Raw genomic sequence first — 57,671 nt, forward strand, 5'->3', positions numbered from 1 at the left:
CCGAGGCGCCTCGCGGCGACGCCATGCCGCCGCAGCGAGCGGCGCAGCCCGAGGCCGCGCCGGACCCCATCGCCCGACTGCTGAAGGCCGTCGGGCTGGAGCACGAGCAGACGCTGGCGCGCAGTCTGCTGCACAGCGACCCCGCCGCCGGCGGCCCGCGCGGCGGGGATCTCCCGCCGCTGCCCGGCGCGGCGGACCCCATGGCGGACGGCGCGCCGCGACTTGGCGCCGGCCAAAGCCAAGCGGCGGACACGCTCAAGAGCGTCCTGCTGCAGCTGGCCGACACCGACGGCTTGCCGCCCGCGCTCAAAGAGCAAGCCCAACAGGCGCTGCAGAACATCACCGGCCAGCAATTGCTGCTGACGCCGGACCGCAGCGCCGTGTTCACGCATGTGACGCTGTTCGTGCCGTTCCTGAGCGGCGACGGCCAGCAGACCGCGTCGATCCACGTGCAATCGCGCCGGGGCAAGAAGGGCGAAATCGACGCCCAAAACTGCCGCCTGCTGTTCGACCTGCGGATGAAGGCGCTCGGCGATACGCTCGTCGACGTGCAAGTATACGACCGTAAAGTGCAGCTGCAGGTGCATAACGACTATCCGTTCGTGAACGATCTGATCGAAGGGCACCGAGAGGAGATCGAGGCGGGTCTCGCGCTCGCCGGATATACGCTGGTCGCGATCCGAAGCGCGCCATTTCCGGAGCTGCAGGCGCCGAAAGCGTCCGAAGCGGCAGCAACGGGCGACGATGCCTCGACTCGCTTCATTCGGCCGGACGGCACGTCGGTCTACCATGTGAAACCGTACCGGGGAGTGGACATCCGCGTATGAGCGAACAAGAATCCGCACCGACCAAGCCCCCTACTCCCGTCAAGAAAGCCGTGGCATTGCGCTACACCCCGGATCAGGCGGCGCCGGTCGTCGTTGCAAAGGGTAAGGGTCGCATTGCCGAGGAGATCATGAATCGCGCCAAGGAGCACGGCGTCCCGCTGCAGGAGGATGCCTCGCTCGTGGAAGTGCTGTCCAAGCTGGACTTGAACCAAGAAATTCCGCCGGAGCTGTATCAGCTTGTGGCGGAGGTGCTGAGCTTCATCTATCGCTCGGATCAGCGCGCCCGGAACAGGAGGAACGACGGTTGACGAATCAGCAACACCAGCAGCCGCAACTGCAACAGCGACGGGACAATCGACGGGCCCTCGGCAATGCCGGCGAAGCGCTTGCCGCCGATTTCCTATTATCCGCCGGTTGGCGCATCATTGAGCGCAACTGGCGCTGCCGCACCGGCGAGCTTGACCTCGTGGCGGCCAGCGACGACATGCTGCTGTTCGTCGAAGTCCGTACTCGCACTCATTCCAGCAAGGGCTCCTTCGGTACAGCCCGGGAATCCGTTGACCCCCGCAAGCAGCGGCAAGTCCGACTAACCGCTCAAACCTACATGCATATGAAACGGCTCGATGACTCGCATACGATCCGTTTCGATGTCATCTGCGTCACCATACAGCCGGAGGCAGGCGGACAGGCGACCCTGGAGTATATCGAAGGGGCGTTCTGAACCGCCTTTTTCATTCGCGCTAATAATGCCGCCCTTCCATAATCTCTATAGCTTTCCACCAGAATGTAAAGCTTTACCCTCTACCGCTGCTTTCGCCGTCCTTTTATAATGAAGGGTACGAGAAGAAAGGGGCGAGGCATCGATGCACAAGCTGCTGATCGTGGACGATGAGCCTACGGTACGGATGGGATTGCGCACATATTTCGACTGGGCGGCTTACGGCATCGAAGTGTGTGAGGAAGCGGACGACGGCGATGTGGCGCTTGAAGCAGCCGAAAAAATACGGCCGGACATCGTCCTAACCGACGTGAGAATGCCGGCTATGGATGGAATCACCCTATCTAAGGAGCTTCGAAAGCGCTTTCCGGAGATCAAGATCATTTTCGTGAGCGGCCATGACGATGCCGATTATTTGAAGTCGGCGATGAAGGTCAGCGCGATCGATTATATATTCAAGCCGGTGAATTTGCAGGAGCTGAGAGCCGTCGTAGAGCGCGTAGTCGCCGTATTGGACGGAGAGCGGACGCAGCAGCGGATGATGGAGGACATGTCGGAGAAGCTGAAAGCCAGCATGCCGCTGCTTCGCGAGAAGTTTCTTATGTCGCTCGTCTCCCAGGGAGCTTCCCGAACGGAGCGAATCCCAAGCCGCTTGGAGTTCCTCGGTCTTCGGTTGCCGGAACGCGCTTCTTATTGGGTGCTCGTATTGTCGGTAGACCGTCTGGCGGATTGGCAGGAATCGCGTTCCGAGCAGGATTGGCAGCTGCTCACATATGCCGTGCAGAACGTGTGCCAGGAGCTGATCGATCAGCACTTGAACGGCTATGCGTTCGAGCTGCGGAGCGGCGAGTTCGTCGGAATTTTGTACGAGGGAGAGGCAGAGGAAGCGGAAGAACGGCTGTTTGCTTTGGCCAGCGCGATGCGGGATAATTTGCAGAAGTGGTTGAAGATGAGCGTGACGATCGGAATGGGCGAACGCGTCGCTACCCCGGAAGCGTTGACGGTTTCCTTCCAGCAAGCGAGAGAAGCAGCCGAACGCAAATGGTATATGGGGCAAAATCAAATTCTCACGATGGACAGCCTCGAGCCGGAGCGCGACAGCTTGTTCCGGTTCGACATGGCGCAGAGCGGCAAGCTCGTGTCCAGTCTGAACGCGGCGGACCCGGAGCAAGTTGCCTCCGAGCTCGAGGAGCTCTTCGAAGGGTTGGCTCACAATCGGCGGGACGGTTTCAAATATGCGCGCAACGTCTGCATGCAGCTCGTCCTGCTGGCCGGCCAGCTGATGCTGGAGCTGAACATCCTGTCCAGGGAAATGTCGGAGCAGGAAACGATGCTCCAGGAGAAGCTGTTCAGAGCCGAAACGATTGCGGATCTGAAAGCGCTTGTCACCGCTTACCTCAAGCTCGTCTGCAGCTCCATCCAGGAGAAACGCTGCGGCAAGGCGAGCAATCTTGTCGAGCGCGTCCGCGCGGTCATCGAGCGGCGGTATGCCGACAATACGCTCACCGTCGCCGAGATCGGCAAGGAAGTGTTTTTGACGGACACGTATGTCAGCCTCTTGTTCAAGCAGGAAACCGGCCGGACGGTCAACGAGTATTTGACCCATGTACGCATCGAAAAAGCGAAGGAGCTGCTGCGCAATCCGATCCACAAATTTTACGATGTTTGTTATGCGGTCGGTTACGCCGATCCGAGCTATTTCAGCAAGCTGTTCAAAAAAGTGACGGGTTCGACACCGAGCGCCTACCGCGAGACGCTGGGATAGGAGGCGATGCATCCGCAATGAAACTATTGAAGCGCAGCTATGCCTCGATTCGTCAATTCGTCCGACGCTTCGGCATGCCCAAACGCTGGCTGCTCACCTACATGCTGTTGATCGTGGTGCCGGCCGGCATTTTACTATATACGTATTATCAGCGCTCGACTTCGATCCTGGAGGAGGAAGTGACGAAGTCGATGCTTCAAGCGATCAAACAAGGCGGGGTGAACCTGTCGTCCCGATTGGAGCACATCGAAGATATTAGCGATACCGCCTTTATGTACCCCAAGCTCTATGAATACTTGCTTGAGGAAGATCAGATCGGCTCGATCGGCCGCCAGCTGGAAGTGTTCAAGGATTTGAGCGGCTTGATCAGTACGGTGCAGAACAATCGGGATGTCTACAGGCTCCGGCTGTTCGTGGACAAGTCCAAATTGTACTCGGCGGAACGAATCAACTTCTTCTCGATGGAGGAGCTGAAGGATAGGCCGCTCATGAACAAGCTGATAGAGGCGAGCGGGGCGATCGTCTGGACCGGCGTTTATAAGGAAACGTACGTCGATCGCGGGACGGAAGGCGTCTATGTGCTCTCAGGCGCCCGCATCCTGCACGATCCGAAGCAATACGGACAAATGGCCGGCGTCCTCATGGTCGACGTGGCGGAGCAGACGATTACGGATGTGTTGTCGGAGCTCGTCGTGTCGCAGTACAATGCGGTTTATTTGGCCGATTCGAACGGAATCATCGTCTCCCATCCGAACCATGAGCTGATCGGCACCGCGGTCGACCCGAAGGTGTGGAAGGCGATGGAGGGCCAAACGGAAGGAAACGGCAGAGTCGAGCTGGACGATGAGCCGGGTTATGTGGTGTTTACCTCGGTCAAACCGACAGGCTGGAAGCTGATCGCGCAGATTCCTGCGTCCGAAATCAGCGAACGGGCGAAAATCAACCAATACGCAGGGATTGCCACGCTGCTCGCCATCTTCGCCTTGTTCCTCGTCCTCGCCTTCGTGCTGGTCGCGCTCATCGTGAGGAGCATGAACCGCCGCGTGCAGCAGGTGATCAAGCTGATCCGCAAACAAGGCGTGGAGCGGTTCGACGAGCTGCAGCCGATGCCGGAGGGCGATTTCCTTATGCTCGAGCGAAGCGTGGACCATCTCATTCTGCGCTTGCAGTCGCTTATGCAACAGACGTACAAGGCGCAGGTCCAAGAGCGGGAGGCGCAGCTGCGAGCGCTGCAAGCCCAGATCAATCCGCATTTTCTGTACAATACGCTGGATACGATCAATTGGATCGCAATCGGCCGGGGCGCCACCGATATCAGTCAGATGATCGACGCGCTCGCCAAATACTTCCGACTAAGCCTGAACAAGGGCCGGGACCGAATGAGTGTGGCGGATGAGCTGAACTTGGCTCAGGTGTACCTCGAAATTCAGAAAAGCCGGTTTCTCGGGACATTCGACTATACGATTGATTGCGAGCCCGAGGCGGAGAGTCTGATCGTGCCGAAGCTGACGCTGCAGCCGATCGTCGAGAACGCGCTGCTCCACGGGATTCGCAAGACGAAGGAGAAACGCGGCCATATCCATATCAACGCTCGGCGGGAAGACGGGATGCTGGTGCTTTCCGTGACGGATGACGGCATCGGGATGGAGGCGGAGACGGCTCAGCGCCTGCTGGTCGTACCGCAGGAGGAGATCAAGACGGACGGCATCGGCAGCTCCTACGGCTTGTTCAACGTGAACGAGCGGATCAAGCTGTTCGCCGGCGCTGCCTCCGGGTTGACGATCGAATCCAGTCCCGGCGTCGGGACGACCGTCTCGGTGCGGATCGAGTGGAAGGAATACGACCGACTTAGCTCGGGCCATTAGGCTCGGGCTTTCTTTTTGACGCTCGAACTGCTACAAGCCCCCCCATAATCGCAACCGCAACACTATAGAGATAGACCAGAAATTCAAGCTTTGCCTTCTACAACCGTGAGTCCCGTCTCTCCTATAATAAAAGTACAACAACAAGACAGTAGGAGGTTGAACGATGAGCCACCCGGCACCGACTCGAACGAACCAAGTCTCGTCCACTCAACCGGATAACGTGAGACAGCATAAATGGAGGTTGTTCCGCACCAATCTCGACACATATGCGCTGCTTTTACCCGGGCTTGCCTTTTTTCTTCTGTTCAAATATACCCCCATGTACGGGATCATCATCGCGTTCCAGGATTTCAACATTTTCGACGGGATCTTGGGAAGCAAGTGGGTCGGATTCGAGCAGTTCCAGAAGCTGATGAGGTCCGAAGAGTTCAGCCAAGTGTTTCGCAACACGCTTTTGATCAGCTTTTACAAAATTGTGCTGCTGTTCCCGATTCCGATCATCTTGGCGTTGTTCCTTAACGAGGTCGCAAAAATGTGGTTCAAGCGCACCGTCCAGACGATCATCTACTTGCCGCATTTTTTGTCCTGGGTCATCATTTCGGGATTGTTCATCAACATCCTGTCTCCTTCCGGAGGGTTGGTGAACGAAGCAATCGCTTGGTTCGGCGGCGAAAAAATATCGTTTCTGATCAACAATGAGTACTTCCGCAGTGTAGTTGTCTTCACGGCAGGGTGGAAGGAGGCAGGCTGGAACGCCATCGTGTTCATCGCTGCTATCGCGGGCATCGATCAGGATCAGTATGAGGCGGCTTCCATCGACGGCGCTGGGCGGATTACGAAAATGATCCATATTACGCTCCCCGGCATCGCACCTACGATCGTGCTCATGTTCATTCTGCGGATCGGCCACCTGCTGGATGCGGGTACGGAGCAAATTTTGACGATGTACAATCCGGTCGTGTATGAGACAGGCGATGTCATAGGCACTTTTGTGTATCGGGTAGGCTTGGGCAAAATGGATTACAGCTTCAGCACCGCCGTAGGCCTGTTCAATTCCGTTGTCGGCTTCCTGTTGATCATTACCGGCAACCTCTTAAGCAGGAAGCTCGTGAAACGAAGCATCTGGTAGAGAAGGAGAATCGCTTATGCGCAAAAAAACATCCGCCGACTGGAGCCTGGATATAGTCATCTATGGGACGCTGCTGCTAATGACGCTGGTCACGCTGCTGCCGTTCGCCAATGTGCTCTCCAAATCGGTTAGTCAGGAGTGGGCGGTCGTGTCCGGCAAAGTAGGGGTATTCCCGGTCGGCTTTCAGCTCGAGACGATGAAATTCGTCGTGACCTCGTCGTCGTTCATCCGCTCGTTTATGGTATCGGTGGGGGTGACGGTCGTTGGAACCGTGCTATCGCTTTTGCTTACGGCGCTCACCGCCTACCCTTTATCGAAAAGACATCTCCCCGGAATGGGTTTCGTTATGGTATTGTTTATTTTTACGATGCTGTTCAGCGGAGGCATTATCCCGAACTATATGCTGATCCGCAACTTGGGCTTGATGAACAGCCTATGGTCGCTCGTGCTGCCGGCTCTGATCAGTGTGTTCAACCTGCTAATCGTCAAAAGCTATTTCGAAGGGCTGCCCGAAAGCTTGGAAGAATCCGCTCGCATCGACGGCGCCCGCACATATACAATTCTGTTTCGCATCATCCTGCCGCTAAGCGGCCCGGTGCTCGCGACAATCGCGCTGTTCTACGCGGTATACTTCTGGAACGACTTTTTCAATCCGATGCTTTACATCAACAGTCCGTCGCTGAAGCCGTTGCAGCTGTATTTGCGCGATATTGTGATGGATGCGAATTCCGTAACGGCCGGGATGGAGCGCAGCGCCGACGACATGATGAACATTTCCCCCGAAGGCGTCCGTTCGGCTACGGTTGTGGCATCCACCATTCCGATTTTGCTCGTCTATCCGTATTTGCAGAAATATTTCATCAAAGGGGTCCTGATCGGCTCCGTCAAAGGATAAGTTCCTCGGAGAAAGCACGTTTGGGCATTTGTGCGCATTAACTTCTCCGGGGGACGCCCCAGAGATTTAATGATAGATATACTACTATTGGGAGGGTTTCTTTTGAAAACAAGCATGAAGCAACTGATGCTCGCCGCCATGGCGGGAACGCTTGCCATCACCGCAACCGCCTGCGGCGGCTCGAACTCCGGCTCCTCGACCGGCACATCTCCCGCCGCTTCCGCCAGCGCGGGGCCCAAGCCGGCATTGAAAGCTTTGCAAATTTGGCAAACCGCCGACTACAACAACTATCCCGTAGCCAAGCTGCTGGAGGAGAAAACGGGCTACAAGGTGCAGTACGACATGCTGCCGCAGGACAAACCGGAAGACAAGCTGAACTTGCTCATTTCCTCCGCCGAGCCTTACGATTCGATCACCACGCTCGGGAACAGCGACTTCAAGGCGCTTTATTCCGACTATGCGAAGCGCGGCGCGCTTGTAGATCTCGGGCCTTTGATCGACAAATACGGTCCGAACATCAAGGCTATGATTTCGCCGGCGACGCTTGATGCGGTGAAGGTGGACGGCAAAATTTACGCCATTCCTACGAAATCGATAAGCTTCAGCGGCGTCAGCCTGATGATTCGCCAGGACTGGCTCGACAAGTTGGGGTTGAAGACGCCTACAACAACCGAAGAGCTGACCAATGTGCTGAAGCAGTTCAAGGAGAAGGATCCGGGCGGCAACGGCGACAAAAATATTCCTTTCGCGATCAACGGATCGGCCCCGATTGTGGACAATTTGATCGGCGCATTCGGCATGCCGAATTCGTGGAACGATGCAGGGGGCAAGCTGGTGCCGCGCGCGCTGGATGCCGGGTTTAAGGACTATTTGACTTACATGAACGACTTGTTCAAGCAAGGGTTGCTGGACAAAGAGTTTGCGGTCAACAAAGACGCGACGATGAAGGAGAAGTTCACGAGCGGCAAAGCCGGCGTCATCCCGCTTCACTGGGCGGATGTGCCGACGATTATGGATGCACTGGTCAAAAATGCGCCTTCGGCGAAAATCGTGTACGTCCCTACGCTTAAAGGGCCAGGCGGCAAACTGGGGTTGAGCGCAGCCGACGGTTTCGACCGACTGACATTCATTCCGAAAGCTTCCAAACATCCGGAAGAGGCGATTAAGTGGATGAATGCCAAGCTGGACAAGGATTTGTTCAAGCTGATGGCGATCGGCGAGGAGAACAAGCACTACACGTTCAAGGACGGAGCGTACACGCCGATTTTGCCGATTTTCAACGACGAGCGCAATTTCGCTAACAACTTCTTGACCGGGGTGGACGAGAAGAACTATCCGACCTACTGGCAAGCCCGCGTCCGCAAGGATATGCGTCTGTACGACGCTTGGGCGAACCTGAACGTTCAGCAGGCAGCTTCGACGCGCATCATCGATCCGCTCGGCTTGAGCCCGAACATGGCCGAATACTCCAAGAACAACGCTTCGCTCAACACACTGGTGAACGACCAGGCGGTCAAGTACATCGTAGGCGCCGATCCGATCAGCGGGTTGGAGACGTTCCAGACGAAGTACAAATCGTCCGGCGGCGACGCCAGCGTCAAGGAAGTCAACGAATGGTACACGACGAAGAAGAAGTAAAGGCTTGTGTGGCCGCCGATTCCTGCCTGTGGGGCAGGGGTCGGCTTTTTGTTTCACCCCCACTTCCGATCCAGACTGCGATACTGGATCGCTTCCGCCGTATGCTCCTCGCCGATCGCTTCCACGTCGTCCAGATCGGCCAGCGTCCTCGCCATGCGCAGAATGCGGTCGTGCGCACGCACGCTGAGACCAAGCGTGTCGATCGACTCGAGCAGCAGTTGCTCGGCTTCCGCCGGCAACCGGCAAGCTTCTCTCAGCAGACGACCCGCGAGCTCGCCGTTGAAGCGGATGGCCGTCCCCCGGTAGCGGTAAGCTTGCCGCTCGAGGGCGACCTGCATCCGCTCGCGCATGTCGGCCGACGACCAGCCGGCCATACCTTGCCCCTGGGCCAGGGCTAGTGATTTCAAGTCGGCGCGCGGCACTTCGATGTGCATGTCGATCCGGTCGAGCAGCGGTCCGGATAGACGGGAGCGGTAGCTCTGCACCTTCAGCGGCGAGCAAGTGCATGTCGAAGTGTCCGAGTCGCTGCCGAAGTAGCCGCACGGACACGGATTCATCGAGGCCGCGAGGATGAAATGCGCCGGAAACGTGAACACCGCCTTCGCGCGGCTGATTGTTACGTGGCGGTCCTCAAGCGGCTGACGCAGCGCCTCCAGCACATAACGAGGAAACTCCGGCATCTCGTCGAGGAACAGGACGCCTTTGTGCGACAGGCTGATCTCGCCCGGCTTCGGGATGGATCCGGCTCCGACCAATCCGCCGATCGAAATCGTATGATGCGGCGAGCGAAACGGTCGGGTCCGGATCAAACGGCTCCGATCCTTGTTCGCACCGGCAGCGCTGTATATTTTAGTCACCTCTAGCGCTTCCTGATCAGTCAACGCCGGCAGGATCGAAGGGAGCCGCCGAATCAGCATTGTCTTGCCGGAGCCGGGAGGCCCCACGAGCATAATGTTGTGCATGCCGCTGGCCGCCACCAAGAGCGCCCGTTTGGCGTAGTGCTGTCCCCAGACGTCGGCGAAATCTTCCGTAAACTTGGCAGCACCCGCCGCCGCGTCGAGCACATTCATGCCGCCGCCTCGTCTTGAGCCATCGCCCACCGACGTTTGGCGAATATCCGTTATGCCTTTCAACTCGTCCAGATGAGCCAGCCCGATCACCTCAATCCCCTCGATCAATCTCGCCTCCGGCGCGTTGGCGGCCGGCAGCATCACATGCGTCAAGCCGTTCGCGCGCGCGGCATCGACCATCGACAGCACGCCGGGAATCGGCCGCAGGCTGCCGTCCAGCGCCAGCTCGCCGATGACGAGGCAGCGCTCCAGCCCTTCCAGCCGGTGCTGCCCGCTGGTCACGAGGATGCCGACGGCTACGGCCAAGTCGAACGAAGCGCCTTCCTTGCGCATATCCGCCGGCGCCATATTTACCGTGATCCGCTCTAGCGGAAACCGGTAGCCGCAATTTTTCACCGCCGCCCGCACCCGTTCGCCCGCCTCGCGGATCGCCGAATCCGGGAGCCCAACGATCGCCATCATCGGCAAGCCGCTCATCAGATTGACTTCAACCTCGATCAGATACCCTTCTATTCCTTGCAAGCAAGCTCCGTTTACTTTTCCGTACAAAACCAAAAGCACCTCTCTCCATATACGGGCCGGCGGCTGCTCTCAGCAACCCCTAGTCTCCGCGACTTCGGAAAAAGGTGCTTCCTTACTTTCCTATCCCTCCCATTTCGTCATCCGCATGTGAAATTCCTGCTCCCCGCACTAAAATTTCTAGCGCACGGAAATACTGGTAGGAGCAAAAGGCCCTTGCAAAAAAATAATAAAAAAATTGAGGAAACTGTCGAAAAAAAGTGGTACAATGGGTAAGGTTTTTTGTGGAATGTCAGATTGTAACTTTCATGGACGGGTTTCCAAGCAGCAGTCCGGCTCGCCGGGGTTCTGTTTAGCAAGATTAGAGAACCAAATTCGATAGGAGGATTCGAGAATGAATATCCATGAGTATCAAGGCAAAGAAGTCCTGAAACAATATGGCGTCGCCGTTCCTCAAGGCAAAGTTGCTTTCACCGTTGAAGAAGCGGTAGAAGCGGCCAAAGAGCTGGGCACGGCCGTTGTCGTTGTGAAGGCGCAAATTCATGCGGGCGGCCGCGGCAAAGCGGGTGGCGTCAAGGTGGCTAAGAGCTTGGACGAAGTGCGCCAGTACGCCGGCCAAATTCTAGGCAAAACGCTCGTTACGCATCAAACCGGTCCGGAAGGCAAGGAAGTGAAACGTCTGCTCGTCGAGCAAGGCTGCGATATTAAGAAAGAGTATTACATCGGCATCGTCGTCGACCGGGGGACAGGCCGTGTCGTCATGATGGCATCGGAAGAAGGCGGTACGGAGATCGAGGAAGTCGCTCACCATTCTCCGGAGAAAATTTTCAAAGAAGTGATCGACCCGGCTGTCGGCCTTCAAGCGTTCCAAGCGCGCAAGCTGGCTTACGCGATCAACATCCCGAACGAGCTCGTGAACAAAGCGGTCAAATTCATGACGGCTCTTTATCGTGCATTCGTGGACAAAGATTGCTCGATCGCCGAGATCAACCCGCTCGTCGTTACCGGCGACGGCCAAGTCATGGCGCTGGACGCCAAGCTGAACTTCGACTCCAACGCGTTGTTCCGTCACAAGGACATCGTAGAGCTTCGCGACCTGGAAGAAGAAGATGCGAAGGAAATCGAAGCGTCCAAGTTCGACCTGAGCTACATCGCCCTCGACGGCAATATCGGGTGTATGGTTAATGGCGCCGGCCTCGCGATGGCGACTATGGACATCATCAAATACTATGGCGGCGAACCTGCGAACTTCCTTGACGTAGGCGGCGGCGCAACGACGGAGAAAGTAACCGAAGCGTTCAAGATTATCCTGTCCGACCCGAAGGTAAAAGGCATCTTCGTCAACATCTTCGGCGGCATCATGAAGTGCGACGTGATCGCCAACGGCGTTATTGAAGCGGCCAAGCAAGTAGGCTTGGACCGTCCGCTTGTCGTCCGACTCGAAGGCACGAACGTAGCGCTCGGCAAGAAAATCTTGAACGAATCCGGCTTGAATATCGTAGCGGCAGACTCGATGGCTGACGGCGCGCAAAAAATCGTAGCGCTCGTGAAGTAATTTTGAGAGGAGATGAACTCGAATGAGCATTTTGGTCAATAAAAATACAAAAGTCATTACGCAAGGCATTACCGGTTCCGTCGGGATGTTCCATACGAAAGGCGGACTTGACTACGGCACGCAAATGGTCGGCGGCGTTACGCCGGGCAAGGGCGGCACGAAAGTGGACATTACGCTGGAGAACGGCACGACTGTGCAACTGCCGGTCTTCAATACGGTTGCAGAAGCCAAAGCGGCTACCGGCGCTACAGCGTCCGTTATTTACGTTCCTCCTGCCTTCGCGGCGGATGCGATCATGGAAGCGGTAGATGCCGACTTGGATCTGGCGATCTGCATCACGGAAGGCATTCCGGTTCTGGATATGGTGAGCGTGAGCAAGTACATGGAAGGCAAAAGAACCCGTCTGATCGGTCCTAACTGCCCGGGCGTCATTACTCCGGATGAGTGCAAGATCGGCATCATGCCGGGCTACATTCACTTGAAGGGCCATGTAGGCGTCGTATCCCGCAGCGGTACGCTCACGTACGAGGCGGTTCATCAGTTGACTACGCGCGGCATCGGCCAATCGTCAGCAGTCGGTATCGGCGGCGACCCGGTCAAGGGCTCCGAGTTCATCGACATCCTCAAGCTGTTCAACGAAGATCCGGACACGTATGCGGTCATCATGATCGGCGAAATCGGCGGTACGGCGGAAGAAGAAGCGGCTGAATGGGTAAAGGCGAACATGACGAAGCCGGTCGTAGGCTTCATCGGCGGCCAAACGGCGCCTCCAGGGAAGCGGATGGGCCATGCAGGCGCCATTATTTCCGGCGGCAAAGGCACGGCAGCGGAGAAAGTGTCGACGATGGAGGCTTGCGGCATCAAGGTCGCTCCAACTCCTTCGGAGATGGGCTCCACGCTTGTCGGCGTGCTTGAAGAAAAAGGCTTGCTCGAGAAATGCATCGTAAAAAAATAAGCTTCATTCGTTGAAGGTAAGCAACCTTCCAATCCCTGAACCGGGGTCGGAAGGTTGCTTTTTTTCGTTAGATTTGATCCTATTTCAAGGAGGCTTTATACTATTGGATAAACGTACCGTCTTATTCGCTCTGCATGAGTTGCCCGGCATCGGCTGGCAGACCATCCTGAAGCTGATCGACGGCTTCGACGATCTGAGCGGGCTGCCGCTGCAGAGCGTGGATCGTCTGAGCCGGCTCGACATTCCCGCCAAGAAAGCGGAGCAGCTGTTAACCGCGCTTCAAGGCTCTTTCGTATCCGATCGCTTCTTGGCTTACGAGGCAAGAGGCATTCATGTCGTCACATGGTATGACGAGGCATATCCAGTCTGGCTGAGACATACTTCGCAGCCTCCATGGGTGCTGTACGCGTCCGGCGACTTGTCGCTGCTCCGACGCGTGAGCGTCGCCGTCGTGGGGACGCGGACGCCGACCGCTTACGGCAAGCGCGTCGCGCACGAGCTGTCGCGCGACCTTGCGGACGCCGGCGTGACGGTCGTCAGCGGCCTGGCGCGCGGCATCGACAGCGAGGCGCATCGCGGCGCGCTCCAGAGCGCGGGCGGCGGTTCGACGATCGGCGTGCTCGGCTGCGCGCTCGATACGGTGTATCCGCCGGAGAACCGCGAGCTGTACGCGAGAATCGGCAAAGCCGGGCTGCTGCTGTCGGAGTTCCCGCTCGGCACGCCGGTCCATCCGGGTTTGTTCCCGCTGCGCAACCGGATTATCGCGGGCCTGACTCGCGGCACGCTCGTCGTAGAAGCGGCCGAACGGAGCGGCTCGCTGATCACATCCGATTTGGCACTTGGCGAGTCCCGTGACGTGTTCGCGATCCCTGGTCCGATTACGTCGCCCAAGAGTGCCGGTACCCACAAGCTTCTCAAGGAAGGGGCCAAGACGGTCACATGCGCGGAAGATATTTTGGAAGAGTACGACATGTGGCTGAAGCCTCCATCCGCACAACGACAAATGAACGCGCAACCCCGATCCGCGCCGGTCAAGCTGTCTCCGGAAGAGGCGGATTTGCTCAGCCGAATTAGCTGGGAGCCAGCCTCGGTCGACAAGCTGTTCGAGCTGTCGGGATTTGCGTTTGGACAAATGCACGCAGTTCTGTTATCTTTACTAATGAAAAAACAGATTCAGCAACTACCCGGGTCCACCTATGTTCGAATCTAAGGGAGTTACCCTCCTGATGAACGGTAGGACCATGAAGGGGGAGGGACGAACCTATGGCAGATTCGTTGGTTATTGTAGAATCACCCGCAAAAGCGAAAACGATCGGCAAATATTTGGGAAGCAAATATATCGTAAAGGCATCGATGGGTCATATCCGCGACCTTCCTAAAAGTCAGATCGGTGTTGAAGTGGACAACAGTTTCGAGCCGAAATATATTACGATCCGAGGCAAAGGGGCCGTACTGAAGGAACTGAAGGATGCGAGCAAAAAAGTGAAGCGCATCTATCTGGCGGCTGACCCGGATCGCGAAGGCGAAGCGATTGCCTGGCATTTGGCGCATTACTTGGAGGTCAAGGAATCCGACGCCTGCCGGGTCGTATTCAACGAGATTACGAAGCAAGCGGTGAAGGACGCCTTCAAGACGCCCCGGCCGATCGACATGGATCTGGTCAACGCGCAGCAGGCTCGACGCATCCTGGACCGGCTCGTTGGCTACAAGATTAGCCCTTTGCTCTGGAAGAAGGTGAAGAAGGGGTTGTCGGCAGGCCGCGTGCAATCCGTTGCGGTTAAGCTGATCCTGGATCGCGAGAATGAGATTGAGGAATTCGTGCCGGAGGAGTACTGGTCGATTACCGCCAAGCTCGGCATCAAGAACGCGGAGTTCGATGCCAAGTTTTACGGCATGAACGGCGAGAAGAAAGAGCTGACGAACGAAGCGGAAGTGCAGCAAGTGCTCCAGGCGATCGAGAAGAAGAAGTTCGTCGTGACGGATGTGAAGGAGAAGGAAAGATTGCGCAACCCTTCGCCGCCGTTCATTACGAGCTCGCTCCAGCAGGAAGCGGCCCGCAAGCTGAATTTCCGCGCGGCCAAGACGATGCAGATCGCCCAGCAGCTGTATGAGGGCGTCGAGCTGGGCAAGGAAGGCACCGTCGGTCTGATCACCTATATGCGTACGGACTCGACGCGGATTTCTCAGGTCGCGCAAGAAGAAGCGAAGGAATACATCGTCTCGACATACGGGGAGCCGTATTATCCGGAAACCCCCCGCGTGTATTTGAAAAAAGGGGCAAACGCCCAGGATGCGCACGAAGCGATTCGGCCGACCTCCGTCACGAGTACGCCTGACGAAATGAAAGGCTATCTGAGCCGTGATCAGCATCGTTTGTACAAACTCGTTTGGGAGCGATTTCTTGCGAGCCAGATGGCGTCCGCCGTACTCGACACGATGACCGTGGACATAGCCGTCGGGGATGTGCAGTTCCGCGCGGTTGGCTCGAAGGTCAAATTCGCCGGTTTCATGAAGGTGTATGTCGAAGGAACGGACGATGCGGTTGTCGAGGATGAGAAGATGCTGCCGCCGTTGAAGGCCGACGACAAGCTCGACAACAAAGCAATCGAGCCGAAGCAGCACTTCACCCAGCCTCCTCCACGATATACGGAAGCCAGACTCGTACGGGCTTTGGAGGAAATGGGCATCGGCCGACCTAGTACGTATGCTCCTACGCTCGAGACGATTCAGAAGCGCGGTTACGTCGCGATGGAAGAGAAGAAGTTCATTCCTACCGAGCTGGGCGGGCTCGTTATTCAATTGATGGTAGAGTTTTTCCCTGAGATCCTGAACGTTGAATTCACGGCACACATGGAAGAAGAGCTCGACCATGTCGAAGAAGGTAAAGTGGATTGGGTCAAGGTGCTCGACGAGTTCTATGGGACGTTCCAGAAGCGGCTTGAATTCGCTGAAGAGGAAATGAAGGAAGTAGAGATTCAAGATGAAATCACCGACATCCCTTGCGACAAATGCGGACGAATGATGGCGATCAAGATGGGGCGGTTCGGGAAGTTCCTGGCCTGTACCGGATTCCCGGAATGCCGCAACGCTAAGCCGATTGTCAAGGACATCGGTGTCACTTGCCCGAAGTGCAAGGAAGGCAAAGTGATCGAGCGCCGGAGCAAAAAAGGCCGCGTTTTCTACGGCTGCGATCAGTATCCCGGCTGCGATTTCGTCTCCTGGGATAAGCCGGTTGACAAACCATGTCCGGAATGCGGCGGCATGATGATCGAGAAAACGAACAAATCGGGGTCGAACTACATCTGTACGGTCTGCAACCACAAGGAAGAGATGGTGCAGGAGGAAGAAGACGGAGATATCGATTATTGAGCTGCCACAACGAACGCCTTTTGAGAACCGGCGCTTGCCCTTCGGGGGAGGCGGGTTCTCCAAGGGCGTTGTTTCCTGCTATGGCGGCTGGCGATGCTGCATGGAAAGCGATAGTTGCTGGAGAACCGATAGATGGGAGCGTGCGGGAGTGAGTGAGACGAAACGAGTAACGGTGATCGGAGCCGGTCTTGCCGGCAGCGAAGCCGCTTGGCAAATCGCCAAACAGGGCGTTCCGGTGACGCTGTATGAGATGAGGCCGGTGCGCAAGACGCCGGCGCATATAACGGACAAGTTCGCCGAGCTGGTGTGCAGCAACTCGCTGCGCGCGAACGGGCTGACGAACGCCGTCGGCGTGCTGAAGGAAGAGATGCGCCGCATGGATTCGCTCGTGCTGGCGGCGGCGGACAAACACGCCGTGCCGGCGGGCGGCGCGCTAGCAGTCGACCGCGACGGCTTCTCCGGCGAGATTACGTCTACCCTACGCGAGCATCCGCTGATCGAGGTGCTCACGGAGGAGTTGCGGGAGCTGCCGGATGGAATTACAGTCGTTGCAACAGGCCCGCTTACGTCTCCGGAGCTGTCGGAGCGGTTGAAAGCGCTGTTCGGCGAAGAATACTTGTATTTCTATGACGCTGCGGCGCCGATCGTAGAGAAGGACTCCATCGACATGAGCAAAGTGTACTTGGCGTCCCGCTATGACAAAGGGGAAGCGGCGTACCTGAATTGCCCGATGACGGAAGAAGAATTCGACCGATTCCACGATGCGTTGATCACTGCCGAGACGGCACCGATGAAAGAGTTCGAGAAAGAAATTTACTTCGAGGGCTGCATGCCGATCGAGGTGATGTCCAAAAGGGGCAAGCAGACGGCGCTATTCGGGCCGATGAAGCCGGTCGGGCTGATGAACCCGCACACGGGCAAGCTCCCTTATGCGGTCGTTCAGCTCCGCCAGGACAATGCAGCCGGAACGCTGTTCAATCTGGTCGGCTTCCAGACGCATTTGAAGTGGGGCGAGCAGAAACGGGTATTCTCGTTGATCCCCGGGCTCGAGAACGCAGAGTTTGTCCGTTACGGGGTCATGCACCGGAATACGTTCATCAATTCCCCGAAGCTGCTGCGGCCGACGTACCAATTTCGCGACCGGGACGATTTATTCTTTGCCGGACAGATGACGGGAGTCGAAGGGTACGTGGAATCGGCCGCCTCCGGCCTGATCGCCGGTATGAATGCAGGGCGTATGGCGCGCGGATTGGCATGCGTCACGCTGCCGCCGGAGACGGCACTAGGCAGCATGGCTCACTACATCACCTCCGCCGATCCGGCGCATTTCCAACCGATGAATGCCAACTTCGGTTTATTGCCGCCGGTAGAAGAACGCATTCGGAACAAAAAGCTGAAAAATGAAAAGCTTGCTGAGCGGGCTTTAGAAACAATTCAGAATTTTTCATCAACTTTACACAATTAGCTTGTGTCTGTCTTGTCCCATGTGGTACGATTGGGAAGGCAAAGTTTCGGTCGCACCTGATTCTTATCCTATTTGTGCATGTCCCAACATTCGCGCTCCATTCGAGAAACAGCAGCCCGTATCGCTTGCGACTGGCGCTGTTTCTTCACGTTCAAAGGAGGAACACGATGGATACATTTCACGCTACCACGATCTTCGCCGTCCGGCATAACGGAAAAGGGGCCATTGCCGGAGACGGTCAGGTGACGTTCGGCAACAGCATGGTCATGAAGCAGCAGGCGAGGAAGGTGCGCCGGTTGTACCGGGGCAAAGTCGTAGCGGGCTTCGCCGGCTCGGTTGCCGACGCGATCACCCTGTTCGAGAAGTTCGAGAGCAAGCTGGAGGAGCATCAGGGCAATCTGCAGCGCGCCGCCGTCGAGCTGGCCAAGGAATGGCGGTCCGATCGGGTGCTGAGACGCCTGGAAGCGATGATGATCGTGATGGACGCGCAATATTTGCTGCTCATCTCCGGCAACGGCGAAATCATCGAGCCGGACGACGGCGTCTTGGCGATCGGCTCGGGCGGCTCGTTCGCGCTGGCGGCGGGACGCGCGCTGAAGAAACACGCCACTCATCTGGAGGCTGGAGAGATGGCGAGAGCGGCGCTGGAGACGGCCGCGGACATATGCGTGTTCACGAATCATAACATTATTTTGGAAGAAGTTTCTTAAACGGAGAGGAGGCGCTGCTCCCATGAGCAAGAATCAAGCCGATTTGACGCCGAGACAAATTGTAGCGGAGCTGGACAAATACATCGTGGGCCAGAAAAAAGCGAAGAAGTCGGTCGCCGTTGCGCTTCGAAACCGGTACCGCCGCAACCGGCTGGAGGAATCGATCCGGGATGAGATCATTCCCAAAAATATATTGATGATCGGGCCGACCGGCGTCGGCAAGACGGAGATCGCCAGAAGGATGGCAAAGCTCGTCCATGCGCCGTTCATCAAGGTCGAAGCGACGAAATTCACGGAGGTCGGCTATGTCGGCCGCGATGTCGAGTCGATGGTCCGCGATCTCGTGGAGACGTCGATCCGCATCGTGAAGGCGGAGAAAACCGAGAAGCTGAAGGACAAGGCGGAGCAGATGGCCAACGAGCGCATCGTCAGCCTGCTCGTCCCGTCTCCGAAGAGCGCGAAGAGCCAGCGCAACCCGCTGGAGATGCTGTTCGGAGGAGGCAACCAGAATCAGCAGGAGTCGGCGGAGCCGGACCCGGGAATCGTACAGCGGCGCGCGGAGATCAAGGAGAAGCTACACAAGGGCGAGCTCGAGCATCAGACGATCGAGATCGAGGTCGAGGACAACGCGCCTTCGATGTTTGATATGTTCGCTGGGCAGGGTAATGAGCAGATGGGGATGAACATGCAGGAGATGTTCGGCAATCTGATGCCCAAGAAGCTGCGCAAACGCCGGCTGACGGTGAAGGAAGCGCGGGTGGTGCTGACTCAGGAGGAAGCCCAGAAGCTGATCGACATGGACGAGGTGACGCAGGAGTCGATTCGGCGGGCGGAGCAGTCCGGCATCATTTTCATCGACGAGATCGATAAAATCGCCAATTCCGGTCGAGGCTCTGGGCCTGACGTATCCCGCGAAGGCGTTCAGCGCGACATTTTGCCGATTGTTGAAGGCTCTACGGTCATGACCAAGTATGGCCCGGTGAAGACGGACTATGTGCTGTTCGTCGCCGCCGGCGCCTTCCATACGTCGAAGCCGTCCGATCTGATTCCCGAATTACAGGGCCGGTTTCCGATCCGTGTAGAGCTGTCCTCGCTGACCAAGGAGGATTTCGTCCTTATTCTGAAGGAGCCTCAAAACGCGCTTACCAAGCAGTATACCGCTCTGCTGGAGACGGAGGGCATTCGCGTCGATTTCTCGGACGAGGCGATCGACGAGATCGCCCGCATCGCCGCCGAGGTCAACCAGAACACCGACAATATCGGGGCGCGCCGGTTGCATACGATCCTGGAGAAGCTGCTCGAGGATTTGTCGTTTGAAGCGCCGGACATTTCGCTGGAGGAAATCGTCATTACACCCGAGTACGTTCGGGACAAAATAGCCGATATCGCACAAAACCGTGACTTGAGTCAATACATTTTGTAATACCGTTGTCGTCAGGAGGGAGCCACATGAGTTTATTAGCGAAAACCAGAAGATTGAACCGACTGCTTCAGAAGGCGGCCGGGAACTCGGTCAGCTTCATGGAGATGTCGGAGGTGCTGCGCGACTTGATCGCCGCCAACATTTTCGTCGTGAGCCGCAAGGGGAAAATATTAGGTTATGCGATCGCCGATGCGTTCGAGTCGGACAGCTTGAGCACGATGATTACGATCGATCGCCGGTTGCCGGAGGATTACAACAACATCCTGAAGAAGATCGAGGAGACGTCCTCGAATTTGGATGAGGACAGCCCGTACCAGCGATTCACCGCCACGATTCAGTCGTTTTTCGACCAGAAGGTCGTTACGATCATCCCGATTATCGGCGGCGGCGACCGTCTGGGAACGCTTGTCCTGACCCGTGCGGTCGAGCCGTTCATCGACGACGATCTGATTATGTCCGAATATGGGTCTACAGTCGTAGGTATGGAGATTTTGCGGGAGCGCGCCGAGGAAGTGGAGCTGGAAGCCCGCAGCAAAGCGGTCGTACAAGTAGCGGTCAGCTCGTTGTCCTACAGCGAGATGGAAGCGGTCGATCATATCCTTGAGGAGCTGAAGGATAAGGAAGGGCTGCTCGTCGCCAGTAAAATCGCGGATCGTGTCGGCATTACCCGGTCCGTCATTGTCAATGCGCTGCGCAAGCTGGAGAGCGCCGGCGTCATCGAAACCCGCTCGCTCGGGATGAAGGGGACGTACATCAAGATTTTGAACGACCAGCTCATCCAGAGCTTGACTCGCGCCAAAGTGTAGCACCGACGAAAGTAGCAGGACCAACAGCCAATCTGGCGGATACAGCCGCCTGTTTTTAGCCCTATCGGGAAAGATAGGGCTTTTTGCTTATTGCGGGAGTTGCGAATTTTGTAGAAACTATTACTGGTTAATAGGTTACAAAAATAGACATTTTCTGTTGATAATTAATTTGTAAACCGGCTCGAAAAAGAAGGAAAATTAGTTGGTCTGTGGAATACATTAATATTAAACTTCTACTGAAAGTGGGATTTTCCTATGATTTTGTGGAACAAACCTAGTCTGCAAATGATGGAACGCACGATCGATGCCGCTACATTTCGACAAAAGGTTATTTCCAACAATGTCGCAAACGTCGACACGCCCTATTTCAAAAGGTCCGATGTCGTGTTCGAGGATCTGCTCCAGCAGGAGCTTCAGACCCAGACGATCGAGGGCTATAGAACGGATCCTCGGCATATCCCGATAGGACGTAAGACCACCGTTTCGCCCGAAGTGATGAGGGACGAGAAGTCGCTCATGAACAATAACTTCAATAACGTGGACATTGATTATGAAATGACGCTCCTGGCGAAAAACCAGCTCCGTTACAACGTGTTGATGACGCAAGTGAATCACGATCTCAAGATGTTCCGCACAGCGATCAATGGGGGGCGATAAGTAAATGAAGCTGACCAACGGATTCGATATCAGTTCCTCGGCCTTGACCGCTCAGCGGTTTCGGATGGACGTGATCTCCTCCAACATTGCGAATGCAGACACGAACCGCGGCAAGCTGGTGAACGGCAAGTGGGTGCCTTACACGCGCAAAGTCGTGACGATGGAATCGAAGGAAGCCGTACCTTTCGCCCAGCGGCTCAGCAACGCCATGCAGCGCGGAACCGGCGAAGGCGTACGCGTCTCCCGGCTGTTCGAGGACAACGCGCCGTTCAAGCTGGAATACAACCCGACGCATCCGGATGCGGACGAGAACGGGTACATCCAACTGCCTAACGTAGACATTTTGAAAGAAATCGTCGATATGATGTCGGCTACCCGATCCTATGAAGCTAACGTCACAGCACTGAACGCAACCAAATCGATGATCACCAAAGCGTTGGAAATCGGGAGATAACGGGGGATATTGAGGATGATAGAGAAGGTGGGGTTTCTGGTTAAACCTCCGATCGTACCGACATTGGAATCGAAAACGGAACAACCGACCGGGGCTGTGGATGTGTCCAAAAGCTTCGGGCAGTTTCTGAACGACGCCTTGAAATCGGTAGAGGATCAACAGAAGGTAACCGGAATCTTGAACGAAAAGTTCGTTACGGGGGAGCTTGCCGACGTGCATCAATTGACGATCGCGGCCGAGAGAGCGTCTCTCAGCTTGGAGTTGACCGTCCAACTTCGCAACAAAGCTATTGAAGCTTATCAGGAAATCATGAGAACGCAGCTCTAACCTTACATAATTCATAGCAGATAAGCTTCGGCGGGGTGACAAGGTGAACGAAACAATCGTCCAATATAAAGATCGGTTGCTTCAGTATTGGAAACAAGCGAGCAAGATGCAAAAATATATGATCATCGGTACCGTTGTGTTCTTAATCGCGGTGCTGGTGCTCACTTCCATCAACTTATCCAAAACAGAGTATGCGCCTGCCTTCACGAGCTTGCAGCCGAATGATGCCGCCGGCATCAAAGAATATCTGGACGGGGCGAAAATTCCATATAAACTGAGCGCGGACGGCAAGACGATCAGCGTGCCGACGAGCCAAGCGGCTTCAGTGAAGCTCGATGTCGAGTCGAAGGGACTCAACAAGGGCGGCTCGCTGGGCTATGCCGGCATGTTCCCGAGCAACAGCATGTTCGGGATGTCTGACAGCCAGCTGCAAATCAAGAAGCTCAGCGCCATGCAAGGCGAGATTCAGATGATGTTCAATCAAATCAGCGGCGTCGGCAATTCGAAGGTGCTCATCACGGTTCCGGATGAAAGCAAATTCATTACAACCAACGTGGAGCAGTCCAAAGCCTCCGTCGTCCTGACATTGCTGCCCGGCTATCGGTACGATCAAGCTCAGATCGATACGATGTACAATCTGGTGGCGAAGACGGTTCCGAATTTGAAGCATGAGAACATTACGATCTCCAACCAGAACTTCGAACCGATGGAATACTCCAAGTCTGCGAGTATCTCGAATTTGAATGGAGACTTAGCTGATAAACAGTTCGCAATCAAAAACCGGTTTCAGGCCGATATCCAAAAAAATATTACGAACCTGCTGAACAAAATCGTCGGGCCGGATAAAGTGGTCGTTAGCGTCGTATCCAATTTGAACTTCGATCAGGTGAAAACGGCGACGCAAACCTTCCAGCCTGTGAATCCCACTGAAACGCTCGGGATACCGCGAAGCAGCCAGACGAACACGAAGTCTTCCGCCACCAAAGGAACGACGACTGGCGGAATACCCGGCACCGGTACGACCGACGTGCCGACCTATCAGGCGAACAGCGCATCGGGCGGCAACTCGGAGTCGGAAGAACGCAACGAAATCATCAACTATGAAATAAACGAGATTAAAAGCGATATTGTTGCAAGTCCATACGTTGTAAAGGATTTGTCCATCAGCGTAGGGATCGAGCCTCCTGTTCGGGACGATCCGAACTCGCTCTCGCAAGAAATGCGTACATATTTGCAGCAAGCGTTGGAGAGCATCGTAGCTACATCGCTCGCTGATAGCGGCACGACGTTCACGCCCGAGCAGCTGACGCGCAAGGTGACGTTGTTCGTGCAGCCGTTCGCCGGGGTCGGCACGGTATCGACCGGCGGCATCAGCAGCTACTGGATGTATGGTGCGATCGGGGCCGCAGCCCTGCTGGCGGCAGGATTAGGCGGCTACATGATGCGTAGAAGACGATTGAATGCGATGATAGAAGAAGAGATTCCGGCGCCTCCGGTTGTAGAACTGCCTACGATCGATATTGAGAATGTATCGCCGGAAAATCAGATGCGCAAACAGCTCGAGTCGCTGGCCAAGAAGAAACCGGAAGATTTCGTGAATTTGCTGCGCACTTGGCTAGTTGATGAATAGGGGGAAGCACAATGGCTAAAGGGGGACAGCTGCAGGCTGGGTTGACAGGCCGCCAGAAAGCGGCGATCTTGCTCATTAGCCTTGGTCCGGAAGTATCGGCGCAAATTTTCAAGCATCTGAGAGAAGAAGAGATCGAGCAGCTGACGCTGGAAATCGCCAACGTCCGCAAGGTCGATGCTGCGGAGAAAGAGAAAATATTGGCCGAGTTCCACCAAATTTGTTTGGCCCAGGAATACATCTCCCAAGGCGGTATTTCGTACGCCAAGGAGATTTTGGAGAAAGCGCTTGGATCAGGCAAGGCGATGGATATTATTAACCGGTTGACGGCCACGCTGCAGGTGCGGCCGTTCGATTTTGCCCGCAAAGCCGATCCCGCACAAATCTTGAACTTCATTCAGAACGAGAACTCGCAGACGATCGCCTTGATCCTGTCCTATTTGCAGTCCGAGCAAGCTTCCATCATTCTCTCCTCGCTGCCGCAGGAGAAGCAGGCGGAGGTGGCGAAACGGATCGCTCTGATGGACAGCACCTCACCGGAGGTTATCACGCAGGTTGAACGCGTGCTGGAGCAGAAGCTGTCGTCTACGGTCACCCAGGACTACACGTCGGCAGGCGGCATCGAAGCGATTGTGCAAATTCTGAACGGAGTCGACCGAGGCACGGAAAGGACGATTCTGGACTCGCTCGAGATTCAAGATCCGGAGCTGGCCGAAGAAATCAAGAAGAGGATGTTCGTCTTCGAGGACATCGTCAATATCGACAACCGTTCGATCCAGCGAATTATCCGCGATATCGAGAATTCCGACCTGCAGCTGGCACTGAAAGTGGCGAGCGAAGAAGTGCGCGAGATCATCTTCCGCAACATGTCGAGACGGATGGCCGAGACGTTCCGCGAAGAGATGGAATATATGGGGCCCGTTCGGCTGCGTGACGTCGAAGAGGCGCAAACCCGCATCGTAGCTACGATCCGCCGACTGGAAGAAGCCGGAGAGGTCATTATCGCGCGCGGCGGAGGAGATGATATCGTTGTCTAGGGTGATCAAGTCTTCCCGCGTAATTAGCGTTGACGATATTGTGTTAGTCCAGCCGTTGGCGTCGCCGCGTTCGGAGTATGAGGAGCAAGCGCCGATTGAAGCGGAGCCGGTGCCGGACCCCAAGAGCAAGGCCGAGCAAGAAGCGGAAGCGCTGAAGCAGCGGCTGCTGGCCGATGCCGAGTCGGCGGCGGCGACCATCGTCGCACAAGCCAAGACGGCGGCGGATAAAACGAAGCAAGACGCCCAGCGCGAGATCGATGCGTGGTGGCAGGAGCGCAGAAAAGCCGATACGGAGCAGGCGGCCAAGGCCAAGGAAGACGGCCATCAGCAAGGATATAAGAAGGGATACGCGCAAGCGGAATCCGAGATCAAGGACAAATACAATCATTTGATCGATAGCGCGAATGGCATTGTCCAACAAGCGATGGCGATCAAGCAGGAAATGATCCTTGAGGCCGAACCGTTCCTCATCGAGCTCAGTACGTCGATCGCGGAGAAAATAATCGGCCGCCAATTGCAGATGGAGCCGGATTGGGTTGTGGAGTCGATCCGCAAGACGCTTCAGCGCAAGCGTGAGCTCGGGGTTATCTCGCTCTGTGTGGCTCCTTCGCAATTCAGCTTCGTGCAAGACGCTCGCGAGGAGCTGTTGCTCTCGATCGATTCCCAGGCGGAGCTGCAAATTTTACCGGATCCTAACGTTCATGACTACGGGTGCGTCGTACGTTCCTCGCTCGGCAGTATAGACGCGCGGATCGACACCCAGCTTGAAGAAATCAAAAAAGCTTTGCTGCATGTATACCGAAGTGGCGAGGGGAATCCCGGTGATGAATAGCGTCTTCCAGGCGCACAAGTACATCGAGCAGCTGAATCAGATGGATCCCGTTCGGGTGAACGGCAAAGTAACGCAAGTGATCGGATTGACCGTAGAGTCGGAAGGTCCGGACGCGAGCGTTGGAGATGTGTGCTACATTTATCCCTATAAATCTTCCAAACCGCTGCAAGCGGAAGTAGTAGGATTTCGCAACAATAAGGTTATTCTGATGCCGCTCGGTGAGCTGCAATCGATCGGCCCCGGCTGCGATGTCGTCAGCACCGGCAAGCCGCTTACGGTGTCCGTCGGAACCGAGCTGCTCGGCAAAGTGCTCGACGGGCTGGGTCAGCCGATGGACGGCTCTCTGCTGCCGGCGCGCATGGCCCAAGTGCTCACGACGAACACGCCGGGCAATCCGCTCAAGCGCCAACGGGTGCTTCACCCGATTAGCGTAGGAGTGCGCTGCATCGACGGCTTGCTGACGATCGGCAAAGGACAGCGCGTCGGGATCTTCGCCGGCTCGGGCGTCGGTAAGAGCACGCTGATGGGCATGATTGCGCGCAACACGTCTGCGGACGTGAACGTCATCGCGCTGATCGGCGAACGGGGCCGCGAGGTGCTCGATTTCATCGAGCGCGACCTCGGCCCGGAAGGGTTGGCGCGATCGGTCGTTATCGTGGCGACCTCCGATCAGCCGGCGCTCGTGCGGATCAAAGGCGCGTTGATAGCGACATCCGTCGCCGAATATTTCCGCGACCGCGGCCTGAACGTCATGCTGATGATGGACTCGGTCACCCGGTATGCGACGGCGCTGCGCGAAGTCGGTCTAGCGGTAGGTGAGCCGCCGGCGACGCGTGGCTATACGCCTTCCGTATTCGCCAATCTGCCCAAGCTGCTCGAGCGGGCGGGCACGGGGCCGAAAGGGTCGATTACGGCTTTCTACACCGTGCTCGTAGACGGCGACGATATGAATGAACCGATAGCCGATACGGTGCGCGGCATTCTGGACGGCCATATCGTGCTGGATCGGAGCTTGGCGAACAAAGGCCACTATCCGGCGATCAACGTACTAGCCAGCGTCAGCCGCTGTATGAAGGAAATCGTGCCGGAAAGGCAGATGGATGCGGCGGATCAGCTAAAGCGTCTGTTAGCTACTTATAGAGATTCGGAAGACTTGATCAATATCGGGGCGTATCAGAGCGGATCCAATCCGGAGATTGATCTGGCGATTCAATCGGTTCCACAGATCAACGGCTACTTGAGGCAGAAGACGTCCGAGAAAGTCAGCTATGACCTGGCATCCACGCAGTTGATGCAGCAATTTATCGGAGGATGAGTGCATGAAGTATCGGTATCCTTTACAAAAGCTGGTCGATCTGAAGGCGAATGAGAAGACGCAGGCGGAGTGGATGCTCGCCGACGCGATCGGGCAACTGCAGCAAGAGCGGGAAGCGTTGGCTCGGCTGGAGCGAGAGCAGGACGACATGCGGGTTCGGCTGAACGACGCGCCGCAGAGCCGCATGCCGATTGCAGAGCTTCGCTTGCTGCAAGACTATTACGATTACCGGGTGCAGGCGGTACGCAGACAGGCGAAGCAGGTCGACGACGCCGAGCAGCAAGTGGCCTTCCGCCAGCAGCAGCTGACGGAGAAGATGAAGGAAGAGAAAGTATGGGAGAAGGCCAAGGAGAAGGCTTTCCACCAGTTCATGACGATCATGCAAAAAAAAGAGCAGGATGAGCTCGACGAAATTGCCTTGACTCGCCGCGTACAAACGGTATAACTAACATCCAAAGGGGGGGTTATCGTGGCAAAAGCCGAGGTGGAAAAATCAGCGTACGGCGCATTTGAACGATTGCTGTTTTTCGCGACGCCGATCATTTTCACAGTCGTTTTGCTGGGCGTCCTTTTTGCGCTGTTCGATCAAAGCTTGTTGAACGGGATGCTGCGGGCAGGGAACAAAGTGCCGGTGCTGGAGAAGTTCATTCCGGATCCGACCGAGCCCGTAGGGAAGCCCTCCAAACCGTCCACCACCAACACGGAACCGAATTTCGAAGAACAGGCGTTGCAGCTTCAGAATACGATCAAGCAGCTGGAAGCGAGCTTGAGTCAATCGACCCTGGCCGGTCAGACGAAGGATCAATCGATCAAGGACTTGCAGGCGCAGGTGGCGGCCCTTCAGGAGCAATCAAAAGCGAAGACCCAGGAAGACGCCGAATACAAGACGCAGGTGCAACAGCTCGCGAGCATGTACGCCAAGATGTCCCCAAGTAAAGCGGCTCCGATTCTGGAGAACATGACCTTGAAGGAAGCGGTGCTCATCCTGAGCGAGATGAAGGCGAACGACCGAGGCGAGATTTTGGAAAAGATGGACCCGAGAATCGCAGCTAACGCCTCCATTCAGTTGAAAGACGTAGTGCCGACTAAAGACAGGACGATCGCCGCCTTGCAGGAACGCCTCGAAGTGAACCAGAAGCAAGCGGCACTGCCACAGACGGTCAGTAAGGAAGACTTAGGCGCCACATTCTCCGGGATGGACGCCAAGAGCGCTTCGGCGATTTTGCTCGAGATGTACCCGCTTAATCAGACGCGTGTGCTGCAGATTTTGGCCAGCATTGACAATGGTGGTCGCTCCCGTATTCTGGCGGAGATGACCAAGACGAATAAACCGGCGGCGGCGGCCTTGTCGAGCCGATTAGCGGAGTCATAATCGATTCACCCATCCGATCTCGCATGAAAGGAGGTGATAAAACAAATGGAAACCGCACGCATGTTATTGGGTTCCCCCCCAGCAGCTTCAACGGCAACCGGCGCAACCGGCGTTCCGACTGCGAATGGTGCAGCCGACACCGGAGCTGCAGGTAAGGCTGGTTTTTTCCAAACGCTGGCGCAAGTGATGCAGAACGGTCAGACAGGCGCTGACACCGGATCTTCAGGAGCACTCCCTGTTGCGAGTGTGCCCGGAATGCTGATCGGCCTTGTGGAAGGCGCCACTCAGAAGGATGGAACGAACGGTCCTACGCTCGACCAGCTGATTGCCATGCTGCTCCAAGCGGCACAGCAGAAAACCGCCGACGCGTCCGGAGAAGGAAGCGATCTGCGCGACTTCGACTGGCAATCGCTGCTCGCCGAGCTGCAAGCGCTCTTGATGCAGGTAACCGTACAAGCTCAGCCGACCCAACAAGCGGAAGCAAGGCAAGACGGAGCCTTCCTCCAGTTGGATGCCGACGCTGCAGGAAAACCGTCAACACCGCTTATGACGCTGTTGGCCGAGTGGCTGGAGACGCAAAACGGCGTCAACGAAAAGAAACATTCGCTTGCGTCGTTCGCAGAGCTGATCAAGCCGCTGCTTGCAGAATTGACCGCCCGTGCCGCACAGACTTCAACTTCAGCAGGAGCCCATGCGCAGACAGCCGCTCCAGTCGACAGCATGCCGCAGCAATCGATGCCAGCCGTATTCGACGGGCTTCGCTCCCTCCATCGCAAATCCGGTCAAGAGGGCAGGTCCAATTCCGCCAATACCGTCCCTGTGCACCTGGTGCAAGTCGTGAACGATGGAGCCGCTCAATCGGCGCTTAACCGACTGGCTGCCAAATTCCAGCCGCTGGTGCAAGTAGTTGCCGCAAGCGGAGGTGTATCGGGTTCGACCGAGCAAGTTCAAACGCAAGCCGCGATCGCACCGGAGCCACTCTCGGCTGCGTCAGAGGAGACGAACGCAGGCGCCCAGCAAGTATTCCGGATGCCAACAGCCAGCGAGCCTATGGTTCAGACCGGCGAGAAGCCCGTGATTCATGGGAATCGTTTCGCGCAAGAGATGGGACAGCTGCTCAAGTCGATGAACTTGAACCAAACCGGCGGGCACTCGGAAATTCGCATTACGCTGATGCCGGAGCACCTGGGCCAAGTTGATGTGAAGCTGTCGATGCACAATGGCCAGCTGATCGCACAATTCGTAGCTGGTTCGGTGCATGGCAAAGATTTGCTGGAAAGCCAGCTGCCTCAGCTGAGAGCCGTGCTCCAGGACCAAGGGTTGCAAGTCGACCGCTTGGAAGTAAAGCAAGGTGGATCCGCGTCCTTCGGGATGTTCCAGGACCAGAAAGGGCAGCAGCAATCGTCGCAGCAATTCCAGCGCCAATCGTCGAACGAATCGTCTGACTGGGAGGAGACGTCGGCGCTTGATTTCGAGGGCGAGCTGAGCCAGTTGAACGAACGCAAGGTTACGTTGGATGGAGCCGGCACTTTCGACGTATCGGCTTAACGAGTCCTGATCTGGAGGAGAAGACCTATGGCGCAAAAGGTTGGCGTTATGAACGGCACGTACTACTACAACAACACCACGACGCGCAAGACGGGATCCAGCGAGATGGGACGCGACGAATTTATGAAAATTTTGATCACGCAGATGTCCAATCAGGACCCCACCAAGCCGCTCGAGGATAAAGAATTTATCGCACAGATGGCTCAATTCACTTCCGTGGAGCAGTTAGCGAACATGGCGACCGAGATGAAGCTGATGCGCCAATCGGCCGGCTGGGCTTCGTCGCTGATCGGCAAGTCGATCAGTTGGGCGTTGATCAATCCCGATACGCAAGAGTCGGTCATCCAATCCGGTGTTGTGGAAGCGATCAGTATCAAAGAAGGTCAGCAGTATGTAAATGTGAACGGCCAGGATGTGCCAATGGGGCAAATTTCAAAAATCTGGGAGGAGTAGGTGATTGGAATGGCTGATCGCATCTCAGTCGGACGGATGTTTCCGAACGTAGCGCCGCCGGTTGCGAACCGTAAGCCGCTCGATTCCGCTCGACCGCATCCTTATCCAGGTGCTCGCTCGTTCCAAGACGTGCTCAACGAGAACGTCGTCCGGCTCAGCCAGCATGCCGAAACCCGTTTGCAGCAACGAGGCATCCAATTGAAGCCGGAGCAGATGGAACGGATTCAGAGCGCGATCGACAAGGCGGCGTCCAAAGGGTCCAAAGACTCGCTTGTTTTGATGGACGATATCGCCCTGATCGTGAACGTGAAGAATCGGACCGTAGTGACCGCCATGGACGGAGCGTCGATGAGAGACAATGTGTTTACGCAAATCGACAGCGCCATTATCATTTAGAACGGGCTGGCCCTCTTAGAGGAAGCCCCAGGGTTGCCGACCGCTAGAAGCGACCCGCCATATTCAGCAAACAGTCTAGGAGGAAAACGAATGTTAAGATCCTTGTATTCGGGCGTATCCGGGATGAGAGGGTTTCAGACGAAACTCGACGTCATCGGGAATAACATCGCCAACGTCAATACAGTGGGCTTCAAGGCTGGACGCGTCATGTTCAAGGACATCTTGAGTCAGACGGTTTCCGGCGTATCCGCCCCAACGGACGGTGGTCCGGGCGGTGTCAACGCCAAGCAGATCGGGCTTGGGATGACCGTAGCCGCAATCGACACGGTCTTCACGCCGGGCAGCGCGATGACGACCAATACGGTAACCGACCTGCGGATTGACGGCGACGGATTTTTCGCCCTTACGCCCGGCGACGGAGACGCTTCGATCTATTTGAGCCGGATGGGCAACTTCACGATCGACTCCGCGCGCAACCTGGTCAATGCGGACGGGATGCATGTCGTGAACACCGACGGAGAATCCATCGTATTGGATGAAGAAGTAGTCGCCTTCTCGATTGCTCAGAGCGGCGAAATTATCGCGATCAATGCCGGAGGGTTGGCTGAGCCTACGGGCAACTTTATAGCCGTCGTGAAAGTGACGAACCCGTCCGGTTTGGAGAAGATCGGTAACAACCTGTTCCGCAGCACGCCTAACTCTAACGTGGACGTAGAGCTTGAGCTGTCGTTGGCCAACGACCCCGCTACCGGTACCGGCGCCATCATCTCGGGCCAGCTCGAAATGTCGAACGTGGAGCTGACGAACGAGCTGACGGAAATGATCGTCGCGCAGCGCGGCTTCCAGGCGAACTCCAGAATCATCACCACCTCCGACGAGGTGTTGCAGGAAATATTGAACCTGAAGCGTTAAGGATATAGACCTCTGATTCGGTAATGGGGCGAGCCGCATTCGCCCCTCCCGGTCGGGTTCCACCAAAGAGTTTCGGGAGGGGAAGAAATGGTTACGCTCACTCGCTTGAACGGGTCCAAATTTACGCTCAACGCCTTGCTGATCGAAACGATGGAACAGACGCCGGACACGGTGATTACCCTGACTTCGGGCAAAAAATTTGTCGTTCTCGAAGAGGTGCCCCTTGTGGTAAGCTTAGTGAAAACGTATTTGCAAAGCATTGGGGCGATCCGGGTGGCCATGAAGAATAACGTTCCGGAGGAATCGTAGATATGTTGAAAAGTAGAATGCTCCAATGGCTCATCATGATCCTGATCTCGATCACTTTGATTACGATGGCCGGCTTTTTCTTATGGAATTATTTGGACGAGAAATCGCAACCGGAAGATCCGTCCGTCGCCGCAGCGGCTTCCGTCGACGGGGTCAAGCCCAAGAAGCTTACCGCCGATCAGATGCTGGAGCAGACGGTGGAGATCGCCGATATTACGACCAACTTGATCGGCAAAGATTTCGTCAAAATCAGCTTCGCCTTCGAGCTGGACAGCAAGAAGTCGAAGGAAGAGTTCGAGAAATTGAATACGCGCGTCAAGGCCATCATCATTCAGACTTTGGCCGATCTGAACGCGGAGCAAATCCGCGGCAGCAAAGGCTACGATCTGATCAGCACGAGTCTACTGAACAAGATCAACCCCATTCTGACCGCCGGCAAGCTGAGACAGGTTGACATCACGAGCATTAATATTGTGCTGAACTAAGAAGCCACAACGGGTGTGTTAAGGGGGGTGAATCGAAAATGGTGGACGTCTTATCCCAGAATGAGATCGATGCGTTATTGGCTGCCTTGTCCTCCGGGGAGATGGATGCGGAGGAGCTCAAAAAAGAAGAAACGCAGAAGCGGGTCAAATCGTACGATTTCAAACGCGCGACACGATTCTCGAAAGATCATCTCCGCAGCTTGACGCGGATTCATGAGAACTTCGCCCGCTATTTAACGACCTACTTCTCCTCTCAGCTGCGGACGTTCGTGCAGATCAACGTCGTCCAAGTCGAGCAGCTGCCGTATGACGAGTTTATCCGCTCTATTCCGAAGATGACGATTCTGAACATTTTCGAGGCGGAGCCGCTGGAAGGACGCATGGTGCTGGAGGTCCACCCGAACGTCGCGTTCGCGATGCTGGACCGCATGCTCGGTGGACCGGGCAGCTCGCCGGCCAAGATCAACTCGCTTACCGAAATCGAAACGATTGTCATGGAGCGTATTTTCAGCCGGGCGTTCGACAGCTTGCAAGAAGCGTGGCGCACGGTTATCGACCTGTCTCCGCGCATGGAGACGCTGGAGACGAATCCGCAGTTCATGCAGATCGTATCTCCGAACGAAACGATCGCCCTGATCTCCCTGACGACGAAGATCGGCGACACGACGGGGATGATCAACCTTTGTATTCCGCACGTCGTCATTGAACCGATCATGCCGCGACTTTCGCTGCATCATCAATTTTTGTCCCAACGCAAGAGCAGAGCTCCTGAGGAAGTGGAATCGCTGAAGGAGCGCGTGAACAAAGCGAAGCTGCCGCTCGTCGCCGAGCTTGGACAGTCGGAGATTACGGTTCGCGAGTTTCTGAATTTGAATGTGGGCGACGTCATTACCCTTAACAAGGAAGTAAACCATGGCCTTGATATCAAGGTAGGCGAAAAAGTGAAATTTATCGGTAGTCCCGGCACGATAAAGGACCGGTTGGCCGTTCAAATAACGGAGGTTATTACTGAAGAGGGGGAGGATGAGTATGACGAATAATAAAGATTATTTGTCCCAGGAAGAGATCGACGCTCTGCTCCGTCAAACGGTCGAGGACTCGATGGATTTCTCCGGCACGGCCAGCGTGGACGATTATTTGTCTCCGATCGAACAGGATGCGCTTGGGGAAATCGGCAACATCACGTTCGGCAGCGCGGCGACGGCGTTATCGACCTTACTCGGCAAAAAAGTGGACATTACTACGCCTCAAGTGTCCATCGTCGCCCGCCATATGCTCGAAGAGGAATTTCCAAGCCCGCACGTGGCGGTACATGTGAACTATGTCGACGGCTTCGACGGCATCAACCTGCTGGTCATCAAGACATCGGATGCGCAAGTGATTGCGGACTTGATGATGGGAGGCAGCGGCAAGAGCGGCGGAGAGCTGTCCGAAATTCATATCAGCGCCGTCCAGGAAGCTATGAACCAAATGATGGGTTCGTCGGCCACATCGATGTCCACGATTTTCAATCGCTTCGTGAACATCTCGCCGCCGGGCATCAACATTCTCGATATGGCGAACGGGGAAGGAAAAGACAAGCTGCCTCACGAAGATGTTTTCGTGAAAATATCGTTCCGCCTGATCATCGGCGATCTGATCGATTCGACGATCATGCAGCTGCTCCCGGTATCGTTCGCGAAAGAAATGGTGTCGATTCTGATGGGTGGAGCCGAGATTGAGCTCGATCCTACACCTTCGTACAGCAGCAAGCCCTCACATTCGGCACCGCCGGCGAGAGAGCCTGCAGGGTTCGCGACGACCAGCTCGAATGCGCCGCCGCCGTACGATCCGTTCGGCCAAACGGCTAGTCAGCCGCCTTACCAGCAGCAACAGCCGTTCCAGCAACAACCGTATCCGCAGCAGCCTTACCAAGATCCTTATTATCAGCAGCAACCGCAATACCAGCAGCCGCCTTATCAACCGCCTTCGCCAGGATACGGCGGACCCGCTATGCAGCAAGGGTATGGACAGCCGATGATGCAACCGCCGGCGCCGAATTACGGCTATCAGCACGATTATCAGCAGCAGCAGCCCCCGGCCGCACCGCAGCCGCATACGCCGAACAACTACGGGACGTTTCCGAACCGCAATGTCAGCGTACAACCAGCCGAGTTCGGCAAGCTAAGCGGGCCGCATGTGCATACCGACGAGACGAATCTGAATTTGCTGCTCGACATCCCGCTTAAGGTAACAGTGGAGCTGGGCCGCACGAAGAAAGTCATCAAAGAGATTTTGGAGTTCTCGCAAGGCTCGATAATCGAGCTGGACAAACTGGCGGGCGAACCGGTCGACATTCTTGTGAACAACAAGCTGATCGCCAAAGGGGAAGTCGTCGTAATCGACGAGAACTTCGGGGTGCGCGTTACGGACATTGTCAGCCAGATGGATCGAATTCAAAAATTACATTAACCGGGGAGGACTGGACGCTAATGGCGAACAGAATTTTAATCGTAGACGACGCAGCATTTATGAGAATGATGATCAAAGACATCCTGTCCAAAAACGGTTATGAAGTAGTAGGCGAAGCTCAAGACGGAGCGATTGCGATCGAGAAATACAAAGAGCTGAAGCCGGATTTGGTCACGATGGACATCACGATGCCGGAGATGGATGGAATTGCGGCGCTGAAGGAAATCAAGCGGTTCGACGGGGCGGCCAAAGTCATTATGTGTTCGGCCATGGGGCAGCAAGCGATGGTAATCGATGCGATTCAAGCAGGGGCGAAAGACTTCATCGTGAAGCCGTTCCAGGCGGATCGGGTTATTGAAGCGATCAAGAAGACGCTGGGCTAATCGCAAGCGGCGGCAATTACGCCTCCGCCTTCGGGCGGCAGGCCAGGAAGGGCGATGGCAAGTGAAACGCAAATGGCTGGGCCTGCTCCTCATCGTCGTCTTGGTCGGCGTGCTGCTGGGCGGTACGATCGGCATGGCGGCGGAGCCGTCCGGATTGGACGGGCTGATCGAGGATCGCGGGGAAGCTCTGACGCAAGGGAGTTCTCCCGGCGTCGTAGTGATGGTTGTAAAGGTCCTATTTTACCTTATCATTATTATCGGCTTGTTCTTCCTAATAATGAAGATTATAGCCCAAAAAAATAGAACGATGATGCGAGGCCGGGCGCTTAACACATTGGGCGGCGTACCGCTTGGCCAGAACAAGTCCTTGCAGGTGGTGGAGGTCGGTCGTTCGATCTATTTGCTTGGGGTAGGCGACAATGTGCAGTTGATTCAAAAAATTGACGACCCGGAAGAAGTCGCTTATTTGCTAGAAGCGATGACTTCCAGCTCGAGCGGTTCGCTCGGGGGGATGAGCCAGCTGACCGGCTGGTTGGCCTATTGGAAGAAACCCGCCGCGACGCCGAGCGAACGAATGGACGAGGAAGATTTAACCGCCTATTCGTTCCAGGAAGTGTTCCAGAGCAAGATGGGGCATATGGCGAATCGCAAAAAAAAGATGGAAGAGTTGCTGAACAATATGAATCATCCAAATCGGTCGTCGGACGAATGAAGAAACGAACCATGAAGCTAGTCATCCTGTTCGCTCTGCTGCTGATCGGAATTGCTGTGCCGACCACTGTGTTCGCCGCCGACCCGATCCCGGGCATCTCCTTCGATATCGGCAATGCGGAAGGCGCGGAAGGTGCAACCAACACCATCACGCTCATCCTGATCATAACGATTCTAAGTCTCGCTCCTTCGATTCTGATCATGATGACTTGTTTTACTAGAATCGTGATCGTCCTGGGTTTCGTCCGAACATCGCTCGGCACGCAGCAGATGCCTCCGAACCAAGTATTGATCGGCATCGCGTTGTTCATGACCTTATTCGTTATGGCGCCTACGATCGGCGAGATTAACGAGACGGCCGTTCAGCCTTATCTGAAAAATCAGCTCACTCAAACGCAGGCGCTTGGCCAAGCGGCCGTGCCGCTGAAGAAGTTCATGATCGCACAAACCCGCGAGAAAGACCTGCTGCTGTTCCTGAACTATTCCAAGGCGCAGAAGCCGGCGACGGTATTGGATACGCCGCTTACGGCGCTTATTCCCGCTTACGCCATCAGCGAGCTGAAGACCGCGTTCCAGATGGGCTTTATGATCTTTATCCCGTTTCTGGTCATCGATATGATTATCGCGAGTACGCTCATGTCAATGGGGATGATGATGCTCCCGCCAATCATGATCTCGCTGCCGTTCAAGATTTTGCTGTTCGTTTTAGTAGACGGTTGGTACTTGGTAGTCAAATCTTTGCTGCTCAGCTTCAACGCCCCTGTCTCATGACGTAGATAGACCGATATAGCCAACAAGAGGAGGAGCGGCGTTGAATTCGGAATTTGTGATCCAATTGGCGAGCGAGGCTGTATACACCGTCCTGAAAGCCAGCGCGCCGATGCTGCTCTTGGCGCTAATCGTCGGGTTGATCATCAGCGTGTTCCAGGCGGCTACCCAGATTCAAGAGCAAACATTGGCCTTCGTGCCCAAAATTGTAGTCGTTCTGCTATCGATTCTAGTATTCGGACCTTGGATTTTACAGACGCTCATCGATTACACGTACAATCTATTGAACAACTTGTACAAGTACATCAGTTAGGTGGAGAAGGATGCAGGAGCTTATTCCATATCTTCCTAATTTTCTGCTTATTTTTTGTCGAATAACCGCTTTTTTTGTCTCGGCACCGATTTTTTCCACACGCGGGGTGCCGCCAACCTTCAAGATCGGCCTGGCGTTTTTCGTCTCGTTCATCCTGCTCGCCTCTTCCGAAATGGAAAAGCCTCCGATCACGATGGACAGCGACTATATTTTGGCGATTCTGAAAGAAACTTTGATCGGATTGCTGCTTGGGTTTATCGCTTACATCTTTTTCAATGCGGTGCAAATCGCGGGTTCGTTCATCGACATTCAGATGGGGCTTGGCATTGCCAACGTCATCGATCCGATGAGCGGCGTTTCCAGTCCGATTATGGGCAACTTCAAGTTTATTATCGCCATTCTCTTGTTTCTCTCGATCAATGGCCATCATTATATGATCGCCGCCTTGGTTCGCAGCTACGAGATCGTGCCGCTGGGCCAAGGGATTTTTGAGGCAATCGCGACAGGCGCCCCGAACGACCATATGATTCGCTCGTTCGCGAGCATGTTCGCGCTCGCCCTGCAGCTGTCGGCTCCGCTCGTCGTTTGTTTGTTTATGACCGACGTCGGACTCGGGATTCTCTCGAAGACGGCCCCGCAGTTCAATATTTTCGTTGTGGGCGTGCCGATCAAAATTATGGTAGGTTTTCTGCTGCTGCTTCTGGTTATACCCGGCATGCTGTTCTTGTTTCAGGATTTGTTTCAGTCGATGTTCGAAGCGATGGAGCAGATGATGAACTTGCTTCGGGCCTCGCCGTCCGCATCCTAGACCGGTTCGAAGGAGCATCGATATGCAGGCTTACCGCTTGAAACTGAATTTGCAGCTGTTTGCCGGAGAGAAGACGGAGCCAGCGACGCCCAAGAAACGCCAGGATGCCCGGAAAAAAGGGCAAGTGGCCAAGAGCATGGAGCTGCCGTCCGCCTTTATCCTGCTCGGCGTACTGCTCGTCCTGTTCATGTACGGCTCTGTCATGCGAGACCGTATTACCCGCATGTTCACGACTACATTTTACGACTACATACACCAGGAAGTGACCTACAGCAACATCATCTCCATGTTTTCGCAGCTGATGATGGAAGGCCTCATCTTGCTCGCTCCGATATTCCTGCTGGCGGTCGTCGTCGCGTTCCTGGCGGTATACCTGCAGATTGGATTTCTGTTGACGGGCGAGCCGCTCAAGCCCTCGTTCGAGAAGCTCGATCCTATCAAGGGATTGGCTAATTTGTTCAAGCTGCGCTCCCTTGTTCAACTGATCAAGTCGGTTCTCAAGCTCGTCATTATCGGAACGGTCGTGTTCTTCACCATCTGGAACGACCGAGACATGATCGTGCAAATGGCGGCATGGCCGCTCACCGATACGTTCGCGCACACGGCTCACCTGATTCTCATTTTAGGGGTGCAGATCGCGATCATTTTATTGGTACTGGCGTTATTCGATTATTTCTATCAAAAGTATGAGCTGGAGAAAAGCTTGAAGATGTCCAAGGACGACATCAAGCAAGAGTACAAGAACATGGAAGGCGACCCGCTGATCAAAGGCAAAATTCGCGAGAAGCAGAAGCGGATGGCGATGCAGCGGATGATGCAGGAAGTGCCGAAAGCCGACGTGGTCATCACGAACCCGACTCACTTCGCGGTCGCGATGAAGTACGATCCGAAGCAGGCGGAAGCGCCGATCGTGCTGGCCAAAGGAATGGATTACGTTGCGCTCAAAATTCGCCAAGTCGCGAAGGAGCACAACATCGTAACGATGGAAAACAAGCCGCTCGCCCGGGCGCTGTATGAGCAGGTGGAGATCGGACAGACGATTCCCGCCGACCTGTTCCAAGCGGTAGCCGAGGTGCTGGCATACGTATACAAGCTTAAAGGAAAAGCGAAGTAAGGGAAGGAGGACCGCTCATGAAAACTAGAGACTTGATTGTTTTATCCGGCATTGTTGGCATTGTGATGATGATGGTGGTCCCGATTCCGCTGCTTCTTCTGGATTTTCTGCTCATTGTCAATATCAGCGTAGCGCTCATCATTATATTGATTGCCATGAACACGCAAGACGCGCTCGACTTCTCCATCTTCCCGACTTTGCTGCTCATTACGACTTTGTTCCGGCTGGCGCTAAACGTTTCGACCACGAGAAACATCCTGGCCGAAGCGGAAGCCGGCAACGTCGTCGAATCGTTCGGTTCCTTCGTAGCCGGCGACAACCTCGTCGTCGGTTTCGTCGTCTTCCTTATCCTTGTCATCGTGCAGTTCATCGTCATCACGAAGGGCTCGGAGCGCGTGGCGGAAGTAGGAGCGCGATTCACGCTCGACGCGATGCCCGGCAAGCAGATGAGTATCGACGCCGACTTGAACTCCGGCTTGATCAACGAGCAGGAAGCGAAGGATCGCCGCCGCAAGATCGAACGGGAAGCGGACTTCTACGGGGCGATGGACGGGGCGAGCAAGTTCGTCAAAGGGGATGCGATCGCGGGCATCATCATCCTGCTCATCAACATGATCGGCGGTCTCATCATCGGGGCGACGTTCCATGGATTCACCCTGATGGAGTCGTTGCAGACGTTTTCGATTCTGACGATCGGCGACGGTCTGATCAGCCAAATTCCGGCGCTGCTCATCTCGACGGCGGCCGGTATCGTTGTAACGCGCGCCGCCTCCGAGGGCAATCTCGCCAGCGATTTGACCGCGCAAATGTTCAGCTATCCGAAGCTTTTGTATGTCGTTGCCGGAACGCTTGTTTTCCTGGGCTTATTCACTCCGATTCACTGGTATACTACGTTCCCGATCGCCGGCTTGCTCGTTTTGGCGGCCGTGCGCATGCAGCGGAACTTGAACCAGAAGCAAGCGGAGACCGAGCAGCTTGTCGAGGAGCAGCAGATCGAGGAAGTGCGTAGTCCGGAAAGCGTCATCGGCTTGCTACAGGTCGATCCGATCGAATTCGAGTTCGGCTACGGGCTCATTCCGCTTGCGGATACGCAGCAGGGCGGCGACTTGCTCGACCGGGTCATCATGATCCGGAGGCAGATCGCCTTGGAGCTCGGGCTGGTCGTTCCGGTCATTCGGATTCGCGACAATATCCAGTTGAAGCCGAACGAATACGTCATCAAAATTAAAGGAAATACGGTGGCCCGCGGTGAATTACTTCTTAATCATTACTTGGCGATGAGCCCCGGCTTGGACGACGATTCGATCGTCGGCATCGAGACGATGGAGCCCGCCTTCGGGCTGCCGGCGATGTGGATCGACGAGCCGACCAAGGAGCGGGCGGAGCTGTCCGGCTACACGGTGGTCGATCCGCCTTCGGTGGTCGCCACCCATCTGACCGAGATCATCAAGCGCCACGCGCACGAGCTTATCGGCCGCCAGGAGACAAGGCAGCTCGTCGACAACGTCAAGGAGAACTACCCGGCGCTGGTGGAGGAGCTTATTCCGGGTTTGCTCTCCGTCGGGGACGTCCAGAAGGTGTTGGCCAAGCTATTGAAAGAAAAAATTTCGATCCGCGACCTCGTCACGATCTTCGAGGCGCTCGCCGATTACGGCAGCTATACGAAGGATCCCGATATTTTAACGGAGTACGTCCGGCAGGCGCTGTCCCGTCAAATTACGCTGCAGTACGCTCACGGCAACGATTCGCTCAAAGTAATTACCATCGGGCCGACGCTCGAGAAGAAAATTGCCGAAAGCGTTCAGCAGACGGATCAGGGCTCTTACTTGGCCTTGGATCCGAACTCGTCGCAGACGATTTATCAGAAAGTGTCCGAGCAAGTGTCTCGCATGATCCAACATGGGCAGCAGCCCGTCATTCTGGCGTCGCCGACGATCCGCATGTATTTGCGCCAGCTGCTGGAACGGACAATGCAGGATATAACGGTGCTGTCCTACAGCGAGCTTGAACCAAGTGCCGAAATTCAAAGCGTTGGGGTGGTTAATTTATGAGAGTGAAACGCTATGTGGTTGATTCGATGCCTGAAGCGCTTCAACGCATTCGTACGGAATTGGGGAAGGACGCTGTCATCTTGAATACGAAGGAAATTCGCTCCGGCGGGTTTCTGGGTATGTTCGGCAAGAAAAAAATCGAAGTGATCGCCGCGATTGATGCTAGCGGTGCGGCGGCAGCGCCGGCCGCTGTCAAACAAGCGGCGGCCGGAGGTGGGGGGCTAGCTGGAATTCCTTCTGCGGGCGGTCCCCTTCATGGGACTGCGAGCGGATCGGGGACGGGCATTGCCCCCATCGCCGGAGTCAGGCCGATGCCGCAGTCCTCGCTCGCCGGCGTCTATGCGAAGGATCCGCAGCAATCGTTCGAGGCTGCGATCGCGCAGGCGGCTTCGGCTATCGCGACGGCGCATGACGAGCCGCTATTGCCGCCAACGGTAAGCCAGTCGGTGAAGCCAGCCATTGCCGTAGCGCCTGCACCGTCGGCAGCACCGGTTGTTTCGGTCGCCCAATCTTCCGCCGCTTCCAAAGCGAAGCCGAGAGAAGAGCTGTTGCTTGAAGAAATCAAGCAGATGAAGGATATGATGGCCAAGCTGTCCAAGAAGCTTAACGATGAGCCGGCTTATCCCGAACCGCTGCTAAAATATAAATCCCGCCTGCTGGAGCATGAGTTCGAAGAAGATTTGGCCGAACGGATCATCCGGCTGGCGGCGGAGGAATTCACTGCGGAGTCGTCGCCCGGCACGGAACAGTTCGCGCTGGAGATGGTACGCAGGCAGTTGAAGGATTTGCTCACACCGCCTGCCGGCGAGAAGAGCTTGCAGTCGGATACGCGTATCGCTCATTTCGTGGGTCCGACTGGGGTCGGCAAGACGACGACGATCGCGAAGCTGGCGGCCGAGCAAGTGCTGAAGTACAACCGCAAGGTTGGCTTCATCACCTCGGATACGTACCGGATTGCCGCGGTCGAGCAGTTGAAGACATACGCCACCATCTTGAACGTGCCGCTCGAGGTTGTCTTCTCTCCGCAAGAGCTAGTTCGCGCATTCACGCAGCTCAAGGATTGCGAGCTGATCTTCATGGATACGGCGGGCCGCAACTTCCGCAACCCGATGTACGTCTCGGAATTGAACTCGCTGCTGCATGCCAAAGGCAAAAGCGAGACGTTCCTCGTCCTGAGCCTCTCTTCCAAGTACAAGGACATGAAGGCGATCACCGACAATTTCGCCAAGTTCCGGCTTGACAAGGTGCTGTTCACAAAGATGGACGAAACCCGCACCTACGGCTCGATTTTCAACCTGCTCTATGACTTCCCGCTCCGCCTGTCGTACATAACGAACGGCCAGAATGTTCCGGACGACATTCAGGAAGCGGATGAAGACCAATTGATCAACCGCATCTTGGAGGAACCCACCGAATGAGCGATCAAGCCCAAAGCCTGCGCAACCTTGTCCGCCATCAACAACAGGAAACCCGGACCACCGGAACCCGGATCATCACCGTTACAAGCGGGAAGGGCGGGGTGGGCAAGTCCAATTTTACGCTGAATTTCGCGCTGACCCTCCAAGCCAAAGGCTACAAAGTGCTGGTGTTCGACGCTGACATCGGGCTAGCCAACATCGACGTGCTGATGGGCGTCTCTTCCAAGTATAGCCTGTACCACCTGCTGAAACGGGAGAAAACGATTTGGGAAATTATTCATAAGGGCTACAACGATATCGAGTTCATTGCCGGCGGCTCGGGGTTCAACGATTTGATCCGGCTTACCGAGGAAGAAGTCGACTATTTCGCGGATCAAGTGAATTTGTTGAACGGGTACGTGGACTACATCATTTTCGATACGGGGGCCGGTCTTTCCAAGGAAACGCTCAAATTTATCGTGGCGGCCAACGAGACGATCGTCGTCACAACGCCGGAGCCGACCTCGATTACGGATGCTTATGCCATCATCAAGATGGTGCATTCCATGGATCTGGACGTCAAGTTCAAGCTGGTCGTGAATCGGGTGACCGATCCGCGGGAAGGCAAGCTGACGGCCGATAAGATTAGTATGGTCGCCAAAAAGTTTCTGGACTTGGACATTCCGACCCTTGGTTTCGTGGAGGACGACATCTCGGTGTCCAAGGCGGTCAAACGGCAAGTGCCTTTCACGATCGCATTCCCGAACAGCCTGGCCAGCCGCAGCATCGGGGAGCTGGCAGAGCGGTTCCTGGCCGGTGAGCTGGTCCCGGAAGCCGTGAAGGAAAACGCAGGGGTCAAAGGGTTCTTGAGCAAAATGCTGAAGATGTTGAAATAGTTCCCCCTCTCCCTAGAAGCGGCACGACATCAAGGAAAGGGTGATCGCGATGCAGAAACAAAAAGTGTTGGTTGTGGATGATTCGGTATTCATGCGCAAGATCATCTCGGACATGATCGGCGAGGATCCCCGCTTCGAGGTGCTGGACACGGCCCGCAACGGCAAAGAAGCGGTACAGAAGGTCGTGCAGTTGGCGCCGGATGTCGTGACGCTGGACGTCGAAATGCCGGAGATGAACGGGCTGGAGGCGCTGAAGCGAATTATGGCCGAGCGGCCGACGCCGGTCATCATGCTCAGCAGCTTGACCGAGGAAGGCGCCAAGACGACAATCGAGGCGCTTGAGGCCGGCGCGTTCGATTTCGTTCGCAAGCCTTCCGGGTCGATCTCGCTTGACTTGTTCAAGGTGCAGGAGATGCTCCTCGACAAGCTGTACGTCGCGGCGACATCGCGCATCAAGCCGCTGGAGTCGAAGCTCCCGCCGCCGCCTCCTCTGGCAAGGCCGGCCCCACCCGTGGGGCCGAAGCCGGTGAAGCCGCCTGCCGAGCCGAGAGCGGCCAAGGAGCGGCGGCTGGAGGCTCCGTCGGCGGTGACGCGTGCGGCGATACCGCCCCCTGTGCCGACAAGTCCGACGGCAGCTTCAAAGCCGCTCATCGGCGGCCGGGTGGATCAGCTGGTGGCGATCGGCACATCCACGGGCGGACCGCGAGCGCTGCACCAGGTGCTGACGGGATTGCCGACGAGTTTCCCCGCGCCGATCGTCATCGTGCAGCATATGCCGCCGAACTTTACCCGTTCGCTCGCCCAGCGGCTGGACTCGAACTCGCATATCCGCGTCATCGAGGCCGAGCAGGGGATGGAGCTCGAGAACGGCACCGCTTATATCGCGCCGGGCGGCTGGCATATGGGGGTCGTGCGGCACGAACTCGGGGGCTACCGGGTGCAACTGAGCCAGGAGGAGCCGCGAGGCGGGCACCGTCCTTGTGTAGATACGCTGTTCGAAACGCTGATCCCGCTGAAGGAACTCAGACGGCATGTGCTGCTGCTGACCGGCATGGGCAGCGACGGCGCGCAAGGCATGCTCGCCCTGAAGCAGGCAGGAGCCGTCCTGACGATCGCCGAGTCGAGCGAGACTTGCATCGTGTACGGCATGCCTAGAGCCGCGAAGGAGGCAGGGGGAGCGATGCTGGAGCTGCCGCTGCATCAGATGGCGTCCAAGCTCGTTGAGGCAGTCGCGGGTAACGCCAAGTAGTCATACCAGCATACCAGGAGCAAGCGACTATTGGGAGGTGTCGGGAGTTGGAACTGAATCAATACTTAAGCATGTTCATAGACGAGTCGAAGGAACACCTGCAGGCGATGAACGAAAACTTGCTCAAACTTGAAGCAAGTCCGGAAGACATCGGCATCGTGCAAGTGATTTTCCGCTCGGCGCATACATTGAAGGGCATGTCCGCCACGATGGGCTATGAAGATTTGGCGCTGCTCACCCACGAGATGGAGAATGTGCTCGATCTCGTGCGCAACTACAAGCTGCAGATGAATCCTTACATCTTCGATTCCGTCTTCCGCAGCGTCGATGCCCTGGAGACGATGGTGCACGACATCATCGCCGGAGGGACCGGCAAAGCCGACGTCACCGATATCGTGATCAGCCTGAAGGCGATCGTCTCCGGCGAGTACGAGCAAGGCGCGTCCGGCGGTTCCGGGACGGCTTCCGCCGCTACCTCCTCCGGACAAGGCGCTTCGCCCGATCGGTTGGACGAGTTCCAATATTCCGTGCTTCTGCAGTCGCTTGAGGCCGGCATGAACGTATTCCGGATCGAAGTGTCGCTCCAGACCACATGCATACTTAAAGCGGCTCGGGCATATATGGTATTCGATACGCTGGAGCAGAACGGGGAAGTCGTCAAGTCGATTCCACCGGTCGAGGACATCGAGAAGGAGAGATTCGACCGTTCCTTTTCGCTGTTTGTCGTCTCCCATTCCGAAGGAGCGGCGCTCGAGACGGCGCTTAACAAAATCAGCGAGATCGAGTCCGTAAAGCTGCAAAAGCTGGATTCGGCCTCGCTCCACCAGCTGGCGTCCGCGCCGGCGGGCTCGCAGGGAGCATCGGGCTCTTCGGGCGGCAAAGCGACTGTGTCGGCGATCGGGCAGATTTCCGCCGCCAGCGCGGTGCTGGAGAAGCCGCAAGGCGCTGCTGCCGCTCCCGCCCAGCAGCAGAATGGCACGGCCCCGGTCGCGAACCGGACGATCCGGGTCGACATCGAGCGGTTGGACGTCTTGATGAATTTGTTCAGCGAGCTCTTGATCGATCGCGTTCGGCTCGAGCAGCTGGCGAGCGAAATCCGCCGCAACGAACTGACCGAGACTGTAGAGCATATGGCCCGCGTGAGCTCGGATTTGCAAAATATCGTGTTGAAGCTGCGCATGGTCCCGGTCGATACCGTCTTCAACCGGTTCCCGCGCATGATCCGCGACTTGGCCAAGTCGCTCGACAAGAAGGTCGACCTGGTCATCACCGGGGCCGACACCGAGCTGGACCGCACGGTGATCGAAGAGATCGGCGATCCGCTCGTCCACCTGCTCCGCAATGCAGTCGACCACGGCATTGAGACGATAGCGGACCGCATTGCGGCCGGCAAGCCGGAGACCGGCACCGTGCAGCTGCGCGCCTTCCATAGCGGCAATCATGTGTTTATCGAGATTCAAGAGGACGGCAAAGGAATAGACCGAGATAAAGTGCTGAAGTCGGCTATCTCCAAAGGCGTTCTGTCGGCAGAGCAAGCAAAAGGTTTGCCGGATGAGCAAGTGTTCCAGCTGCTGTTCGCCTCCGGGTTCAGCACAGCGGACAAAATTTCCGATGTTTCCGGCCGGGGCGTAGGGCTCGACGTCGTGAAGACGAAGATCGAATCGCTGGGCGGTCACGTGCAGATTACTTCCCAGCTTGGCGTGGGCACGACGTTCTCGGTGCAGCTACCGCTGACGCTCTCGATCATCTCGGCGATGCTGATCAAGATGGGCGACGAGAAATACGCGATCCCGCTCACGTCGATTCTCGAGACGTCGATCGTGCAGCGCAGCCAGATCCGCCTCATGCACGGCAGCAAGGTAATCGAGTTCCGCAACCATATTATCCCGCTTGTGTCGCTTAGCAAGCTGTTCGATATCCCGAGCTACTCCGAGGAGAAGGAGAGCGAAACGGAGATTGTCGTCATCCGCAAGGGCGACAAAATGGCCGCTCTCATGGTGGATGATTTGATCGGCCAGCAGGAGATCGTGCTGAAGTCGCTAGGCAAATATTTGACGAACTTGTTTGCCGTTTCCGGCGCTACCATATTAGGCGACGGGCAAGTCGCTCTCATTCTCGATACGAACGCTTTGATCAAATAGGAGGGCTGAACGATGGGAGAAGAGTTGAAGGTCATCGTATTTACATTGGCGCATGAACAATATGGAGTAGAGGTGGAGCGGGTTCGGACGATCGAGCGGATGCAGCCGCTCACGCGCGTGCCGAAGACGCCGGCTTTCGTGAAGGGCGTCATCAACTTGCGCGGCGTCGTCGTGCCGGTCATCGACCTTCGCGGCCGCTTCCAGCTGCCGGAGTCGGACTATACCGATAATTCGCGGATCATTATTGTCGCGGTGAAGGAAATGGAAGTCGGGCTGATCGTGGATTCGGCGAACGACGTGCTCGACGTCAATACCGACTCGATCGAGGATCCGCCGGAGATCGTAGGCGGCATCCGAGCCAAATATTTGCGCGGCGTAGCGAAGCTGTCCGGCGGCAATCTGCTTGTGCTGCTCAATCTGGAGGAAGTGCTGAACAAGAGCGAGATCGTGCAATTGGAACAGCTAGAGGCGTAGACGGCATAGGATGACAAACTTCTACCATTTCGCTGAATTTCAAATGGATGTGCTGAAGGAAGTCGGCAACATCGGAGCGGGTAACGCCGCTACAGCCTTGTCGCAGTTGCTCGATAAGCCGATCGACATGCAGGTGCCGCGAGTCAATCTGCTGCCGTTCGAGGATATCGTGAACAGCGTCGGCGGAGCCGATCAAGTGGTGCTGGCGGTGTTCCTCCGCGTCGAAGGCGAAGCGCCGGGCAATATGTTCTTTTTCTTCACCCCGGCTTCGGCCAAACGGCTGCTCTCGAACTTCGCCGGTATCGAAGTGGAAGTGGAGGGCAGCTATTCCGAGATGGAGCTGTCCGCCCTCGGGGAAATCGGCAACATCCTGGCCGGCTCCTACTTGTCCTCCCTCGCCGACTTCACCAAGCTTCATTTAATTCCTACCGTCCCTGCGCTGGCGATTGACATGCTTGGAGCAATCGTAAGCTACGGGTTTCTGCAATATGGCGAAATGGGGGACCACGCCCTCTTTATCGACACTCAGTTTCTGGAAGGGAAAGACCATGTGGAAGGCCACTTCTTCTTCATTCCGGACCCCGCAGCGTTCGGCAAACTGTTCCATGCCTTAGGAGTTCCGCTCGAATGATGCCGGAACTCATCGTAAAAGTCGGCATGGCCGACCTCAACATTATTGTAGAGGTCGGAACTACGCTCAAGACGACGGGATTGGGTTCGTGCGTGGGCGTAACCCTGTGGGATCCGAAGACGAAAGTCGCCGGCATGGCTCATATTATGCTTCCTTCCTCGGAAATCGCCAAGGAAGGGACGCTGAACGTAGCCAAGTATGCGGATACCGCCATTCCCGCTCTGATTGAGCGGATGATTCAAGCCGGTGCGGGCAAGCTGAGGCTCGAAGCGAAGCTGGCCGGAGGAGCGCAGATGTTCGCCTTCTCCGGCAGCTCCGACACGATGCGCATCGGCCCTCGCAACGTAGAGTCTTGCAAAGCGATTTTGAGCCGGGCTGGCATTCCGGTGCGTGCGGAGGATACGGGCGGCAATTTCGGCCGCACGATCGAATTTTACAACCAAACGGGAGTGCTTGTTTTACGTACCGTGCAGCAAGGAGCAAGGGAGATCTGATGATTGGAACCGTGCGTTGGAATCTGGCGTTGGGTGTATTGGGGTTCGGATTAACGTTTCTGCTATCGGTCGGCGATAATTATTTTACCACTACTCTATTACACAGCAGCTATGGCTTTATCATCATGTTCGGAGTTGGCTTCGCAGTCAGATGGGTGCTCGGAACGTTAGCGGGGTTGAAGGAGCTGCAGCATGAAGAGGGGAACGAGGCGGTGGAGGAAGCCGGCAAGGGCAATTCCGTCTATTCGGTCACCCCGAACGATGAGGCGGAGCTGAATGAGCTGTTGAAGAACGGCATGAACGGTGCGTCGGCACCATCCCCGGACGAATTTACGCTGCTCAAGCCGAAGAGGCTGACGACCGCTCCCGGTGAACCGGAGGAGATGGCCCAGGCACTGCGACGCTTTACTGAAGAGTAAGGAGTGCGGTAGGAATGATTCAACAAAAGCAATCCCATCTATCCAATGTCGAGTTATGGAAAGCGTGGAAAGTGGAAGGCTTGCTTGCGGCGAAGCAGCAGTTGATCGAGCAATATTTGCCGCTGGTCGACTATGTCGTCGGCCGTTTGCTAGTCGGCCTCCCCAAGAACGTGTCCCGGGACGATCTGTGCAGCCACGGCATGTTGGGTCTGATCGACGCGGTGGAGAAGTTCGATTACGAGCGGGGCCTGCAGTTCGAGACGTATGCTTCCTGGCGTATTCGCGGAGCGACGATCGACGGGCTGCGGCAAGGCGACTGGGTCCCACGGTCGGTGCGCGAGAAGGCGAAGCGGCTGGAGGACGCGTATCAGAAGCTCGAGCAGCATTATTTGCGCTCCGTAACCGATACGGAAATGAGCGAGTATTTGCAGATCAGTGAGAAAGAATTTCAACACATGCTTCAGGAAATATCGATTACTGCGATTTGTTCGTTCGACGACCCGATCAAGGAGGAGGAATCCGAGACGCGGTTGTCGCTTATGATAGACGAGAAGGCCAAAAATCCGGAATATAAGGTAAACGAGTTTTTCTTGAAAGAGTCGTTAGCCAAAGCGATCGAGAAATTGACCGAAAAGGAACGGACAGTCGTCTCTCTGTTTTACTACGAGGAGCTGTCGCTCAGTGAAATCGCCGAGGTGATGTCCTTGTCGCCGTCGCGGATCTCGCAGCTGCATTCCAAAGCAATATTGCGGCTCAGAGGCTCGCTTGGCAGATGGAAGAACCAACTGCTTGAGGATTGATTGGCGGGGGGAGGAAAAAGTTTGTCCAGTGAGAACGCTGTAGACCAATGGATGACCGTGGAGCTGTCGGATGACAAGATCAGTGCTTATTTGTCGATCTTGCCGATGGCCGAGCCGATTACTTGCACTGTAAAAGATTTGGAACAGCTCCTCGCTTCGCACCGTGTCAAGTTCGGAGTGAAGTACGGCATTCTGCAGCAGATCGCGGAGAGCGTGAGAAAGTTTGCCGGGAAGCAGACGTTGATTGCGGAAGGCGAACGCCCGCAGCCGGGCAAAGACGGCGAAATCCGGATGATCTACGATCCGGACGAAGCGATCCGGCGCCCGCTCGAAATGGACGACGGCACCGTCGATTTTAAAGAAATATCCAGGATCATGAACGTACGCAAAGGACAGTTGATCGCCGAACGCCTTCTGGCTGGACTCGGATCGCCGGGCCGTGCTGTAACCGGGGATATTCTGGACGGCAAAAACGGGAAGGACGTGCGGTTCAAGATCGGAAAAAACGTCGTTGCAGATGCTGAGCAGCTAGCGTTGTACGCTGCGATGGACGGCATGATCTCGATTACCGACCGAGGCAAAATCAACGTCTTCCCGATATACGAAGTGAACGGGGATGTCGACTACAGGATCGGCAACATCGACTTTTTCGGCAGCGTAGTCATCCGGGGAAACGTTTTGCCCGGCTTCAAAGTGAAGGCGGCGGGCGATATCCGCGTGACGGGCGGTGTAGAAAGCGCAGAGCTGGAGGCGGTCGGGTCGATCGAGATCGGCGCCGGCATCCTGGGGCATAACAAGGGATTGATACGCGCCGGGCTCAACGTCAAGAGCTCGTTCATCCAGGACGCCCAGGTCGAGGCGGCTCAAGATATTCTCGTGACGCACAGTATCATGCATTCGCAAATTCGCGCCGGTCGCAACGTGATTTGCAAAGGGGCCAAAGGGCTGCTCATCGGAGGAATCGTGCAAGCCGGCGAGAAGGTAGTGGCGCGAACGGTAGGCAATACGATGTCAACCCCAACGACCATTGAGGTCGGGGTATTACCTGAGCTGCGCAATGAATTGTCCGCTCTCCGAGCGCAGCTGAAGGTGCTGGCCGAGAGCCTGGACAAAACCGACAAGGCGCTCGTTTTGCTCGATCAAATGGCTGTTACCGGCCAGCTCAGCCCCGAACGGATGGCAATGCGAATCAAGCTCAGTCATACGAAGAAACAAGCGATCGAAGAACAAGCCGCCGCCAAGGAGCGTATATTGGAAATAGAGCGTACGCTGGAGGACACCGACAAGGCGAGAGTCGAGATCATCTCGATCGTATACGGCGGAACGAAGATCGTTATCGGCCGGTACACGCGCTTCGTCAAGGAAGTGGCTCCGAGAGTGTATTTCAAATATTTGGACGGCGATATAGCCATGCTCCCGAATTCATAGTTTATCCTTGCAGCGAAGACAGCCGATCTTGCCACCGTTTCATACAGGACCTATAATGAGGTGATCGTATGAGCTTAAAATCGGTAGAAATGCAAATGGCGATTCCGCGTACGAAAGACGCGGGGATGGTGCAGAACCAGTTGATCCACAAGCCGATGCTGGATCAAGCGCAGCTCGCGGCCGGAACCGCGCAGGAAACGATCCGTTCCCGGCAGAAGACGGCAAAGGTTGAAGAGGCACAGCCGCAGCGGATCAAGGACGAGCAAAGCCGCGGCGGGAACAAGCCGCCTGGCAAGTCGCCCTACGCATCCGCCGCCAAGTCGACCAAGAAGCAGGCGGAAGAATCGGCGGAGCATCCCTACAAGGGGCACCACATCGATATGTCGCTCTAAATCGTGCGACGGAGGAAGGGAAAATCGCTTTATGGAACCATGGCATTATATCGTTCTGCTAGGCGCCGTCCTGCTCGTTTTCGCCTTAATCCGGCCGAGCACCCGCCAGCAGCCGAAGCCTGCAGCGAACACGATGCAGGCGATCGAAGATACGATGGAGCAATTCTCGGCCGAGCTCGAGGAAGAGAATCGGCAGCTGCTTCAGCTAGTTTCGGCGATGAAGCATGACCACGAGAAACATTCCGCCAAGCTGCAAGGGCGCATCGAAGCGCTTGAGCGGAATAACGGCGAAGTGTCCAAGCAGCTTGATCGGCTGCTGCAAGCTGAGGAGACCCGCAAGTCGCAGCCTGCCGTGACGCAAGCTTATGTGCAATCGGCGGTGCCACAGGCGGAAGGCTATTCGACAGCGCCAGCTGCAGGAGCCACGCTTTCGGCTTCTGTCGCCCGTTTGTCGGACAAGCCCATTCCGATTGAATCGGTTGGGCACGCGGCTGCAGCTTCGGCACCGACGCCAGAACCTAGAGGCATCAACATCCGCAACCGGTACGCCGAGCTATTCCAGCTGGAGAAGCAAGGCAAGTCGGTCGATTATATCGCGAAGAAGCTCGGCATGAATAAAGGCGAAGTAATGCTCATCTTGCAGCTGGCCAAACAGGAGGACCGCGTCCGTGCTTAAAAATCGTACGTTCATCATCGGGCTCGGGATCGGCCTGATTGCAGGCGCCGTCTTGTTGCAGCTGCTGTGGATCGCCGACCCCGAACGGAACGAAGCGACTGCTGAACAGACTGGACTGCCTATGACGCAGCAGCAGCTTGCCCTGGAGGCGGAACGGCTTCAATTGAAGGTCGTGCCTAAGGATCAGATCGCCTATACGACCGCTCAGATCGAAGAGATTAAGAGAAGAGCGATTGAGGACGACAAGGCGAAGTCGGCTGCGACAACCCCGTCTCCGACATCGTCGAATGCTGCTTCTTCTACTTCAACTCCGGTGCCGACCGTACAGCCTACTGCGCTGATGGTCTATATCCCGGATAAGCTGGATGCGACGTCGGTCGCTCATTTGCTCGTTCAGTACAAAGTGCTGCAAGAGCCTAACGCCTTGATCGATTTGTTGCTGCAGCGAGGATTGACCGAGAAAATCCGATACGGCAACTATACGTTCGACAAGCTGAACGATGCCGAGGATGTCATGAAGAAAATAACGGCCGGTCCTTAACCCGAACCTTTCCTCTCTATGGAAAGGTTCGCTTGCTGTTGCAAGGAGATATTCAGTTGTGGTATAGTAGTTGACGGTGTTAAAAACCACACGTCGCTTAATTTCGACAAGGGTGCTGTTGAACAAACAGTTTTGTCGGGAGATGCGGGCGGCGGAGGAAACCACAAAAACCAAACCTGAGGAGGTGCGTGAGGATGGCAGTAATCTCCATGAAACAGCTGCTTGAAGCTGGGGTACACTTCGGTCACCAGACCCGTCGTTGGAACCCGAAAATGGATCGTTACATCTTCACCGAAAGAAACGGAATTTACATTATCGACCTGCAAAAGACTGTGAAAAAAGTTGAGGAAGCATACAACTTTGTCAAGTCCGTAGCAGAAGAGGGCGGCACTATGCTGTTCGTCGGCACGAAGAAGCAAGCGCAAGATTCGGTTGCTGAAGAAGCAGAGCGTTGCGGCATGTACTACATCAACCAACGTTGGTTGGGCGGCACTTTGACCAACTTCTCGACCATCCAGAAGCGCGTAAGCCGTTTGCACGAGCTGGACAAGTGGGAAAACGACGGTACGTTCGAAGTTCTTCCTAAGAAAGAAGTTATCATTCTCCGCAAGGAGAAAGAGCGCCTCGAGAAGTTCCTCGGCGGCATCAAGAACATGAAGAAACTGCCTAGCGCTTTGTTCATCATCGATCCTCGCAAAGAGCGCATCGCGGTTGCCGAAGCTCGCAAGCTCGGTATCCCAATCGTGGGCATCGTGGACACGAACTGCGATCCGGACGAAATCGACTACGTTATCCCGGGCAACGACGACGCGATCCGCGCGGTCAAGCTGCTCACAGCCAAGATGGCGGATGCCGTGATCGAATCGCAGCAAGGCGAACAAACGACGGCTTAATTGCACGATTATCAACAACTTAAGCTTGTATGAAACATTAAGGGTGGTTTGAAGGTTATTTAACCTCCGCCGCCCTTTTTTTGAGGAATAGTGCAGCGAGAGACACAAGCGACAGTTAATTCTAAGGAGGTCATCGGAATGGCAGTATCGGCACAAGCAGTAAAAGAATTGCGCGAAAAAACCGGAGCAGGGATGCTCGATTGCAAAAAGGCGCTGGAAGCAGCGGACGGGGATTTGACGAAAGCTTCTGAGATTTTGCGTGAAAAAGGGCTGGCGGCAGCTGCAAATAAAGCCGGCCGCATCGCTACTGAAGGCGTAGTAGAATCCTATATCCATGCTGGCGGACGGATCGGCGTACTCGTAGAAGTCAACTGCGAAACCGACTTCGTAGCCAAAACCGACTCGTTCCGCGAGTTCGTTAGAGACATTGCCATGCAAATCGCCGCAACGAACCCTCGTTTCGTTCGCCGCGAAGAAGTGTCCCAAGAAGAGCTGGACAAAGAACGCGAAATTTTGCGTGCCCAAGCTCTGAACGAAGGCAAACCTGAGAAAATCGTAGAGAAAATGGTCGAAGGCCGTTTGGGGAAATACTACGAAGAGTTCTGTCTGATGGAGCAAGGATTCATTAAGGATCCGGACAAAACCGTGTCCACCCTGCTGAAAGAAAAAGTGGCAACGATCGGTGAGAACATCACCATCCGTCGTTTTGTTCGATATGAACTGGGCGAAGGCCTCGAGAAGAAAGTGGACAACTTCGTAGAAGAAGTCATGTCCCAAGCTCGTCTATAAGAGAACCCTACAACAAGGAACACGCTGTGTTCCTTGTTTTTTAAGAACAGAACGGTATGCCTTGTCAGCAGGATTCGTCAATCTAGGAGGAAACGAAGTTGGAACGACCAATGTTCAAGCGGGTTATCTTGAAGTTAAGCGGGGAAGCGCTGGCCGGGCAGCAAGGCTACGGAATCGACAGCGAGATGATCGCTTCGATCGCCTCGCAAGTGAAAGAAGTGCATCAATTGAACGTGGAAGTGGCGATTGTCGTGGGCGGCGGCAACATTTGGCGGGGGATCGCCGGAAGTGCCAAAGGCATTGACCGGGCGACGGCTGACTACATGGGCATGCTGGCCACCGTGATGAATTCCTTAGCTTTGCAGGATGCGCTGGAGCAAATTGAAGTTCCTACCCGCGTTCAAACATCCATTACGATGCAGCAAGTAGCCGAGCCCTACATTCGCCGCCGTGCTATTCGCCATCTGGAGAAAGGCCGCGTCGTCATATTCGCAGCCGGCACAGGTAATCCTTACTTCTCCACGGACACGACGGCCGCGCTGCGGGCCGCCGAGATCGAAGCGGAAGTGATCCTCATGGCGAAGAACAAGGTGGACGGCGTATACAGCGCGGACCCGTTCAAGGACGCGACGGCCGAGAAGTTCGACACCTTGACGTACATGGAAGTCATCAGCCGCAACCTCGGGGTTATGGATTCCACCGCGTCTTCCCTCTGCATGGATAACAACATTCCGCTGATCGTATTCTCCATCACCGAGAAAGGGAACATTAAACGTGTCGTTCTCGGTGAAAAAATCGGAACGATTGTGAAAGGGAGTAACGACTAATGCCGCAAACGATAAAGAAAAACGCAGATGATCGGATGGACAAAGCGATTGGCTCGCTGAAAAAGGAGCTTGCCACGCTTCGCGCCGGACGAGCAACCCCCGCTTTGCTGGACCGCGTGCAAGCGGAATACTACGGAGCGTTGACGCCGGTGAATCAGCTGGCCAACATCAATACGCCGGATTCCCGCACACTGCTCATTCAACCGTGGGACAAATCGTCACTCTCCGTGATCGAGAAGGCGATTCTGAAGTCCGACATCGGGCTGACGCCGTCGAACGACGGGCTGACGATCCGACTGTCGATTCCGCCGCTGACGGAAGAACGCCGTGCGGATCTGGTCAAGATGACGAAGAAGTCCGGCGAAGAGGCGAAAGTGGCGATCCGCAACGTCCGCCGCGACGCAAACGACGAAATCAAGAAGTTGGAGAAAGCGTCCAGCATCTCCGAAGACGAGTCCAAGCGGCACCAGGACGATATCCAGAAAGCGACCGACAAGTTTATCGCGGAAGTGGATAAAGTGCTGGCCGCCAAAGAGAAAGAAATCATGGAAGTGTAATAGAAGCTTATCGAGAGTCCCCTGCAGTTGGGGGATTTTTGTCTAAATGCAGGTATTGCATCTTGGATCGGCAACGCTAACGTTGATGGATTATGGGGGAAGAGAGTCATGTGGCAACGACTGAAACGTTTGTGGACCCAACCGGAGCCTGCCGCTGAAGAAGCGGTCGAGATTATGCCGGACAACATTCCCGTCCATATTGCCATTATTATGGATGGCAATGGTCGATGGGCGAAGCGCAGAGGGTTGCCGCGCGTCGCGGGGCATCATGCGGGCATGAAGGCGATCAAACGGGTGACGATGGCGGCGAACGATCTCGGCGTGAAGGTGCTGACGCTGTATTCCTTCTCTACGGAAAACTGGAAGCGGCCTCAGGATGAAGTGGAGTTTCTGATGAAGCTTCCGCAGGAATTTCTGCTACTCGAGATCGAGGAGCTCGTCCAGAAAAATGTGCAAGTCCGCATGATGGGCTGGAGAGACAACGTACCTCCGCATACGCTCGCAGCGGTCGAAGAAGCCATTGAACGGACGAAGGAGAACACCGGTCTTATACTTAATTTTGCGTTTAATTATGGCAGTCGGCTCGAGATTTTATCGGCGATTCGCCAGCTGGCCGAGGCGGTTCAGCAAGGACACCTGACTCCGGAAGAGATTACGGAGGAGGACGTATCCGCCTGCCTGCTCTCCGCCGACTTGCCGGATCCCGACATGATCATTCGGACGAGCGGGGAAATTCGGATCAGCAATTTTATGCTCTGGCAGATGGCCTACGCGGAGCTATGGTTTACTGACATTTACTGGCCGGATTTCGACGAGCCGCTGTTTCGCAAGGCGGTCGGGGAATACCAGCGTAGGGCGAGACGGTACGGCGGCTTATAGAACGGAGGATGGCGGTTGAAACAGCGAGTGATCACCGGTTTGCTGGGCGGCGCAATATTTTTGACGTTTCTGCTGTGGGGAGGGGTCGCCTATTCGGCGCTGCTGCTGCTCATGGCGCTTGTCGGCCTGTTCGAATTCAATCGAATGAACAGGCTTAAGCCGGTTACGATTGTCTCCTTGCTTGCTTACATCGGATTAATTCTGCTTGTCTTTCCGTGGGGAGTGTATTCCGAATGGTTGCCCAATCCGACTAGCATCATCTGGGTAACGCTGTTTCTACTATTTGCGGTAACCGTTGTTTCGAAGAACAAATTTCATTTGGATCACATCGCGCTGTCCTTTATCGGCGTCGTATACATAGGGATCGGGTTTCAGTACATGCTGACGACCCGACTCGCGGACAACGGATTGTATTGGGCCGCACTGGTGTTTGCCTGTACGATACTGACCGATACGGGAGCTTATTTCACGGGCAAGTTTTTCGGTCGGACGAAGCTATGGCCGTCGATTAGCCCGAACAAGACGGTAGAGGGAGCGCTCGGGGGAATCGCGGTTTCGATTTTGGTTGGAATCGGCTTCTCGTTGTATGCTTCGGACTTGCTGTCGATCGGACAAGCTGTCCTGATCGGGGCTTCGGTTGCGGTCGTCGGGCAGATGGGGGACTTGATTCAGTCGGCCTACAAACGAATTCGTGGAGTGAAGGATACCGGATCGATCTTCCCCGGGCACGGCGGCGTGCTGGACCGCGTAGACAGCTGGCTGATCGTGTTTCCGTTCGTCCATTTGCTGTCGCTGCTTCCTCAGTAGGGATCGCACGAAGGGGGAAAAGAGTTGAAACGAATTGCAGTCCTTGGTTCGACCGGGTCGATCGGCACGCAAACGTTGGATGTTGTGGCGCATCACCCGGATCGTTTCCGTGTAGAGGCGCTTGCCGCCGGGCGAAATGTGGCGCTGGTCCTAGAGCAGATAGAGAGGTTCCGTCCGCATCTTGTGTCGATGTCCGATCGCGAAGCCGCCGAGCAAGTGAAGCTTGCTTTGTCCGGCTCGGACACCCGGGTCGTGTACGGGGAGGAAGGGTTAATCGAAGCTGCGGCCTCGACGGACGCCGAGCTGGTCGTGACCGCAATGGTTGGCAGCCAAGGCTTGAAGCCGACAC

General features: G+C 55.8%; 60 protein-coding genes and 1 pseudogene (1 of these 61 running past the window's edge). 60 read left to right on the forward strand and 1 reads right to left on the reverse strand.

Translation table 11 applies throughout. The features are described from left to right. From PKO02S_RS32270 to PKO02S_RS07435, 8 genes and pseudogenes are all read left to right on the forward strand, one after another. Positions 1-827: pseudogene (locus tag PKO02S_RS32270) on the forward strand (DNA ligase); the annotation flags it as partial. Then, positions 824-1,135, forward strand: a complete 312-nt coding sequence (locus PKO02S_RS07405) for an EscU/YscU/HrcU family type III secretion system export apparatus switch protein (protein ID WP_127580567.1) — start codon at positions 824-826, stop codon at positions 1,133-1,135. The pseudogene PKO02S_RS32270 and the gene PKO02S_RS07405, both read left to right, overlap by 4 nt. Then, complete coding sequence (locus tag PKO02S_RS07410) at positions 1,132-1,548, forward strand: YraN family protein (protein WP_246066870.1); 417 nt, start codon at positions 1,132-1,134, stop codon at positions 1,546-1,548. The genes PKO02S_RS07405 and PKO02S_RS07410 overlap by 4 nt, the downstream gene beginning before the upstream one ends. Positions 1,549-1,690: 142 nt before the next feature. Beyond that, positions 1,691-3,310, forward strand: a complete 1,620-nt coding sequence (locus PKO02S_RS07415) for a response regulator (RefSeq protein ID WP_127580569.1) — start codon at positions 1,691-1,693, stop codon at positions 3,308-3,310. 17 nt (positions 3,311-3,327) lie between these two features. Beyond that, complete coding sequence (locus PKO02S_RS07420; protein ID WP_127580571.1) at positions 3,328-5,175, forward strand: sensor histidine kinase; 1,848 nt, start codon at positions 3,328-3,330, stop codon at positions 5,173-5,175. A 163-nt stretch (positions 5,176-5,338) separates the two neighbouring features. Continuing rightward, positions 5,339-6,304 carry an ABC transporter permease gene (locus PKO02S_RS07425; RefSeq protein ID WP_127580573.1) on the forward strand — a complete coding sequence of 322 codons (966 nt, stop codon included), beginning with the start codon at positions 5,339-5,341 and terminating at the stop codon, positions 6,302-6,304. A 16-nt stretch (positions 6,305-6,320) separates the two neighbouring features. Further along, positions 6,321-7,199, forward strand: a complete 879-nt coding sequence (locus PKO02S_RS07430; protein WP_127580575.1) for a carbohydrate ABC transporter permease — start codon at positions 6,321-6,323, stop codon at positions 7,197-7,199. Between the two features lie 102 nt (positions 7,200-7,301). Further along, positions 7,302-8,837, forward strand: coding sequence for an extracellular solute-binding protein (locus PKO02S_RS07435; RefSeq protein ID WP_127580577.1), 1,536 nt, complete (start codon positions 7,302-7,304; stop codon positions 8,835-8,837). A gap of 53 nt (positions 8,838-8,890) precedes the next feature. Here the strand turns inward: PKO02S_RS07435 and PKO02S_RS07440 are convergent, their stop codons facing one another. Next, on the reverse strand, positions 8,891-10,456 hold the full coding sequence (locus tag PKO02S_RS07440) for a YifB family Mg chelatase-like AAA ATPase (protein WP_127580579.1): 1,566 nt from the start codon (positions 10,454-10,456) through the stop codon (positions 8,891-8,893). A 364-nt stretch (positions 10,457-10,820) separates the two neighbouring features. Here PKO02S_RS07440 and sucC point away from each other — a divergent pair, with 364 nt between their 5' ends. The 52 genes from sucC to PKO02S_RS07700 form a co-directional block, all read left to right on the forward strand. Beyond that, positions 10,821-11,981 carry an ADP-forming succinate--CoA ligase subunit beta gene (gene sucC, locus PKO02S_RS07445; RefSeq protein WP_127580581.1) on the forward strand — a complete coding sequence of 387 codons (1,161 nt, stop codon included), beginning with the start codon at positions 10,821-10,823 and terminating at the stop codon, positions 11,979-11,981. A gap of 22 nt (positions 11,982-12,003) precedes the next feature. Continuing rightward, entirely contained in the window at positions 12,004-12,936 is a 933-nt protein-coding gene (gene sucD, locus PKO02S_RS07450; protein WP_127580583.1) for a succinate--CoA ligase subunit alpha, read from the forward strand. A 103-nt stretch (positions 12,937-13,039) separates the two neighbouring features. After that, positions 13,040-14,146: a DNA-processing protein DprA gene (gene dprA, locus PKO02S_RS07455; protein ID WP_127580585.1), complete on the forward strand. Its 1,107-nt coding sequence runs from the start codon at positions 13,040-13,042 to the stop codon at positions 14,144-14,146. 53 nt (positions 14,147-14,199) lie between these two features. Then, a complete protein-coding gene (gene topA, locus PKO02S_RS07460) occupies positions 14,200-16,305 on the forward strand; it encodes a type I DNA topoisomerase (protein ID WP_127580588.1) in 2,106 nt (701 codons plus the stop codon). Positions 16,306-16,405: 100 nt separating this feature from the next. Next, positions 16,406-17,770 carry an FADH(2)-oxidizing methylenetetrahydrofolate--tRNA-(uracil(54)-C(5))-methyltransferase TrmFO gene (trmFO, locus tag PKO02S_RS07465; RefSeq protein ID WP_373865199.1) on the forward strand — a complete coding sequence of 455 codons (1,365 nt, stop codon included), beginning with the start codon at positions 16,406-16,408 and terminating at the stop codon, positions 17,768-17,770. A gap of 167 nt (positions 17,771-17,937) precedes the next feature. Further along, on the forward strand, positions 17,938-18,480 hold the full coding sequence (gene hslV / locus PKO02S_RS07470) for an ATP-dependent protease subunit HslV (RefSeq protein ID WP_127580592.1): 543 nt from the start codon (positions 17,938-17,940) through the stop codon (positions 18,478-18,480). Positions 18,481-18,502: 22 nt separating this feature from the next. Continuing rightward, a complete protein-coding gene (gene hslU, locus PKO02S_RS07475) occupies positions 18,503-19,903 on the forward strand; it encodes an ATP-dependent protease ATPase subunit HslU (protein ID WP_127580594.1) in 1,401 nt (466 codons plus the stop codon). A gap of 26 nt (positions 19,904-19,929) precedes the next feature. After that, entirely contained in the window at positions 19,930-20,709 is a 780-nt protein-coding gene (gene codY / locus PKO02S_RS07480; RefSeq protein WP_127580596.1) for a GTP-sensing pleiotropic transcriptional regulator CodY, read from the forward strand. A gap of 255 nt (positions 20,710-20,964) precedes the next feature. After that, positions 20,965-21,366 carry a flagellar basal body rod protein FlgB gene (flgB, locus tag PKO02S_RS07485; protein ID WP_127580597.1) on the forward strand — a complete coding sequence of 134 codons (402 nt, stop codon included), beginning with the start codon at positions 20,965-20,967 and terminating at the stop codon, positions 21,364-21,366. A gap of 4 nt (positions 21,367-21,370) precedes the next feature. Beyond that, the gene (flgC, locus tag PKO02S_RS07490) at positions 21,371-21,820 is read left to right on the forward strand and encodes a flagellar basal body rod protein FlgC (protein WP_127580599.1); all 450 of its coding nucleotides are present in this window, start codon (positions 21,371-21,373) and stop codon (positions 21,818-21,820) included. 15 nt (positions 21,821-21,835) lie between these two features. After that, a complete protein-coding gene (gene fliE, locus PKO02S_RS07495) occupies positions 21,836-22,147 on the forward strand; it encodes a flagellar hook-basal body complex protein FliE (RefSeq protein ID WP_127580601.1) in 312 nt (103 codons plus the stop codon). A 43-nt stretch (positions 22,148-22,190) separates the two neighbouring features. Then, positions 22,191-23,777, forward strand: a complete 1,587-nt coding sequence (gene fliF, locus PKO02S_RS07500) for a flagellar basal-body MS-ring/collar protein FliF (protein WP_127580603.1) — start codon at positions 22,191-22,193, stop codon at positions 23,775-23,777. An 11-nt stretch (positions 23,778-23,788) separates the two neighbouring features. Next, on the forward strand, positions 23,789-24,811 hold the full coding sequence (gene fliG / locus PKO02S_RS07505) for a flagellar motor switch protein FliG (RefSeq protein ID WP_127580605.1): 1,023 nt from the start codon (positions 23,789-23,791) through the stop codon (positions 24,809-24,811). A 1-nt stretch (position 24,812) separates the two neighbouring features. Further along, positions 24,813-25,643 carry a FliH/SctL family protein gene (locus PKO02S_RS07510; protein WP_246066873.1) on the forward strand — a complete coding sequence of 277 codons (831 nt, stop codon included), beginning with the start codon at positions 24,813-24,815 and terminating at the stop codon, positions 25,641-25,643. Beyond that, entirely contained in the window at positions 25,636-26,958 is a 1,323-nt protein-coding gene (gene fliI, locus PKO02S_RS07515) for a flagellar protein export ATPase FliI (protein ID WP_127580609.1), read from the forward strand. The genes PKO02S_RS07510 and fliI overlap by 8 nt, the downstream gene beginning before the upstream one ends. Before the next feature lie 4 nt (positions 26,959-26,962). After that, complete coding sequence (gene fliJ, locus PKO02S_RS07520) at positions 26,963-27,403, forward strand: flagellar export protein FliJ (protein ID WP_127580611.1); 441 nt, start codon at positions 26,963-26,965, stop codon at positions 27,401-27,403. A gap of 24 nt (positions 27,404-27,427) precedes the next feature. After that, the gene (locus PKO02S_RS07525; RefSeq protein ID WP_127580613.1) at positions 27,428-28,330 is read left to right on the forward strand and encodes a magnesium transporter MgtE N-terminal domain-containing protein; all 903 of its coding nucleotides are present in this window, start codon (positions 27,428-27,430) and stop codon (positions 28,328-28,330) included. Between the two features lie 45 nt (positions 28,331-28,375). Beyond that, entirely contained in the window at positions 28,376-29,878 is a 1,503-nt protein-coding gene (locus tag PKO02S_RS07530; RefSeq protein WP_127580615.1) for a flagellar hook-length control protein FliK, read from the forward strand. A 27-nt stretch (positions 29,879-29,905) separates the two neighbouring features. Then, complete coding sequence (locus PKO02S_RS07535; RefSeq protein ID WP_127580617.1) at positions 29,906-30,331, forward strand: flagellar hook capping FlgD N-terminal domain-containing protein; 426 nt, start codon at positions 29,906-29,908, stop codon at positions 30,329-30,331. Positions 30,332-30,340: 9 nt separating this feature from the next. Then, positions 30,341-30,727 (forward strand): TIGR02530 family flagellar biosynthesis protein, encoded by a 387-nt coding sequence (locus PKO02S_RS07540; protein WP_127580618.1) that lies wholly within the window; start codon positions 30,341-30,343, stop codon positions 30,725-30,727. A 90-nt stretch (positions 30,728-30,817) separates the two neighbouring features. Then, entirely contained in the window at positions 30,818-31,639 is an 822-nt protein-coding gene (locus PKO02S_RS07545; protein WP_127580620.1) for a flagellar hook-basal body complex protein, read from the forward strand. 87 nt (positions 31,640-31,726) lie between these two features. Next, positions 31,727-31,948: a flagellar FlbD family protein gene (locus tag PKO02S_RS07550; RefSeq protein WP_127580622.1), complete on the forward strand. Its 222-nt coding sequence runs from the start codon at positions 31,727-31,729 to the stop codon at positions 31,946-31,948. A 2-nt stretch (positions 31,949-31,950) separates the two neighbouring features. Next, positions 31,951-32,433 carry a flagellar basal body-associated FliL family protein gene (locus PKO02S_RS07555; protein WP_127580624.1) on the forward strand — a complete coding sequence of 161 codons (483 nt, stop codon included), beginning with the start codon at positions 31,951-31,953 and terminating at the stop codon, positions 32,431-32,433. Positions 32,434-32,471: 38 nt separating this feature from the next. After that, positions 32,472-33,473, forward strand: coding sequence for a flagellar motor switch protein FliM (fliM, locus tag PKO02S_RS07560; protein WP_127580626.1), 1,002 nt, complete (start codon positions 32,472-32,474; stop codon positions 33,471-33,473). Further along, positions 33,463-34,884: a flagellar motor switch phosphatase FliY gene (fliY, locus tag PKO02S_RS07565; protein WP_127580628.1), complete on the forward strand. Its 1,422-nt coding sequence runs from the start codon at positions 33,463-33,465 to the stop codon at positions 34,882-34,884. Before fliM ends, fliY begins: the two co-directional genes overlap by 11 nt. Positions 34,885-34,904: 20 nt before the next feature. Continuing rightward, positions 34,905-35,267 carry a response regulator gene (locus PKO02S_RS07570; RefSeq protein ID WP_127580630.1) on the forward strand — a complete coding sequence of 121 codons (363 nt, stop codon included), beginning with the start codon at positions 34,905-34,907 and terminating at the stop codon, positions 35,265-35,267. A gap of 61 nt (positions 35,268-35,328) precedes the next feature. Next, positions 35,329-35,979, forward strand: coding sequence for a flagellar biosynthetic protein FliO (locus PKO02S_RS07575; protein WP_127580632.1), 651 nt, complete (start codon positions 35,329-35,331; stop codon positions 35,977-35,979). Next, a complete protein-coding gene (gene fliP / locus PKO02S_RS07580) occupies positions 35,976-36,749 on the forward strand; it encodes a flagellar type III secretion system pore protein FliP (protein WP_127580634.1) in 774 nt (257 codons plus the stop codon). Before PKO02S_RS07575 ends, fliP begins: the two co-directional genes overlap by 4 nt. 40 nt (positions 36,750-36,789) lie before the next feature. Then, positions 36,790-37,059, forward strand: coding sequence for a flagellar biosynthesis protein FliQ (fliQ, locus tag PKO02S_RS07585; protein WP_127580636.1), 270 nt, complete (start codon positions 36,790-36,792; stop codon positions 37,057-37,059). 10 nt (positions 37,060-37,069) lie between these two features. After that, positions 37,070-37,867 carry a flagellar biosynthetic protein FliR gene (gene fliR, locus PKO02S_RS07590; protein WP_127580638.1) on the forward strand — a complete coding sequence of 266 codons (798 nt, stop codon included), beginning with the start codon at positions 37,070-37,072 and terminating at the stop codon, positions 37,865-37,867. A gap of 22 nt (positions 37,868-37,889) precedes the next feature. Beyond that, positions 37,890-38,981 carry a flagellar biosynthesis protein FlhB gene (gene flhB / locus PKO02S_RS07595; RefSeq protein WP_127580640.1) on the forward strand — a complete coding sequence of 364 codons (1,092 nt, stop codon included), beginning with the start codon at positions 37,890-37,892 and terminating at the stop codon, positions 38,979-38,981. A 17-nt stretch (positions 38,982-38,998) separates the two neighbouring features. Continuing rightward, positions 38,999-41,032 carry a flagellar biosynthesis protein FlhA gene (flhA, locus tag PKO02S_RS07600; protein ID WP_127580642.1) on the forward strand — a complete coding sequence of 678 codons (2,034 nt, stop codon included), beginning with the start codon at positions 38,999-39,001 and terminating at the stop codon, positions 41,030-41,032. Beyond that, positions 41,029-42,450 carry a flagellar biosynthesis GTPase FlhF gene (flhF, locus tag PKO02S_RS07605; RefSeq protein ID WP_127580644.1) on the forward strand — a complete coding sequence of 474 codons (1,422 nt, stop codon included), beginning with the start codon at positions 41,029-41,031 and terminating at the stop codon, positions 42,448-42,450. Before flhA ends, flhF begins: the two co-directional genes overlap by 4 nt. After that, complete coding sequence (locus PKO02S_RS07610) at positions 42,447-43,325, forward strand: MinD/ParA family protein (protein WP_127580646.1); 879 nt, start codon at positions 42,447-42,449, stop codon at positions 43,323-43,325. Before flhF ends, PKO02S_RS07610 begins: the two co-directional genes overlap by 4 nt. A gap of 49 nt (positions 43,326-43,374) precedes the next feature. Then, positions 43,375-44,574, forward strand: coding sequence for a protein-glutamate methylesterase/protein-glutamine glutaminase (locus tag PKO02S_RS07615; protein ID WP_127580648.1), 1,200 nt, complete (start codon positions 43,375-43,377; stop codon positions 44,572-44,574). 47 nt (positions 44,575-44,621) lie between these two features. Continuing rightward, positions 44,622-46,715 (forward strand): chemotaxis protein CheA, encoded by a 2,094-nt coding sequence (locus PKO02S_RS07620; RefSeq protein WP_127580650.1) that lies wholly within the window; start codon positions 44,622-44,624, stop codon positions 46,713-46,715. A gap of 12 nt (positions 46,716-46,727) precedes the next feature. Beyond that, positions 46,728-47,189: a chemotaxis protein CheW gene (locus tag PKO02S_RS07625; protein WP_127580652.1), complete on the forward strand. Its 462-nt coding sequence runs from the start codon at positions 46,728-46,730 to the stop codon at positions 47,187-47,189. Between the two features lie 10 nt (positions 47,190-47,199). Beyond that, a complete protein-coding gene (locus PKO02S_RS07630) occupies positions 47,200-47,820 on the forward strand; it encodes a chemotaxis protein CheC (protein ID WP_127580654.1) in 621 nt (206 codons plus the stop codon). Continuing rightward, a complete protein-coding gene (locus PKO02S_RS07635; protein ID WP_127580656.1) occupies positions 47,817-48,314 on the forward strand; it encodes a chemotaxis protein CheD in 498 nt (165 codons plus the stop codon). The genes PKO02S_RS07630 and PKO02S_RS07635 overlap by 4 nt, the downstream gene beginning before the upstream one ends. Continuing rightward, positions 48,314-48,733 (forward strand): hypothetical protein, encoded by a 420-nt coding sequence (locus tag PKO02S_RS07640; protein WP_127580658.1) that lies wholly within the window; start codon positions 48,314-48,316, stop codon positions 48,731-48,733. The genes PKO02S_RS07635 and PKO02S_RS07640 overlap by 1 nt, the downstream gene beginning before the upstream one ends. A gap of 14 nt (positions 48,734-48,747) precedes the next feature. Further along, positions 48,748-49,533 (forward strand): FliA/WhiG family RNA polymerase sigma factor, encoded by a 786-nt coding sequence (locus PKO02S_RS07645; protein WP_127580660.1) that lies wholly within the window; start codon positions 48,748-48,750, stop codon positions 49,531-49,533. Positions 49,534-49,554: 21 nt separating this feature from the next. Continuing rightward, complete coding sequence (locus tag PKO02S_RS07650) at positions 49,555-50,961, forward strand: flagellar assembly protein A (protein WP_246066871.1); 1,407 nt, start codon at positions 49,555-49,557, stop codon at positions 50,959-50,961. 68 nt (positions 50,962-51,029) lie between these two features. Then, positions 51,030-51,353: a hypothetical protein gene (locus tag PKO02S_RS07655; protein ID WP_127580662.1), complete on the forward strand. Its 324-nt coding sequence runs from the start codon at positions 51,030-51,032 to the stop codon at positions 51,351-51,353. 31 nt (positions 51,354-51,384) lie between these two features. Next, the gene (locus PKO02S_RS07660) at positions 51,385-52,029 is read left to right on the forward strand and encodes a hypothetical protein (RefSeq protein WP_127580664.1); all 645 of its coding nucleotides are present in this window, start codon (positions 51,385-51,387) and stop codon (positions 52,027-52,029) included. Beyond that, on the forward strand, positions 52,022-52,570 hold the full coding sequence (locus PKO02S_RS07665; protein WP_127580666.1) for a hypothetical protein: 549 nt from the start codon (positions 52,022-52,024) through the stop codon (positions 52,568-52,570). Before PKO02S_RS07660 ends, PKO02S_RS07665 begins: the two co-directional genes overlap by 8 nt. Before the next feature lie 194 nt (positions 52,571-52,764). Next, positions 52,765-53,463, forward strand: coding sequence for a 30S ribosomal protein S2 (gene rpsB, locus PKO02S_RS07670; protein WP_127580668.1), 699 nt, complete (start codon positions 52,765-52,767; stop codon positions 53,461-53,463). A gap of 138 nt (positions 53,464-53,601) precedes the next feature. After that, positions 53,602-54,252 (forward strand): translation elongation factor Ts, encoded by a 651-nt coding sequence (gene tsf / locus PKO02S_RS07675; RefSeq protein WP_127580670.1) that lies wholly within the window; start codon positions 53,602-53,604, stop codon positions 54,250-54,252. Positions 54,253-54,350: 98 nt separating this feature from the next. Continuing rightward, positions 54,351-55,079, forward strand: a complete 729-nt coding sequence (pyrH, locus tag PKO02S_RS07680; protein ID WP_127580672.1) for a UMP kinase — start codon at positions 54,351-54,353, stop codon at positions 55,077-55,079. Continuing rightward, complete coding sequence (gene frr / locus PKO02S_RS07685; protein WP_127580674.1) at positions 55,079-55,636, forward strand: ribosome recycling factor; 558 nt, start codon at positions 55,079-55,081, stop codon at positions 55,634-55,636. The genes pyrH and frr overlap by 1 nt, the downstream gene beginning before the upstream one ends. A 108-nt stretch (positions 55,637-55,744) precedes the next feature. Next, entirely contained in the window at positions 55,745-56,515 is a 771-nt protein-coding gene (gene uppS, locus PKO02S_RS07690) for an undecaprenyl pyrophosphate synthase (RefSeq protein ID WP_127580676.1), read from the forward strand. Positions 56,516-56,530: 15 nt separating this feature from the next. After that, on the forward strand, positions 56,531-57,322 hold the full coding sequence (locus PKO02S_RS07695; protein ID WP_127580678.1) for a phosphatidate cytidylyltransferase: 792 nt from the start codon (positions 56,531-56,533) through the stop codon (positions 57,320-57,322). 24 nt (positions 57,323-57,346) lie between these two features. Then, positions 57,347-57,671, forward strand: partial view of a 1-deoxy-D-xylulose-5-phosphate reductoisomerase gene (locus PKO02S_RS07700; protein ID WP_127580680.1) — the start only. The gene runs 824 nt beyond the window's last position; only the first 325 of its 1,149 coding nucleotides appear in the window; its start codon is at positions 57,347-57,349; the stop codon falls past the right edge of the window.

Origin of the sequence: Paenibacillus koleovorans NBRC 103111, assembly GCF_004000845.1 — a bacterium.
GTDB lineage: Bacteria > Bacillota > Bacilli > Paenibacillales > NBRC-103111 > Paenibacillus_AA > Paenibacillus_AA koleovorans.

Coding starts and splice junctions, on each gene's coding strand:
- PKO02S_RS07405 (WP_127580567.1), top strand. CDS start 824: ATGAGCGAACAAGAATCCGCACCGACCAAGCCCCCTACTCCCGTCAAG.
- PKO02S_RS07425 (WP_127580573.1), top strand. CDS start 5,339: ATGAGCCACCCGGCACCGACTCGAACGAACCAAGTCTCGTCCACTCAA.
- topA (WP_127580588.1), top strand. CDS start 14,200: ATGGCAGATTCGTTGGTTATTGTAGAATCACCCGCAAAAGCGAAAACG.
- fliR (WP_127580638.1), top strand. CDS start 37,070: ATGCAGGAGCTTATTCCATATCTTCCTAATTTTCTGCTTATTTTTTGT.
- trmFO (WP_373865199.1), top strand. CDS start 16,406: ATGGAAAGCGATAGTTGCTGGAGAACCGATAGATGGGAGCGTGCGGGA.
- PKO02S_RS07540 (WP_127580618.1), top strand. CDS start 30,341: ATGGCTGATCGCATCTCAGTCGGACGGATGTTTCCGAACGTAGCGCCG.
- PKO02S_RS07420 (WP_127580571.1), top strand. CDS start 3,328: ATGAAACTATTGAAGCGCAGCTATGCCTCGATTCGTCAATTCGTCCGA.
- PKO02S_RS07625 (WP_127580652.1), top strand. CDS start 46,728: ATGGGAGAAGAGTTGAAGGTCATCGTATTTACATTGGCGCATGAACAA.
- flhA (WP_127580642.1), top strand. CDS start 38,999: ATGAAAACTAGAGACTTGATTGTTTTATCCGGCATTGTTGGCATTGTG.
- frr (WP_127580674.1), top strand. CDS start 55,079: ATGCCGCAAACGATAAAGAAAAACGCAGATGATCGGATGGACAAAGCG.
- rpsB (WP_127580668.1), top strand. CDS start 52,765: ATGGCAGTAATCTCCATGAAACAGCTGCTTGAAGCTGGGGTACACTTC.
- PKO02S_RS07555 (WP_127580624.1), top strand. CDS start 31,951: ATGTTGAAAAGTAGAATGCTCCAATGGCTCATCATGATCCTGATCTCG.
- uppS (WP_127580676.1), top strand. CDS start 55,745: ATGTGGCAACGACTGAAACGTTTGTGGACCCAACCGGAGCCTGCCGCT.
- sucD (WP_127580583.1), top strand. CDS start 12,004: ATGAGCATTTTGGTCAATAAAAATACAAAAGTCATTACGCAAGGCATT.
- sucC (WP_127580581.1), top strand. CDS start 10,821: ATGAATATCCATGAGTATCAAGGCAAAGAAGTCCTGAAACAATATGGC.
- PKO02S_RS07630 (WP_127580654.1), top strand. CDS start 47,200: ATGACAAACTTCTACCATTTCGCTGAATTTCAAATGGATGTGCTGAAG.
- fliP (WP_127580634.1), top strand. CDS start 35,976: ATGAAGAAACGAACCATGAAGCTAGTCATCCTGTTCGCTCTGCTGCTG.
- flgC (WP_127580599.1), top strand. CDS start 21,371: ATGAAGCTGACCAACGGATTCGATATCAGTTCCTCGGCCTTGACCGCT.
- fliJ (WP_127580611.1), top strand. CDS start 26,963: ATGAAGTATCGGTATCCTTTACAAAAGCTGGTCGATCTGAAGGCGAAT.
- fliY (WP_127580628.1), top strand. CDS start 33,463: ATGACGAATAATAAAGATTATTTGTCCCAGGAAGAGATCGACGCTCTG.
- PKO02S_RS07530 (WP_127580615.1), top strand. CDS start 28,376: ATGGAAACCGCACGCATGTTATTGGGTTCCCCCCCAGCAGCTTCAACG.
- PKO02S_RS07610 (WP_127580646.1), top strand. CDS start 42,447: ATGAGCGATCAAGCCCAAAGCCTGCGCAACCTTGTCCGCCATCAACAA.
- hslU (WP_127580594.1), top strand. CDS start 18,503: ATGAGCAAGAATCAAGCCGATTTGACGCCGAGACAAATTGTAGCGGAG.
- PKO02S_RS07660 (WP_127580664.1), top strand. CDS start 51,385: ATGGAACCATGGCATTATATCGTTCTGCTAGGCGCCGTCCTGCTCGTT.
- PKO02S_RS07535 (WP_127580617.1), top strand. CDS start 29,906: ATGGCGCAAAAGGTTGGCGTTATGAACGGCACGTACTACTACAACAAC.
- flhB (WP_127580640.1), top strand. CDS start 37,890: ATGCAGGCTTACCGCTTGAAACTGAATTTGCAGCTGTTTGCCGGAGAG.
- PKO02S_RS07615 (WP_127580648.1), top strand. CDS start 43,375: ATGCAGAAACAAAAAGTGTTGGTTGTGGATGATTCGGTATTCATGCGC.
- fliE (WP_127580601.1), top strand. CDS start 21,836: ATGATAGAGAAGGTGGGGTTTCTGGTTAAACCTCCGATCGTACCGACA.
- tsf (WP_127580670.1), top strand. CDS start 53,602: ATGGCAGTATCGGCACAAGCAGTAAAAGAATTGCGCGAAAAAACCGGA.
- PKO02S_RS07415 (WP_127580569.1), top strand. CDS start 1,691: ATGCACAAGCTGCTGATCGTGGACGATGAGCCTACGGTACGGATGGGA.
- PKO02S_RS07550 (WP_127580622.1), top strand. CDS start 31,727: ATGGTTACGCTCACTCGCTTGAACGGGTCCAAATTTACGCTCAACGCC.
- PKO02S_RS07430 (WP_127580575.1), top strand. CDS start 6,321: ATGCGCAAAAAAACATCCGCCGACTGGAGCCTGGATATAGTCATCTAT.
- PKO02S_RS07655 (WP_127580662.1), top strand. CDS start 51,030: ATGAGCTTAAAATCGGTAGAAATGCAAATGGCGATTCCGCGTACGAAA.
- fliM (WP_127580626.1), top strand. CDS start 32,472: ATGGTGGACGTCTTATCCCAGAATGAGATCGATGCGTTATTGGCTGCC.
- flgB (WP_127580597.1), top strand. CDS start 20,965: ATGATTTTGTGGAACAAACCTAGTCTGCAAATGATGGAACGCACGATC.
- PKO02S_RS07570 (WP_127580630.1), top strand. CDS start 34,905: ATGGCGAACAGAATTTTAATCGTAGACGACGCAGCATTTATGAGAATG.
- flhF (WP_127580644.1), top strand. CDS start 41,029: ATGAGAGTGAAACGCTATGTGGTTGATTCGATGCCTGAAGCGCTTCAA.
- PKO02S_RS07645 (WP_127580660.1), top strand. CDS start 48,748: ATGATTCAACAAAAGCAATCCCATCTATCCAATGTCGAGTTATGGAAA.
- fliG (WP_127580605.1), top strand. CDS start 23,789: ATGGCTAAAGGGGGACAGCTGCAGGCTGGGTTGACAGGCCGCCAGAAA.
- PKO02S_RS07640 (WP_127580658.1), top strand. CDS start 48,314: ATGATTGGAACCGTGCGTTGGAATCTGGCGTTGGGTGTATTGGGGTTC.
- PKO02S_RS07545 (WP_127580620.1), top strand. CDS start 30,818: ATGTTAAGATCCTTGTATTCGGGCGTATCCGGGATGAGAGGGTTTCAG.
- codY (WP_127580596.1), top strand. CDS start 19,930: ATGAGTTTATTAGCGAAAACCAGAAGATTGAACCGACTGCTTCAGAAG.
- hslV (WP_127580592.1), top strand. CDS start 17,938: ATGGATACATTTCACGCTACCACGATCTTCGCCGTCCGGCATAACGGA.
- fliI (WP_127580609.1), top strand. CDS start 25,636: ATGAATAGCGTCTTCCAGGCGCACAAGTACATCGAGCAGCTGAATCAG.
- PKO02S_RS07635 (WP_127580656.1), top strand. CDS start 47,817: ATGATGCCGGAACTCATCGTAAAAGTCGGCATGGCCGACCTCAACATT.